The sequence below is a fragment of the Myroides injenensis M09-0166 genome (assembly GCF_000246945.1).
Lineage (GTDB): Bacteria > Bacteroidota > Bacteroidia > Flavobacteriales > Flavobacteriaceae > Flavobacterium > Flavobacterium injenense.
This window is the reverse complement of sequence record NZ_BAEX01000013.1, coordinates 1-48,602: the sequence shown is the minus strand read 5'-3', so window position 1 is coordinate 48,602 and position 48,602 is coordinate 1. Positions and strand designations below refer to the sequence as shown.

At 32.9% G+C, this 48,602-nt stretch carries 38 protein-coding genes and 4 tRNA genes; 6 read left to right on the top strand and 36 right to left on the bottom strand.

The window, feature by feature from the left end; translation table 11 throughout:
• Positions 1-11: 11 nt before the first annotated feature.
• From RH98_RS03705 to RH98_RS03665, 9 genes are all read right to left on the bottom strand, one after another.
• Positions 12-1,085, bottom strand: coding sequence for a mannose-1-phosphate guanylyltransferase (locus RH98_RS03705; RefSeq protein WP_010250629.1), 1,074 nt, complete (start codon positions 1,083-1,085; stop codon positions 12-14).
• A gap of 8 nt (positions 1,086-1,093) precedes the next feature.
• Positions 1,094-1,717, bottom strand: a complete 624-nt coding sequence (locus RH98_RS03700) for a SprT-like domain-containing protein (protein WP_026038726.1) — start codon at positions 1,715-1,717, stop codon at positions 1,094-1,096.
• 10 nt (positions 1,718-1,727) lie between these two features.
• A complete protein-coding gene (locus tag RH98_RS03695; protein WP_010250626.1) occupies positions 1,728-2,405 on the bottom strand; it encodes an SDR family NAD(P)-dependent oxidoreductase in 678 nt (225 codons plus the stop codon).
• Position 2,406: 1 nt separating this feature from the next.
• The gene (locus RH98_RS03690) at positions 2,407-3,336 is read right to left on the bottom strand and encodes a M28 family metallopeptidase (RefSeq protein ID WP_010250624.1); all 930 of its coding nucleotides are present in this window, start codon (positions 3,334-3,336) and stop codon (positions 2,407-2,409) included.
• A gap of 198 nt (positions 3,337-3,534) precedes the next feature.
• Complete coding sequence (locus RH98_RS03685) at positions 3,535-5,163, bottom strand: pyruvate dehydrogenase complex dihydrolipoamide acetyltransferase (RefSeq protein ID WP_010250621.1); 1,629 nt, start codon at positions 5,161-5,163, stop codon at positions 3,535-3,537.
• A 9-nt stretch (positions 5,164-5,172) separates the two neighbouring features.
• Entirely contained in the window at positions 5,173-6,171 is a 999-nt protein-coding gene (pdhA, locus tag RH98_RS03680; protein WP_010250619.1) for a pyruvate dehydrogenase (acetyl-transferring) E1 component subunit alpha, read from the bottom strand.
• A 1,481-nt stretch (positions 6,172-7,652) separates the two neighbouring features.
• A complete protein-coding gene (locus RH98_RS03675) occupies positions 7,653-9,167 on the bottom strand; it encodes a calcineurin-like phosphoesterase C-terminal domain-containing protein (protein ID WP_010250617.1) in 1,515 nt (504 codons plus the stop codon).
• A 9-nt stretch (positions 9,168-9,176) separates the two neighbouring features.
• Complete coding sequence (locus tag RH98_RS03670; protein WP_010250615.1) at positions 9,177-10,625, bottom strand: SusD/RagB family nutrient-binding outer membrane lipoprotein; 1,449 nt, start codon at positions 10,623-10,625, stop codon at positions 9,177-9,179.
• A 16-nt stretch (positions 10,626-10,641) separates the two neighbouring features.
• The gene (locus tag RH98_RS03665) at positions 10,642-13,884 is read right to left on the bottom strand and encodes a SusC/RagA family TonB-linked outer membrane protein (protein WP_010250613.1); all 3,243 of its coding nucleotides are present in this window, start codon (positions 13,882-13,884) and stop codon (positions 10,642-10,644) included.
• Between the two features lie 222 nt (positions 13,885-14,106).
• Between RH98_RS03665 and RH98_RS03660 the strand changes: the two genes are divergently transcribed.
• Together RH98_RS03660 and RH98_RS03655 are read left to right on the top strand one after the other, a co-directional pair.
• Positions 14,107-14,697: a superoxide dismutase gene (locus tag RH98_RS03660; RefSeq protein WP_010250611.1), complete on the top strand. Its 591-nt coding sequence runs from the start codon at positions 14,107-14,109 to the stop codon at positions 14,695-14,697.
• Positions 14,697-15,098, top strand: a complete 402-nt coding sequence (locus tag RH98_RS03655; protein ID WP_010250609.1) for a hypothetical protein — start codon at positions 14,697-14,699, stop codon at positions 15,096-15,098. Before RH98_RS03660 ends, RH98_RS03655 begins: the two co-directional genes overlap by 1 nt.
• Positions 15,099-15,289: 191 nt before the next feature.
• Here RH98_RS03655 and RH98_RS03650 read toward each other — a convergent pair whose 3' ends face one another.
• From RH98_RS03650 to RH98_RS03550, 21 genes are all read right to left on the bottom strand, one after another.
• Positions 15,290-15,598: a DUF3467 domain-containing protein gene (locus RH98_RS03650; protein ID WP_010250607.1), complete on the bottom strand. Its 309-nt coding sequence runs from the start codon at positions 15,596-15,598 to the stop codon at positions 15,290-15,292.
• Positions 15,599-15,625: 27 nt separating this feature from the next.
• Complete coding sequence (gene rpoC, locus RH98_RS03645) at positions 15,626-19,897, bottom strand: DNA-directed RNA polymerase subunit beta' (protein WP_010250605.1); 4,272 nt, start codon at positions 19,895-19,897, stop codon at positions 15,626-15,628.
• A gap of 71 nt (positions 19,898-19,968) precedes the next feature.
• On the bottom strand, positions 19,969-23,781 hold the full coding sequence (gene rpoB / locus RH98_RS03640; RefSeq protein WP_010250603.1) for a DNA-directed RNA polymerase subunit beta: 3,813 nt from the start codon (positions 23,779-23,781) through the stop codon (positions 19,969-19,971).
• A gap of 126 nt (positions 23,782-23,907) precedes the next feature.
• On the bottom strand, positions 23,908-24,276 hold the full coding sequence (gene rplL / locus RH98_RS03635; RefSeq protein WP_010250601.1) for a 50S ribosomal protein L7/L12: 369 nt from the start codon (positions 24,274-24,276) through the stop codon (positions 23,908-23,910).
• An 84-nt stretch (positions 24,277-24,360) separates the two neighbouring features.
• Positions 24,361-24,849 (bottom strand): 50S ribosomal protein L10, encoded by a 489-nt coding sequence (rplJ, locus tag RH98_RS03630; RefSeq protein ID WP_010250599.1) that lies wholly within the window; start codon positions 24,847-24,849, stop codon positions 24,361-24,363.
• A gap of 23 nt (positions 24,850-24,872) precedes the next feature.
• Positions 24,873-25,562 carry a 50S ribosomal protein L1 gene (rplA, locus tag RH98_RS03625; protein ID WP_010250597.1) on the bottom strand — a complete coding sequence of 230 codons (690 nt, stop codon included), beginning with the start codon at positions 25,560-25,562 and terminating at the stop codon, positions 24,873-24,875.
• An 18-nt stretch (positions 25,563-25,580) separates the two neighbouring features.
• Positions 25,581-26,018 (bottom strand): 50S ribosomal protein L11, encoded by a 438-nt coding sequence (gene rplK, locus RH98_RS03620; protein WP_010250595.1) that lies wholly within the window; start codon positions 26,016-26,018, stop codon positions 25,581-25,583.
• Between the two features lie 54 nt (positions 26,019-26,072).
• A complete protein-coding gene (gene nusG, locus RH98_RS03615; RefSeq protein WP_010250592.1) occupies positions 26,073-26,624 on the bottom strand; it encodes a transcription termination/antitermination protein NusG in 552 nt (183 codons plus the stop codon).
• A gap of 11 nt (positions 26,625-26,635) precedes the next feature.
• Complete coding sequence (secE, locus tag RH98_RS03610) at positions 26,636-26,833, bottom strand: preprotein translocase subunit SecE (protein WP_010250590.1); 198 nt, start codon at positions 26,831-26,833, stop codon at positions 26,636-26,638.
• A 16-nt stretch (positions 26,834-26,849) separates the two neighbouring features.
• A tRNA-Trp gene (locus RH98_RS03605) sits at positions 26,850-26,920 on the bottom strand.
• Between the two features lie 57 nt (positions 26,921-26,977).
• Positions 26,978-28,165, bottom strand: a complete 1,188-nt coding sequence (gene tuf, locus RH98_RS03600; protein WP_010250588.1) for an elongation factor Tu — start codon at positions 28,163-28,165, stop codon at positions 26,978-26,980.
• 59 nt (positions 28,166-28,224) lie between these two features.
• Positions 28,225-28,296, bottom strand: a tRNA-Thr gene (locus RH98_RS03595).
• A 22-nt stretch (positions 28,297-28,318) separates the two neighbouring features.
• A tRNA-Tyr gene (locus RH98_RS03590) sits at positions 28,319-28,399 on the bottom strand.
• 30 nt (positions 28,400-28,429) lie between these two features.
• A tRNA-Thr gene (locus tag RH98_RS03585) sits at positions 28,430-28,503 on the bottom strand.
• Between the two features lie 95 nt (positions 28,504-28,598).
• Positions 28,599-28,898, bottom strand: a complete 300-nt coding sequence (hpf, locus tag RH98_RS03580) for a ribosome hibernation-promoting factor, HPF/YfiA family (protein ID WP_010250586.1) — start codon at positions 28,896-28,898, stop codon at positions 28,599-28,601.
• A 19-nt stretch (positions 28,899-28,917) separates the two neighbouring features.
• Positions 28,918-29,820 carry a tyrosine-type recombinase/integrase gene (locus RH98_RS03575; protein WP_010250584.1) on the bottom strand — a complete coding sequence of 301 codons (903 nt, stop codon included), beginning with the start codon at positions 29,818-29,820 and terminating at the stop codon, positions 28,918-28,920.
• A gap of 67 nt (positions 29,821-29,887) precedes the next feature.
• Positions 29,888-30,082: a 30S ribosomal protein S21 gene (gene rpsU, locus RH98_RS03570; protein ID WP_010250582.1), complete on the bottom strand. Its 195-nt coding sequence runs from the start codon at positions 30,080-30,082 to the stop codon at positions 29,888-29,890.
• A 122-nt stretch (positions 30,083-30,204) separates the two neighbouring features.
• Positions 30,205-30,948 carry a LytR/AlgR family response regulator transcription factor gene (locus tag RH98_RS03565; protein WP_010250580.1) on the bottom strand — a complete coding sequence of 248 codons (744 nt, stop codon included), beginning with the start codon at positions 30,946-30,948 and terminating at the stop codon, positions 30,205-30,207.
• Positions 30,948-32,030 carry a sensor histidine kinase gene (locus RH98_RS03560; RefSeq protein ID WP_010250578.1) on the bottom strand — a complete coding sequence of 361 codons (1,083 nt, stop codon included), beginning with the start codon at positions 32,028-32,030 and terminating at the stop codon, positions 30,948-30,950. Before RH98_RS03560 ends, RH98_RS03565 begins: the two co-directional genes overlap by 1 nt.
• A 58-nt stretch (positions 32,031-32,088) precedes the next feature.
• Positions 32,089-32,712 (bottom strand): tetratricopeptide repeat protein, encoded by a 624-nt coding sequence (locus RH98_RS03555; RefSeq protein ID WP_010250576.1) that lies wholly within the window; start codon positions 32,710-32,712, stop codon positions 32,089-32,091.
• Positions 32,713-33,166: 454 nt separating this feature from the next.
• On the bottom strand, positions 33,167-35,299 hold the full coding sequence (locus RH98_RS03550; RefSeq protein ID WP_010250574.1) for a TonB-dependent receptor: 2,133 nt from the start codon (positions 35,297-35,299) through the stop codon (positions 33,167-33,169).
• A 683-nt stretch (positions 35,300-35,982) separates the two neighbouring features.
• Here RH98_RS03550 and RH98_RS03545 point away from each other — a divergent pair.
• Together RH98_RS03545 and RH98_RS03540 are read left to right on the top strand one after the other, a co-directional pair.
• Positions 35,983-37,161, top strand: a complete 1,179-nt coding sequence (locus RH98_RS03545; RefSeq protein ID WP_010250572.1) for a dicarboxylate/amino acid:cation symporter — start codon at positions 35,983-35,985, stop codon at positions 37,159-37,161.
• A 27-nt stretch (positions 37,162-37,188) separates the two neighbouring features.
• A complete protein-coding gene (locus RH98_RS03540; RefSeq protein ID WP_010250570.1) occupies positions 37,189-38,367 on the top strand; it encodes a cation:dicarboxylate symporter family transporter in 1,179 nt (392 codons plus the stop codon).
• 29 nt (positions 38,368-38,396) lie between these two features.
• Here RH98_RS03540 and RH98_RS03535 read toward each other — a convergent pair whose 3' ends face one another.
• The 4 genes from RH98_RS03535 to RH98_RS03520 form a co-directional block, all read right to left on the bottom strand.
• Positions 38,397-39,539 (bottom strand): acyl-CoA dehydrogenase family protein, encoded by a 1,143-nt coding sequence (locus RH98_RS03535; RefSeq protein WP_010250568.1) that lies wholly within the window; start codon positions 39,537-39,539, stop codon positions 38,397-38,399.
• An 11-nt stretch (positions 39,540-39,550) separates the two neighbouring features.
• A complete protein-coding gene (locus RH98_RS03530; protein ID WP_081498612.1) occupies positions 39,551-40,165 on the bottom strand; it encodes a helix-hairpin-helix domain-containing protein in 615 nt (204 codons plus the stop codon).
• A 322-nt stretch (positions 40,166-40,487) separates the two neighbouring features.
• On the bottom strand, positions 40,488-40,709 hold the full coding sequence (locus RH98_RS03525) for a PspC family transcriptional regulator (RefSeq protein WP_010250561.1): 222 nt from the start codon (positions 40,707-40,709) through the stop codon (positions 40,488-40,490).
• A gap of 36 nt (positions 40,710-40,745) precedes the next feature.
• Positions 40,746-42,026 carry a DUF2851 family protein gene (locus tag RH98_RS03520; protein ID WP_010250560.1) on the bottom strand — a complete coding sequence of 427 codons (1,281 nt, stop codon included), beginning with the start codon at positions 42,024-42,026 and terminating at the stop codon, positions 40,746-40,748.
• 81 nt (positions 42,027-42,107) lie between these two features.
• On the opposite strand from RH98_RS03520, the gene RH98_RS03515 reads away from it, so the two are divergent.
• Entirely contained in the window at positions 42,108-43,787 is a 1,680-nt protein-coding gene (locus tag RH98_RS03515) for a PNGase F N-terminal domain-containing protein (RefSeq protein ID WP_010250558.1), read from the top strand.
• 143 nt (positions 43,788-43,930) lie between these two features.
• Here the strand turns inward: RH98_RS03515 and RH98_RS03510 are convergent, their stop codons facing one another.
• The gene (locus RH98_RS03510; protein WP_010250556.1) at positions 43,931-45,670 is read right to left on the bottom strand and encodes an ABC transporter ATP-binding protein; all 1,740 of its coding nucleotides are present in this window, start codon (positions 45,668-45,670) and stop codon (positions 43,931-43,933) included.
• Between the two features lie 38 nt (positions 45,671-45,708).
• On the bottom strand, positions 45,709-47,460 hold the full coding sequence (locus tag RH98_RS03505; RefSeq protein WP_237717505.1) for an ABC transporter ATP-binding protein: 1,752 nt from the start codon (positions 47,458-47,460) through the stop codon (positions 45,709-45,711).
• A 133-nt stretch (positions 47,461-47,593) separates the two neighbouring features.
• Between RH98_RS03505 and RH98_RS03500 the strand changes: the two genes are divergently transcribed.
• Positions 47,594-48,571 (top strand): helix-turn-helix transcriptional regulator, encoded by a 978-nt coding sequence (locus RH98_RS03500; protein WP_010250552.1) that lies wholly within the window; start codon positions 47,594-47,596, stop codon positions 48,569-48,571.
• Positions 48,572-48,602: the final 31 nt, after the last annotated feature.

The window sequence follows — 48,602 nt, the reverse complement described above, 5'->3', positions numbered from 1 at the left end:
TTTTTTTATACCTATTCTTCTTTTAATCGTTCATTAATAGACTGACTAATCGTTTTTATTTCTTGCTCTTTCTTCTTAGGATAAATTAATAAGACATCTTCTTTGTCTACAATTATGTAGTCATTTAATCCGTCAATTACTACTAATTTATCTTTATCGGTGCGCACAATATTATTTGTAGCATTGTCAAAAATAACCTTTGCATTAACAATAGCATTGTCACCATTATCTTTTGGCAACTTCTCATATAATGATCCCCACGTACCTAAGTCATTCCAATCGAAAGTAGCTGGAAGTACATAAACATTATTTGCTTTCTCCATTATAGCATAATCAATTGAGATATTCTCTGCTTTAGGATAGTTTTCTTCAATAAACTCCTTTTCTCTAGGAGTGTTATAATCTTTAAAACCTTTATCAAATAATTCTGTCATTGCTGGTTGATATTGTGAGAAAGCATCTAGTATTGCTCCTACACTCCATACAAATATTCCTGAATTCCATAAGAAATGACGGCTTTGTATAAATTTTCTAGCTGTAACATAATCAGGTTTTTCTCTAAACTGTACAACTTTCTTAATAGGACGTGAATCTAATTTATTAAATTCAATATACCCATAACCAGTATTAGGAAATGTCGGTAAAATACCTATAGTCATTAATACCCTATCTCTCTCACATACATCAAATGTACGCTGCAAATTAGACACGAACTGTAGTTCATCTTCTATCCAGTGATCGCTAGGCGCTACAACCATTACAGCATCTGGATTATGTTTTTTTATTTTCATAGCTGCATACAGAATACACGGTGCCGTATTACGCATTGCAGGTTCTAGAATAATATTATCTTCTTGGGCAGCTGGCAATTGTTCACGAACAATTTCCTTATAATTTTCATGCGTAAGAATTAAAATATTCTCTTTTGGTATTAACTGAGATAAACGCTTAAATGTTTTTTGTATTAGCGTTTCTCCTGATCCTAACATATCGTGAAATTGTTTCGGAAACTCAGGTGTACTTACAGGCCAAAAGCGCGATCCTACCCCCCCTGCCATCACAACAGCATAATAATTTGAATTCATATATACTTTTATCTTTTAACTACATAATGTGTCAATATCTCAACTTCGGCATTTGCCTTAAATGTATAAACACGTCCTGAACTTACCTCAAGACATTCAAACCTTTTTACTCTTAATGGTCCTCGTTTAAACACCTTTCCATTATACGTTCTAAAATGACTACCAATAGGTATTTCATAAATAAAACATACGTTACTGTTCTTATTCTGTTTATCATAGCGCCGCATCGCAATAGATAAACGCTCATCTGTATCACTACTTGCAGATGGATTTCTAAAATGGTTTGCAAGCAGTGGTAATAAATTATTAGGAAATACTTCTGGTCTTAGAAAAGGTAGCATTAATAATTGAAATGTACCTTTCCATTCTAATCCATGTGGTTTTATTCGTCCACCATATTTTTGATAAGCTACTAAATGAGCTATCTCATGCACTAGAGTCATTAAAAAACGATAGGAATTCAAATTAGAATTAACCGTTATAATATGTTTCCCATCTTGTTGCCTTGTGTAGTCCCCATGTCTTGTAACGCGCTCATTAACAATTTTTAAATGAACGTGATAATGCTTAATTAACTCAAATACACCTTCTACTGCGGCTTCTGGTAAATAGGGTCTAAGCTTTTCTATCAAAATCTTCTTATTAAGGAGTTGTACTTGATGCTTGAAGTACTTTTCCATTAAAATATTTATTCCCATTTATTGCAAAATCAACAATATATTCTGCCATTTCCTCTGGTAACAATGGTGCTTGATACCCAGGGAAAGCCTCTTCTAACATTTCTGTTTGCACTGCGCCTAATGCAATTACATTAAACGATATGCCTTTTTCTTTATACTCCTCGGCAAGTAATTCACTAAGGATGATAACAGCACCCTTACTTGAACTATAAGCTGCCAAGCCTCCAAACTTCATTACACCTTGTACTCCACCCATACTACTAATAGTTACAACATGACTATTAGCCTTCATAAAAGGGATACAAACTTGTATAAGCTGTGCAACTCCAAAAACATTAACTTGATATACTCTATCAAAATCTTCTTTTGTCAACTCTTCAAAAGGTTTATTTACTATAGCCCCTGCATTATTGATAAGAATGTCAATAGACTTCCAATTATGTTCTACGTAATCAGACACTTTTTTTAAATCATCCTCTTTTGTAATATCTACTGATAGACACGTCACATTAGGCAAATCGACTAATTCATTGGCTATTTTTCGAGATAATGCTAATACACGATACTCTTTAGCATTTAATTGTCTTACAATTTCTAGACCAATTCCTCTACTAGTACCAGTTACTATTATATTTTTCATATTATTTCAATCTTATTTCACCTTGTGGTAGATTCACTAATTTATTTACTACCGGAATCATCTTCTCCGTAAAAGAATGCATAAAATCATAATCCATTAAATGAGCTTCATCTTTTACGTGATGATAATATTCATAATTTTCAAAGTCAAAAGAACTAAAACTTTGACTTGGTATTTTAAATTCTAAATAAAAAGGATAATTATCTGAACGTTTGAACAATTGATATTCTTCTGCTTTATCAAATTTACCTACTAACGATTCACCCCCTAATTCGTTTATCTTTTCGCCTAAATTAGACTCTTCATAACCAGTTAAGTAAGTCATATAATCACGTTTCATAGCCAAACCAAGCATTTCGAAGTTTAACATTGAAACTACATTTACATTTGATTCCTTTAATCGTTTTGCTAAATGTTTAGATCCCCATAATCCTTTTTCTTCTCCAGAAAAAAATGCAATCATCACTGTACGTTTATTATCTCTACTCAAATTACGAGCTAATTCTAATAAAACAGCTGTACCTGCAGCGTTATCATTTGCTCCATTTGCGATACTGTCACCATCTATTGCTGGTTGAATTCCTATATGATCATAGTGAGCTCCCAAAAGAACTACTTCGTCCTTTAAAGTTTTATCTTTTCCCGGAATTACACCTACAACATTCCAAGTATCAACAACATTACTCAATGTATCATTATATGAACTAAAAAATGGTTGAATACCATATTCTTTTAATTTACTTGACAAGTAATTTGCTGCTAAATGATTTCCTTCACTTCCAGTATCTCTCCCTTTCAAACTATCGGATGCAAGATAATACACTGTATTAGATATTGACTCTTGATCGACATACACTTTATTATCTTTTACTACGTTAGTTGCAGAACAGCCAACTAGTAATAATGACAATAAAACACTATTTAAACGCATGTTATTTAATTTTACCCAAAAATACGAAATTACCAATATAACAAAGAAATTTATTGTCATAGAATACAGTAATTACGGTTGAATAAAAAGAGTTATGTTGTTATTATAATCATATTATAATATTACAGACTACTTCTACAGGCAAAAACAAAAAAAGCCCACTTAGAAAGTGAGCTTTTTTCATATAAATCAATAAGATTATGCCAGCATAGTTACTGGGTTCTCTATATAACTTCTTAATGTTTGTAAGAATTGTGCTCCTGTAGCACCATCCACTGTTCTGTGGTCACAAGCTAGAGTAACAGTCATTGTATTACCTACAACGATTTGTCCATTCTTAACAACTGGTTTCTCCACAATCGCTCCTACTGATAAAATAGAAGAGTTTGGTTGATTGATGATAGATGTAAAAGATTGAATACCAAACATACCTAAATTAGATACAGTAAATGTACTTCCCTCCATCTCTGCAGGCGTAAGTTTTTTTGATTTAGCTTTTACCGCTAATTCTTTTACTTTTCCACCAATTTGAGTAAGTGACATTTGATCTGTAAATGGTAAAACTGGTACTACTAAACCATCTTCTACAGCTACAGCTACACCAACACTAATGTGGTGATTATAAACTGTTACATCATCCTTCCATTGAGTATTTACTTGAGGGTGTTTACGCAATGCCATTGCACATGCTTTCACAACCATATCATTAAATGACACTTTTGTATCAGGTAACTCATTAATTGTCTTACGAGCTGCCATTGCATCATCCATATTGATCTCAATAGTCAAATAATAATGTGGTGCAGTAAACTTAGACTCACCTAAGCGACGAGCTATAGTTTTACGCATTTGAGAGTTCTTAACCTCTTCAAAACTAACTTCCCCTACTGGTACAAAAGGTTTTACTTCTGGAGTAGATGTTGTTGCTTTTGCATCTGCTACTGCTGTCGGAGCTGGAGCCGCTTTAGTTGCAGGAACGAAATTTTCAATATCTCTTTTGATGATACGTCCATTTTCACCTGTTCCTTTAACCTCATTAATATTTATTCCTTTTTCTTCAGCAATTTTCTTAGCCAATGGAGAAACAAATACTCTTCCTGTTGATACTGTAGTAGGAGTAACCTCTGTAGGTTGCGCTGTTTCTACTTTAACAGATTCTTGCTGAGCTGGCGCTTCATCAGTAGTCGAAGCTCCATTTTTTATATTTTCTAAAACACCAGAGATATCAGTTCCTTCAGGTCCTAAGATAGCTAAAACGCTATCCACAGGAGCTGATTCACCTTCTTGAATTCCAACATACAATAAAGTACCTGCTTCAAAAGCTTCAAACTCCATTGTTGCTTTATCCGTTTCAATTTCTGCTAAAATATCACCTTCATTAACCTTATCCCCTACTTTCTTAATCCAAGTAGCAACAGTTCCATCAGTCATCGTATCACTAAGACGAGGCATAGTAACAATTTTTATTCCTTCTGGTAAAGCCGCAGCTTTAGGTGCAGGAGCTTCCACTTTTTCTTCTACAGAATTAGCAACAGCTTCCTGAGCTGGAGCAACTGAATTACCACCAATTAGTGCAGAAATATCTTCTCCTTCATTTCCTATAATAGCTAGCAATGAATCAACTGGTGCAGATTCTCCTTCCTGTAATCCAATATATAACAATGTACCAGCATCAAATGCTTCGAATTCCATTGTTGCTTTGTCTGTTTCAATTTCTGCTAGGATGTCTCCCTCAGAAACTTTATCGCCAACTTTTTTTAACCATGCTGCCACAACACCTTCTGTCATAGTGTCGCTTAAGCGTGGCATTGTAATTACTTTTGCCATATCTTTATATTATAATCTATGAGGTAAAAAAGGATAATTCTCTTGTTCGTACACAACATCGTACATTACATTTTTCTCTGGATAAGGAGATTCCTCTGCGAAACGCTCACATTCAGATACTAAATCTTTCACTCGTTGGTCTATAACTTCAATTTCCTCCTCAGTAGCGTAACCATTTGCTTTAATTACATCTAAAACTTGAGTAATTGGATCTATTTTTTTGTACTCTTCTACTTCTTCTTTTGTGCGGTAGTGTTGAGCATCTGACATAGAGTGACCTCTATATCTATATGTTTTCATTTCTAATAATGTAGGACCATCTCCACGACGAGCTCTTTCAATAGCTTCATACATTGCCTCAGCAACTTTTACTGGATTCATTCCATCCACTGGACCACAAGGCATTTCATATCCTAACCCTAACTTCCAAACATCTGTATGGTTAGCAGTACGCTCAACTGAAGTACCCATCGCATATCCATTATTTTCAATAACGAATACAACTGGTAATTTCCAATTCATAGCCATATTAAATGTTTCGTGTAAAGAACCTTGACGAGCAGCACCATCACCAAAATAGCACATTGTAACTGCTTTTCTATCAAAATATTTATCAGCGAAAGCTAATCCAGCTCCTAGAGGAATCTGACCTCCTACAATTCCATGTCCACCAAAGAAGTTATGCTCTTTTGAAAAGATATGCATAGATCCACCTAAACCTTGAGATGTACCAGTACCTTTACCTAATAACTCAGCCATAACTTTTTTAGGATCAACACCTAATCCTATTGGCTGTGGATGGTTTCTGTACGCAGTAATCATCTTATCTTTAGACTTATCCATTGCGTGTAAAGCTCCAGCCAAAACAGCTTCTTGCCCATTATATAAATGTAAAAATCCTCTTACTTTTTGTTGGATATATAAAGCGGCAAGTTTGTCTTCAAACTTTCTCCAAAATAGCATGTCTTCATACCATTTTAGATAAACTTCTTTTGTAATTTCTTTCATATGACTTTACTTTTCATCAGCGGTGCTACCGCTTAAAATACAGACTATTTCAATAACCCACACTACTGTGGAAAAACAAAAGTAGTACATCTACTTTACATTGAAAAATTTATTTGAAGTATTTTAGAATCTCTACTATTTTATACTTATTTTTTAAGATAACATTATAAATTACTCACTTTATTCAATAAAAACATATACTACTTTTTAAAATTATTTCCGCATTTTCTCTTTTATTAATAACTTAACAATCTTGTATTTCAAACAATATTTTTCAATTTAATAATGTATAGAGTTTTGATCTAAAACAGATAAACACACTTTAGAGATTCTTCCATTTACAAAAACAGCTTAATCTTGACCATCATTTATTTAATAGTAATATTAGCAGTACGATATACAATTAATACAGATCAATATCATAAACTCATCTGGACTTTTTAGTTTTCTGAAATTTCTTTAGAACTATAACGATAAAGTCCATTAAATTCCATATCATCCTAATGATAATGTGGTATCGATTTTATAACATAAAGAACAAAAGCTATCTCACCAAGCATTAGTTCTTTTACTAGTACATCTTTCTAATCTTCAGTAAATGCCCCCCAGTATCAGCATTAATAAACAATCCTAATAGGAGTAGTGCAGCACTAATTAACTAATAGTTATATTTTCAAAATAGATTTCTATATCAAATAGATCCTTTGCACATCAATAGGATATGAGTTTTTATATTATCATTTTAAATGTCAGTACAAATAAAAAAACACCTCACTTTTTTTTAACCCTAAAAAACATATCTAACTAAATAACAATACTTTATAACAAAAACAATCTAATCCGTAAAAATTGGAATACTTGCCAAAGCCAGTATTCATAAGCCTTAGAGCTAAATCCTTCAACACTTCTTCAACAATTCGCCATGATTGCTCCATATAGAGGGCTATTTGTTGAAGGAGTCTTGAAGAACTGTTGACGCACTGTTGAAAAAATTATATCGCCTATAGTAATAAAGGTATATATAGAATACTTGATTCCATGAATATTTTTAAGCACTTCTATTCAAAAAGTCCTTTAATAATTAGATGATTAATTTTTTAAAAGTTTAAAAATAAAACGGAAGTAATGATTTAGATAAGTGATAATATAATAAAGTCATCTGGACTTTTTAGTATTCTAAAATTTCTATAGTCCTTCTTTATTTTGCAAAAATCAAGACGATTTCCATATAAAAACTTTAACTTTTTCACCTTCCCCCTCAAGAATGGGGCAAACACTTCCTTAGAAGATTTTGTGCGATGTAGTGAAGAACTGGCGACGAAATCCAAGCTCTACGATCACTTAAATGCCGAATATTATGAAGCTAAGTGAGCTTCTTAAATAATTGAGATATTTGACTTTTAAGTTATCTCAACTCAACCATAATCTTAAAATCAAAAAGACTGCCTCAGATAATTCCTCAGCAGCCTTTTCTCCTACATTTACAAACTAAACATCTCACTAAAGATATTTCCAAATCTGTCTTTTACTTCTACAACTATAGATTTACTATTTTTTGAAGGAGTGAACAAAAACAAATGATTAGTTAATTCTGGTTCTACCCATTTTCTTTTTTCTGGTAATTTAGGTCCTTCATGAAGTTTTATACTTAGAGAATCTCTCCCTACAACTTGTACTAACTCCCCTTTTCGGATTCCATCTTCGTACCAATAAGCTTCCCACTGTGGATCCCAATTCCAAATATTGACACTCCAACATTCTTTATAATCTGGATGTTCTCCTTTTTTATAAACTCTAAACTGATTGTTTTTGTCTAAATCTGTACCCTTATAATACCACTCTAGATTAGAGCCATTGACTTTATATACACCGTAGCCATTAGGAGTACCATCAGAACATATTGGACCACTCCACCAAGCTCCACAAACCGTACCATGACAATGCTCAAATAACGAATCTGACATTACTATATTTTCATTAAAATGTGTGTGCCCAGACATTAAGTGCGCATTATAACCTTCTAAAATTTTATAGAGATGTTCTCGGTTACTTACCATAGCTCCTAGTGAATTACTCTTAGGATTTCTGTCAAAGTATCCAGTAATTGATGGAATATGTTGCGCTACAACAACTGTTGAGCCTTTTGGTACATTTAGTAAATCTGCTTCTAGCCAGGCTAACTGCTCTTCTGTAATATACCCTATATACTCTTTGCCTTTTCCTATAAAAAAAACATCATCTAAGATAACATAATGCACTTCTCCTCTATTAAACGAATAATATTGAGGTCCATACATACTGCTAAAAGTAATACCTGTTTTTTCGTCGGATCGCATGCCTAAATCAACATCATGATTACCTATCACCTGAAAGAAAGGAATTTGGCTCCTTCTTACAGCCTCATTATAACTATCAAATAACTCATGTTTATCCCATATCAAATCACCGCATCCTATTCCAAAAATATTAGAGCTATCTATTTCCTTTATCGTCTTTTGAACATCTGGAATTGTTACATTTAACAGTTCTTCTGCTTCTTCCACTTTTTGGATCTGAGGATCTGCCAATACTAAGAAGTGATGTGTATTATCTGAATCCAATAATGGAGTTAAAACAAACTCAAACTTATTTTTATCTTTTTGCTTATTAATGCGAAAAAAGAAATCAGCTGAACCATTTTTCTGTTGTTTAATTTGATATCCTGAGGGTATTGAGATAAAAACAAAATCTCTTAGCGAATGAGATAAAAAAGAATAATTACCATTCTTATCTGTACGAGTAACTGTTATTCCATCTGAAACAGAAACATTCGAAATTCCTTTACCATTTGCAGTTACTCTTCCTTTAATTAAAATTGGTCGAAAAGAAGTAGTACCTCCTATACTATAATTCATTTCACTACTAAATACTGAGGCTTGTACTGAATCTGTAGCAAGCAGAGATGCACCACTAGCAGTTAGTGCTATATTTTTTATAAAATTTCTTCTAGAACTCATTGTGTAAATTTAATTTTGCCACCACATTTTTATATTAATATTATCTCCTCCCATTTCACTTATAATCTTTTCATACTCAACCTTATTCTGAGTTCTGATTGAAAGTGGATAAGGAAAACGACTTGGCATAATGCCATCATTCAACATTGATTTAGTTTTTGGCAAGACTGGAAAACCTGTACGTTTATATTCAAACCATTGCTGATAATCATTCATATAAAGTGCATAATACTTCTGAAGCATTATGCGTTCAAGTGTATTATCATACCTAGTGAAATCATTATTAAAATAATCAACTGGAACTTGAATCCCTAATAAAGACATTGCGGATATAACGCCCTGTTCATAATAACCTTTAGCATCTGACAAATAACCTTTTTGTGCTAATTCAGCTTTCATAAACAAAATTTCTGCGTAACTCAAAATTGGTGCTTTAGTAGGATTATCAGCAATTATCTTATTTAAGGTAGAAGCTTCATAATCAAATTGTGAATCATCACCATCCCATGCACTAGGAATACCTTTGTATCCTATTTTAATTTGCTTTTTTCCTTCCACTCTATAAGCTTCTGTAGCATAAAAAGCTCGACGAGGATCTTTCATATTGTTTAAATTATCCAAAAAGAAAGAAGCCATCTTTTTACTTAAAGTAAAATCTTGTAGTCTACTCCATGGCGAAACATTTGGTGTAACCCCAGTAATAGATAGAATTACTGACTCGTCATTATTTGCAATAACAGGGTATTTAACTGGATCATTAAAAACTGTTATCATTTTTTCATAACTCTTTTTCTCAGTACGATTAGAAATGCGCAAAAGCAGCCTTAAATACAAACTATTAGTAAATTTTTGCCAACTCTGGAAATAGGTATCGCTTTTAACAAACAAGATATCCGGATTAAATTTCAATTGCCTTTTTACATCATAAAGGCTATTAGCACGCTCTAAATCAGCAATTAAAAGATCATAAACCTCTTCTTGTTTATCAAATTTTGGATAGAGTATCTTATCTTCCCCTTTTGAAGCATCTTTATATGGGATAGCACCAAAAATATCCGTTAGATTAGAAGCAATCCAAACTTTAAGTGTAATAGCGATAGCTTCATAGTTTGGATCTTGAGATTTTATTGCTTCAGCCTCCATATCTCTAGCATTTTTAAGCCATCTATAGTAAGTATTCCATGAAGAAGAACCTACATCATCTGACAAATCATATCGTTGTAGACCTTTGACATTACTAGGATAATCAACAATATCTTGCATTAAATGATTATTGTGAGACCAGCTTCTGTACATTCCATGTGTAGCTACCTCATAAATAATAGGATTTAACAATGTAGCTGGACTTATTTGTTGCAAGCGGTTAGGATCTATATTTTTCTCTTCAAAATCTGATGTACATGATACTACACCCAACATTGTAGCTATAAATACAGTAATTATATATTTTAATTTCATTGTAGTTTATCTTTAATTAAATTTCAATTTTTAAATTAAATCCATACGTTGCTGCTGATGGCATTTGTCCCATTTCTACTCCTGGCATCATACTTCCTCCATTTAATGCTGCTGTTTCTGGATCAAACAACGGAAAGTTTGAAAGCATTGCTAGATTTCGTCCAAATAAAGAAAGACTTAACTTTTTCACTTTTAAACGTTCCAATACTTTTTTAGAAAAATTATATTCTATACTTAATTCTCTCAATTTAACATAGGAAGCATCAAAACTATTTGATTCCACATTAGCTCTTCTATAATATTCAGCATAATAATCTGCAGGGTTCACTTTAGTAGTATTTGGACTATATGATCCATCAGTATTTAATACAACACCATCTCCAATAATATAACCTTGTTCACGTCCATATAACGTATGTTGTAATTTTCCTTGCTCACTCATTTTATGATGAGATTGAGAATATACTTTTCCACCATATTGACCATCAATTGTAAAACTTAGAGTTACATTCTTATATTTAAAAGTATTTGTCCACCCCATAGACCAATCTGCGTAAGCACTACCCAAATACTCTATTTCCTTTGCTTGCACAGGTAACCCCTTATCATTATAAATAATTTGTCCTTGATCATTTCTCACAAACTTATAACCATACATATCTCCAGTACTTCCTCCAACTTTACCAATAATTGAAACCGTTCCAGATTGAGCCAATACTTGCTGATCACCACCATTAAAATCCTCTGCTAAGCTTAAAATTTTATTATCATTTTTAGCCCAATTAAGTGTAGTATCCCATCTGAAATTTTTATTCTTAACTGGTGTACCATTAACCACAAGCTCTATTCCTCTATTTCTAATATCTCCAGCATTAATAATTGCTTTATTAAACCCTGTTACATAATTTAAAGGCACAGTGATAATTTGATTCTTTGTTTTTGTTTCATATAAAGTCACATCAAACCCAAAACGATTTTTAAACATACGCTGTTCATAGCCCAATTCGAAACTTCTCGTTTTCTCAGGTTTTAAATTGCTATTATGCAAAGTTGTTGGCGAAGTTGCAGAACTTGCAAATGCACTATTATTATAATATTTTAAAGTTTGATAAGGTACCGTTCCATTACCAACTTCTGAAGCAGAAAATCGAAGTTTAGAATAATCAATTATAGCAGGTAAATTAAAAATCTCACTTAGAATAAAACTTGTATTAAATGATGGATACATAAAAGACCAATTTCCTTTTTGCAGTGTACTAGACCAATCATTTCTTAGAGTCGCATCCAAAAACACTTTATTCTTGTAACCTATAGATCCCATACCATAAAGTGAGTTAACCTTATAATCTCTATCACTTACATTAGCAATAGCATTATTTCTACCATTGCTTAACATATAAACTCCAGGAGTCACTAGTCCATCAACATAAGCAGAAACATCATGATATTTAGAATCCAACATATTTCCTCCTATAGATGCACTATAGGTAAATATGTCACTATCATTTTCAGTATAGGAAAGTAAGAAATCAGTATTGATTTCTTGGAAATTAATCTGTTGTGTTCTAAAATAACCTTTACCAAATTTGGTCGTACTATAAGGTCTTCTTTGCTCTCTTTTATCATTGCGAGAGTTAAGAGATCCGCGCAGCATTAATTTCAATTTAGGAGTAATTTCTATATCAGTAGACAAACTACCAGTTATCGTGTTCGTATTTATTGGGTTCGTAGTCTCATAAGCTATTAAATATGGATTCTCTATATAAGAGCTAAATGGATGTATTTGGTCAGTTTGATAATAATCTTTCTTCCAAATAGGGCGATACCAATCTAAATCTACATTAGGGTTCTGAAAGATCATAAAATAACTAATCGTATGATTTCCATATCCTGTTCCAGGTAAGTTATCACTTTTTCGATTTGTATAACCTACATTCGCATTTACAGTTACTGATTTAGATACTTTATATTTTGCTTTTGTTGAGATACTTGTACGATCAAATCCTGTATTAGGCATAATCCATTCATTTTTTGAATTAGTCACCGTCGTACGAATACTTCCTTTATCATTACCTCCAGAAAAAGAGAGAGTATTTGTCATCGTCATTCCTGTTCTCCAAAAATCCTTTATATTATTCTTATAAGGACGCCATAAAGTTCGCTCAGCACCCTGACTTTCCGTTAATGGATCGTATTGAAAAAAATACTGCCCATCGAATTTCGGTCCGAATGCACTACTTGTACTTCCTGTATTAGCACCATCTTCTGAAAGACCATATGAATAATAAGCGTCACCTGCTTTATTAAAGCTCTTACCATTTCCTTGACCATATTCATATTGATATTTTGGCCAACGCTGTATCACATCAAAACTAACATTTGAATTAAAAGACACACCTAAACCTGTATTCTTTTTACCAGACTTGGTAGTGATCATCAAAACACCATTCGATGCACGCGAACCATATAAAGCTGCGGCCCCAGGTCCTTTTAATACCGTAATACTTTCAATATCATCAGGGTTCAAATCTGCAATTCCATTACCATAGTCTACTGGTGCATCAGTACCTATATAAGCTTCATTTGCCCCACTACTCCATAAGTCACTATTCATAATCACCCCATCCACAACCACTAATGCTGCATTCTGAGATAAATCTAAAGAACGATCTCCTCTAAGCTTGATTTGTGAAGAATTCATTGGTCCTGAACTAGCAGAAACCATTGATAGACCTGCTACTTTACCTTTTAGAGCATCAGACCAATTATTAGATCTAGCTCTATCAATATTTTCACTATTAAGAGTCTGCTGTGAATATCCTAGTTGCTTTTCCTCTCTTTTAATACCTAAAGCTGTTACGACAACTTCATTCAATAAGTTATCCACTTCTTTTAATTGTACTTTTACAAAATCGCCTGCTTTTACTCTTAATACTTGTGATTTAAAACCAATAAAAGAAACTTCAATATCTACAGAACTTAAGTCATCATTAATATCAATAAAAAACTTTCCGTCAATATCTGAAGCCACAGCAATATTCTTATTAAGTACTTGAATAGTTGCTCCTGGTAAGCTAGTGCCATCACTAGCGACAACTTGTCCACTAAGCTTAAAGTTTCTTACCTGGTCAAAAATTTGATTCTTCTTATTTGTCGCATGAAGAGCTTCACTACTAGAAGCAAATACACTATAATTACAAAGTGACAAAGCGCCTAGTATAAAAAAAACAAATTGACTTTTACGTCTTACTTTTTTCATCTGTTGATATGGTTGTGTTGTTAATTTTTCAATTTAGTAGTTCACGTAAACAATACAAATCAAAGGATTCACACACAATCATACAATAAATAGACTTTATCCTATTGTTAACCAATATGAAGTTTACATTAAGAGAATTGTTTACATAATAAACACCTAAATACTTTTTTAGTTTAAACTAAATTTATATTTTTACACATCTAATAAAACAATAATAAACATATGACATTCATTTTACCACAATTACCGTATCCTAAAGATGCATTAGAGCCTATTATAACAAAAGAAGGATTTGACTACCATCATGGAAAACATCATCAGACATATGTAAACAACCTTAATGATTTACTAACAAATAGTCCATATGCGAACGAATGTTTAGAAAACATTATCACGTTAACTTATGAAAAAGGAGAATTAGCGATTTATAACAATGCCGCGCAACATTATAATCACAGTTTTTACTGGAAATGCCTTACACCAAATGGACAAAATGAACCATTTGGAATAGCAAAAGATTTAATAATAAGAGATTTTGGTTCATTTGAAAACTTTAAAAAGGAATTTTCAACAATTGCTACTAAGCTTTTTGGAGCTGGATGGACTTGGCTAGCACTAAGTGAAAGTGGAAAACTAGAAATTATTCCTATGAAAGATGCTGACAATCCTCTTATTCATAATAAAAAACCTCTATTAACTATTGATGTTTGGGAACATGCCTATTATATAGATCATAGGAATGCAAGAGCCAAATTTATTGAAGACTATTGGAAAATAGTCAACTGGGAATTTGTTAATCAAAATTTACTATAATGAGTTCAACTTGTTTATTATTTGTACAGAAAGCTTGGAACACAAAAACCAAACAAGCACAACAAGCCCTTCAAAAGGGTGCAACTTCTGAAGCACTTTATTTACACTTAGAAGCAATGATTAGGGCAGAAGTTTTACAACAAAACCTATTAAAATGTATTTGTAATGGCATTCCTATATGTAAATGCTATACTCAAACTTGTATAGATTTAGCAAATACATATCAAATGCTAAAGGATAAAAAAAATGCTGAAAGACATTTACAAAAAGCTAAGTATTATCTAAACTTATTATCAAGTAATCTAAGTCAAAATTTATCTGTCAAATTGCAAATTAATGAGCTTAAAAAGGACGTTGAAAGTGCTTATATATACATTACGAAAGATAAACAAGTAATATAAAAAATTTAGTTGCAAATAACAAGGTCTTTGAACGTTATAAAACTAGTGATGAAATAGATCGAAAGCCATAAGAATCAAGTCAACACCATAATTGTTCAACATATTGTATTATTTTTTTTTCCTTAGTTATTATGCATTAAAAAAGCCCTACTTTGTAAGTAGGGCTTTTTCTATACTATCTAAACGTTTAATTAAGCTTGACCTTTAGGACCAAAATTTACTGAAGATAAATTATAAGGTGATTCTACATCTTTAATTTCTCCATTAGCATTCTCAAATCGTTGTATGTTTTCACTTAATGCACTAAGTAATCTTTTAGCATGTTGTGGTGTCAAAATTATTCGTGACTTAACCTTAGCTTTAGGTACTCCAGGCATAATGTTAACAAAATCAACTACAAATTCTGTAGTAGAATGATTGATAATTGCTAAGTTAGAAAAAGTTCCTTCAGCAGTTGCTTCATCTAATTCAATATTAAATTGGTTTTGATCTTCTGACATAACTATACCGTTTATAAATATTTTTTATTATAATATTCCGTCTTCTTCTAAAGAGCTTACAATTATATCTTCATATTCTCTCATACCTGTACCAGCTGGGATTCTATGACCTACAATTACATTCTCTTTTAATCCAGACAAGTTATCAACTTTACCTGCAACAGCAGCTTCGTTTAATACTTTTGTAGTTTCCTGGAATGAAGCAGCAGAAATAAATGACTTAGTCTGTAATGATGCTCTTGTAATACCTTGAAGAACTGGTGTACCAGTAGCAGGCATAACATCACGTGCAATAACTAATTCTTTATCTTCACGTCTTAACAATGAGTTCTCGTCACGTAACTCTCTAACAGAAACAATTTGCCCCTCTTTTAAGTTATCAGATTCACCAGCATTCTCAACAACTTTCATTCCAAACAATCTATCGTTTTCTTCGATAAAGTCAATTGCGTGTACTAATTGGTCTTCTAAGAATAGAGTATCTCCCGGATCCTGAATTCTAACTTTACGCATCATTTGACGAATAACAACTTCAAAGTGTTTGTCACTAATTTTTACCCCTTGTAAACGATAAACTTCTTGAATTTCATTTACTAAGTATTGTTGAACAGATGAAGGTCCTTGAATTCTTAAGATATCATCTGGAGTGATAGCTCCGTCAGATAAAGGAACACCAGCTTTAACGAAGTCATTTTCTTGAACTAAGATTTGGTTAGATAATTTTACTAAATATTTTCTAACATCTCCAGTTTTTGACTCAACGATAATTTCTCTGTTACCTCTCTTAATTTTTCCGAAAGAAACTACACCATCAATTTCAGAAACAACTGCAGGGTTCGAAGGATTACGAGCCTCTAACAACTCAGTAATTCTAGGAAGACCTCCAGTAATATCCCCTGCTTTAGAAGTATGACGAGGAATCTTAACTAAAACTTTACCAGCCTTAATTTTCTCTCCATCATTAACCATTAAGTGAGATCCAACAGGTAAATTGTATGAACGAATTAACTCACCATCTTTACCATATATTAATAAAGTAGGAATTAATTTTTTGTTTCTAGATTCAGTAATAACTTTCTCTTGGAAACCAGTTTGCTCATCAATCTCTACCATGAAAGTTTGACCTTGCTCAATATCTTCGTAAGCAATCTTACCAGTAAATTCAGAAACAATTACACCGTTATATGGATCCCATTTACAGATAGTTGCACCTTCTTCAATTACATCTCCATCACCAACATAAATAGTAGAACCGTAAGGTATATTATTTGTTGTTAATAAGATTCCAGTATTAACATCATATAATTTAGCTTCAGTAGAACGTGAAATCACGATATCAATAACATTTCCTTCCGCATCCTCACTCTTAACTGTTTTAAGATCTTCCATTTCTAAACGACCTTTAAACTTAGAAGTGATACTTGAAGTTTCAGAAATATTACCAGCAGTACCCCCAACGTGGAATGTTCTCAATGTTAACTGTGTACCAGGCTCCCCAATTGATTGAGCAGCGATAACACCAACAGCTTCACCTCTTTGAACCATACGAGCAGTAGCTAAGTTACGTCCGTAACATTTAACACAAATACCCGTTTTTGCCTCACATGTCAATGGAGAACGTACTTCAATAGATTCAATAGGTGCAGCATTAATTAATTTTGCAGTAGCTTCATTAATCTCAGTTCCTGCCTCAACTAATACTTCAGAATTTAATGGATTAATAACATCGTTCAATGCTACACGTCCTAAAACTCTTTCTCCTAATGACTCAATAACTTCTTCATTCTTTTTAAGTGGCTTAACTTCAATACCTCTTAATGTTCCACAATCTTCGCTATTTACAATAACATCCTGTGCAACATCGTGAAGACGACGAGTTAAATAACCAGCATCCGCAGTTTTCAATGCTGTATCGGCAAGACCTTTACGAGCACCGTGTGTAGAAATGAAATACTCAAGAATCGAAAGACCTTCTTTAAAGTTAGAAAGAATCGGGTTCTCAATAATCTCACCACCACCTGCAGTTGATTTTTTTGGTTTAGCCATCAAACCACGCATACCAGTTAACTGACGAATCTGCTCTTTAGAACCCCTCGCTCCAGAATCCAACATCATATATACTGAGTTAAATCCTTGTTTGTCTTCGCGAATATTCTTCATTGCAAGTTCAGTCAATAAAGCATTTGTAGATGTCCAAACGTCAATTACCTGGTTGTAACGTTCATTATTTGTGATAAGTCCCATATTATAGTTCATAGTGATATGATCTACTTGTTGGTTCGCATCATCAATTAATTCTTGTTTTTGTCCAGGAATCATAATATCTCCTAAACTGAATGATAATCCACCACGGAACGCATAACCGTATCCCATGCTCTTAATATCATCCAAGAAAGCAGCAGTAGTAGGTACATCAGTAATAGCTAAGATACGACCAATAATATCTCTTAAAGATTTTTTAGTCAATACCTCGTTGATATAACCAGCTACTTCTGGCACAACTTCATTAAATAAAATTCTACCTGCTGTAGTTTCTATAATTTGATAAACTAATTCTCCTTCAGCGTTATAGTCTTTTGCACGAACTTTAACACCAGCATTCAAATCAAGTTTACCTTCATTTATTGCAATATGTACTTCTTCTACAGAATAGAAAGTTAGTCCTTCACCTTTTACAATTTCTTCAGGAGTACTTTTACGCAACTTAGTCATATAATACAAACCAAGAACCATATCCTGAGATGGTACAGTAATAGGTGCACCATTAGCAGGGTTCAAGATATTATGCGAAGCCAACATTAATAGTTGAGATTCTAAGATTGCTTCAGGTCCCAAAGGTAAGTGAACAGCCATCTGGTCACCATCGAAATCGGCATTAAACGCAGTACACACTAATGGGTGTAATTGAATAGCTTTTCCTTCAATTAATTTTGGTTGGAAAGCTTGAATACCCAATCTGTGAAGCGTAGGAGCACGGTTTAATAAAACTGGGTGTCCTTTAATAACGTTTTCTAAGATATCCCAAACTACAGGCTCTTTCTTATCTATAATTTTCTTTGCAGATTTAACTGTCTTAACAATTCCTCTTTCTATCAATTTACGGATAACAAAAGGTTTGTATAATTCAGCTGCCATATCTTTTGGCAATCCACATTCGTATAATTTTAATTCTGGTCCAACAACAATTACTGAACGAGCAGAATAGTCAACACGTTTACCTAATAAGTTTTGACGGAAACGACCTTGCTTACCTTTCAATGAATCAGAAAGTGATTTCAATGGACGGTTAGACTCAGTTTTAACAGCAGAAGATTTTCTTGTGTTGTCAAATAGTGAATCCACAGCTTCTTGAAGCATACGTTTTTCATTACGTAAAATAACTTCAGGAGCTTTGATCTCCATTAAACGTTTTAAACGGTTGTTTCTAATAATTACACGACGGTATAAGTCATTCAAATCTGAAGTAGCAAAACGACCTCCATCCAATGGAACCAATGGACGTAATTCAGGTGGTATCACTGGAATCACTTTTAAGATCATCCATTCAGGTCTATTCTCACGGTTTAAATTAGACTCACGGAAAGACTCTACGACCTGTAGACGTTTTAAAGCTTCAGTTTTTCTTTGTTTAGATGTCTCATTATTAGCAGCATGACGTAACGTATACGACAATTGATCTAAATCAGTTGTTGCTAATAAATCCATAATACATTCAGCACCCATTTTAGCGATGAATTTATTAGGATCTTTGTCATCTAAATATTGATTCTCCATAGGAAGAGTATCACAAATATTCAAATACTCCTCTTCTGTTAAGAAATCAAGACGTTTTAGTGGCTCACCATCAGCATTTTTTGCAATACCCGGTTGGATCACTACATAACGCTCATAATAGATAATCATATCTAATTTCTTAGATGGAAGACCTAAAATATATCCAATTTTATTAGGAAGAGAACGGAAGTACCAAATATGAGCAATTGGCACAACTAAATTGATGTGACCTACTCTATCTCTACGAACTTTCTTCTCAGTAACTTCAACCCCACAACGGTCACATACTATACCTTTGTAACGGATTCTTTTATACTTACCACAAGCACACTCATAATCTTTAACTGGACCGAAAATACGTTCACAGAAAAGACCATCTCTTTCAGGTTTATGAGTACGATAGTTAATAGTTTCTGGTTTTAAAACTTCCCCTCTTGATTCTGCAAGAATTGATTCAGGTGAAGCTAAACCGATTGAGATTTTATTAAACCTTTTAACGGTATTTTTCTCTTTATTTTTATTCATGGTAAACTTACTTGTTAAAGTGTATGATATAAGAGTAAGCAGTAAAACACTGCTTACTCCATAATCTTAGTTTATTCTTCTAATCTGATGTCTAATCCAAGTCCTTTTAATTCATGCATCAATACATTGAATGACTCAGGAAGTCCTGGTTCTGGCATAGTTTCACCTTTAACGATTGCTTCGTAAGTTTTCGCTCTACCAATAACGTCATCTGATTTCACCGTCAAAATCTCACGTAAAGTACTTGATGCACCATAAGCCTCAAGAGCCCATACCTCCATCTCTCCAAAACGTTGACCTCCAAATTGTGCCTTACCTCCTAATGGTTGTTGAGTAATTAAAGAGTAAGGTCCAATAGAACGTGCGTGCATTTTATCATCTACCATGTGTCCTAATTTCAACATATAGATAACCCCCACTGTCGCTCTTTGGTGGAATCTTTCTCCTGTTCCTCCATCATATAGATAAGTATGACCAAATCTTGGAATACCTGCTTCATCAGTTAAATCATTAATTTGATCTAACTCAGCACCATCAAAAATAGGAGTAGCAAATTTCTTACCTAATTTTTGACCAGCCCATCCTAAAACAGTTTCATAAATCTGACCAATGTTCATACGAGAAGGTACCCCTAATGGGTTCAATACGATATCAACTGGTGTACCATCTTCTAAGAATGGCATATCCTCATCTCTAACGATTCTCGCAACAATACCTTTGTTACCGTGACGACCCGCCATTTTATCACCAACACGTAATTTACGTTTCTTAGCAATATAAACTTTTGCTAATTTTAAAATTCCTGATGGTAATTCATCTCCTACAGTAATCATGAACTTCTCTCTTCTTAGGACACCTTGAAGATCATTTAATTTAATTTTATAATTGTGAATTAAATCAGTGATCATTCTATTAGTATCTTCATCAGTTGTCCATTGACCTTTTGTAAGGTGAGCAAAATCCTCAACAGCATAAAGCATTTTTTGAGTAAACTTCTTACCTTTTGGTAAAACTTCTTCACCTAAATCGTTTAACACCCCTTGAGATGTTTTTCCGTTAACAATGAAGAATAATTTATCAACTAAACGCTCTTTTAACTCATTGAATTTAACTTCAAACTTAGTTTCTAATAAAGCTAACTCATCTTTATCTTTTGAACGTTTACGTTTATCTTTTACTGCACGAGCAAAAAGTTTTTTATCTAAAACAACACCTCTTAATGAAGGTGAAGCTTTCAATGAAGCATCTTTTACATCTCCTGCTTTATCACCAAAGATTGCGCGTAATAATTTTTCTTCTGGTGTAGGATCTGATTCACCTTTTGGAGTAATTTTACCGATTAAGATATCTCCAGGTTTCACTTCTGCACCAATACGAATCATACCATTCTCATCTAAATCTTTTGTTGCCTCTTCACTAACGTTAGGGATATCATTAGTTAACTCTTCGTTACCTAATTTAGTATCTCTCACTTCTAGTGTATAGTCATCAATATGAATAGATGTAAAGATATCTTCTCTTACTACTTTCTCACAAATCACGATAGCATCCTCAAAGTTGTATCCTTTCCATGGCATAAATGCCACTTTCAAGTTACGACCTAAAGCTAATTCACCGTTTTGTGTTGCATATCCTTCACAAAGTACTTGACCTTTAGTAACTCTATCACCCTTTCTTACGATTGGTTTTAAGTTAATACTAGTACTTTGGTTAGTTTTTCTAAACTTAATTAAGTTATAGCTTTTCTCATCAGGATCGAAGCTTATTAAACGCTCTTCATCTGTGCGATCATACTTAATTATAATTTTTTGAGCATCTACATACTCTACAGTACCTTCACCTTCAGCATTAATTAAAACACGAGAATCAGAAGCTACTTGTCTTTCTAATCCAGTTCCCACAATTGGAGATTCCGGACGTAATAATGGAACAGCTTGACGCATCATGTTTGATCCCATCAATGCACGGTTCGCATCATCATGCTCTAAGAAAGGAATTAAAGATGCAGAAATAGAAGCAATTTGATTAGGAGCAACGTCAGTATAGTGAAGATCTTTAGGCTCAACAACTGGGAAGTCACCTTCTTCTTTTACAACAACACGCTCTTCAGTAATATTACCTTCAGCATCCATTGGTACGTTTGCTTGTGCAATTAACATACCTTCTTCTTCTTCAGCACTTAAATATACAGGCTCATTGATTATATCAACCTTTCCATCCTCTACAGGACGATAAGGAGTTTCAATGAATCCCATATTATTTACTTTAGCATAAACAGCTAAAGACGAAATCAAACCAATGTTTGGTCCCTCTGGTGTCTCAATAGGACATAAACGTCCGTAGTGAGTATAGTGAACGTCACGTACTTCGAAACCAGCTCTTTCACGTGATAAACCACCAGGTCCTAAAGCCGATAAACGACGTTTATGAGTAATCTCAGCTAAAGGATTCGTTTGAACCATAAATTGAGATAACTGGTTAGTACCAAAGAAAGAATTGATTACAGACGATAACGTTTTCGCATTAATCAAGTCAATAGGTGTAAACACTTCGTTATCACGTACATTCATACGCTCACGAATTGTTCTTGCCATACGAGCTAAACCAACACCAAATTGAGCAGATAATTGTTCACCAACAGTTCTAACACGACGATTAGATAAGTGGTCAATATCATCAATCTCAGCTTTAGAGTTGATTAATTCAATCAAGTATTTAACAATAGTGATTATATCTTCTTTTGTTAAAACTTGTTTATCTATTGGAGTATCAAGGTTAAGTTTCTTGTTCATTCTATAACGACCAACTTCACCTAGATTGTAACGTTGATCAGAAAAGAACAATTTATCAATAATTCCACGCGCAGTTTCTTCATCAGGCGGTTCAGCATTACGCAACTGACGATAGATATGCTCTACAGCTTCTTTTTCAGAGTTTGTAGGGTCTTTTTGTAACGTGTTATGTATAATGGCATAGTCTGCCTGATTATTGTCTTCTTTGTGTAAAAGGACAGTTTTAACGTTAGCATCAATGATTTCTTCGACATTATCTTTATCTAGGACTGTATCACGGTCTAAGATAATCTCATTTCTCTCAATTGACACAACTTCTCCAGTGTCCTCATCAACGAAGTCCTCATGCCAAGTGTTTAAAACACGTGCAGCAAGTCTTCGTCCTATATATTTTTTTAAACCTGTTTTTGATACTTTTACCTCTTCAGCTAAGTCGAAAATCTCTAGGATGTCCTTGTCTCTTTCGAATCCAATAGCACGGAATAAGGTAGTAACAGGTAATTTTTTCTTTCTATCGATATAAGCATACATTACACTATTAATATCGGTAGCAAACTCAATCCAAGATCCTTTAAATGGAATAATTCTCGCCGAATATAACTTCGTTCCATTTGCATGGAAAGACTGTCCAAAGAACACACCTGGTGAACGATGTAACTGTGATACTACAACGCGCTCTGCTCCATTGATTACAAAAGTACCGCTTGGCGTCATATACGGTATTGTTCCTAAATAAACATCTTGAACGATAGTTTCAAAATCTTCATGTTCAGGGTCAGTACAGTATAACTTCAAACGTGCCTTTAGCGGAACGCTGTAAGTTAGTCCTCTATCAATACATTCTTCAATTGAATAACGAGGAGGATCAACAAAGTAATCAAGAAACTCCAACACGAACTGATTTCTAGTATCAGTAATCGGGAAGTTCTCCATGAAGGTATTGTACAAACCTTCTTTGCCTCTTTCTTCAGATTTTGTTTCTAGTTGAAAAAAATCCTTAAAAGACTTAACCTGAATATCCAAGAAATCTGGATATGCTGGTATATTCTTTGTAGAAGCAAAATTTAGTCTTTCAGTCTGATTTGTGATCATCAATGGACAAAAAATTTTGATTAGAATTTGAATTGTATTTTGGTACAAATCTCTTTATACGCAAAATGGTTTAGGTCATTGGAATCACTTCCAAGACCTAAACCTAAAATATTTTTTGGAAAAAAATTATTTAAGCTCAACAACAGCTCCAGCTTCTTCCAATGCTTTTTTAAGACCTTCAGCTTCATCTTTAGAAACACCTTCTTTGATGTTTGCAGGAGTTGAATCTACGATATCTTTAGCTTCTTTTAATCCTAAACCTGTTAATTCTTTAACAGCTTTAACTACAGCTAATTTAGAAGCACCAGCTTCTTTTAATACAACTGTGAATTCAGTTTGCTCTTCTGCAGCACCACCTTCAGCACCACCAGCAACAACAACTGCTGCAGCAGCTGGTTCGATTCCGTACTCGTCTTTTAATATAGTTGCTAATTCGTTAACTTCTTTAACTGTTAAGTTAACTAATTGTTCTGCGAATTGTTTCAAATCTGCCATTTTTCTATCTTTTAATGATTTGTAAAAATATAATTTATTAATGTGCGTTCTTTATGGAACATTTTAAAGACTGTAATGATATTACTATTCTTCGTCTTTAAATTGATTTTTAAGAGCTGAAATAACTCTTTGAGCTGGAGATTGAAGTAATCCAATGATTTCTCCAATAACTTCTTCTTTAGATTTAATAGCTACTAATGTCTCTAGTAAGTTTTCACCTACATATACTTCGTCATTAATATAAGCTCCTTTAATAGCTGGTTTCTCAGCTTTTTTTCTGAACTCTTTAATAACTTTAGCTGGAGCATTAGCAACTTCAGCGAATAAAATTGCACTATTCCCTTTTAAAGTAGAAGGTAACTCATCGTAATTTCTGTCAGAAGCTTCCATCGCCTTAGTAAGCAATGTATTTTTCACAACCTCTAATTTAATTCCAACTTTGTAACAAGCTTTTCTTAAGTTAGAAGTAACCTCTGCGTTTAATCCAGATATATCAGCGATATAAAAGATATTACTATCAGCTAATTTTGCTTTTAAGTCCTCAATCGCGACTGCTTTTTGTTCTCTAGTCATACGTGTAATTTTTTATTTACCAATTATACTGCTTTAGGATCTAAAGCAATAGCAGGGCTCATAGTACTAGATATATGAATAGACTTGATATAAGTACCTTTAGCTGCAGTTGGTTTTAATTTGATTAATGTTTGAATTAATTCAGCTGCGTTGTCAGCGATTTTCTCAGCATCAAAAGATACCTTTCCGATTCCCGCATGAACAATTCCAGTTTTATCAACTTTAAAATCGATTTTACCAGCTTTTACTTCTTGAACAGCTTTCGCTACATCCATAGTAACTGTACCAGTCTTAGGGTTAGGCATTAAACCTCTTGGACCTAAAATACGTCCTAAAGGACCTAATTTACCCATAACAGCAGGCATAGTGATGATAACATCAACATCTGTCCAACCATCTTTAATTTTTTGTAGGTACTCATCTAATCCCACATAATCAGCTCCAGCTGCAAGAGCTTCAGCTTCTTTATCAGGAGTAACCAATGCTAATACTCTAACATCTTTTCCTGTTCCGTGAGGTAATGTTACAACTCCACGTACCATTTGGTTAGCTTTACGAGGATCTACTCCTAAACGCACAGCGATATCTACAGATTCATCAAATTTTGCAGATGCAATTTCTTTAATTAAAGACGAAGCGTCAGTTAAAGAGTACATTCTGTTTTTTTCAATCTTAGCAGCTGCTTCTTTTTGCTTTTTAGTTAATTTTGCCATTTCTTCTGTCGTTTACAATTAAAAAGGAGCTGCTCCTGTTACTGTTATTCCCATTGATCTTGCAGTTCCAGCTACCATACTCATAGCAGCTTCAACTGTAAATGCATTTAAGTCAGGCATTTTATCTTCCGCAATAGCACGAACTTGTTCCCAAGTAACGCTAGCTACTTTTTTTCTATTAGGCTCTCCAGATCCAGATTTCACTTTTGCAGCCTCTAATAATTGAACAGCGGCAGGTGGCGTTTTAACAACAAATTCAAAAGATTTGTCTTTGTACACTGTAATTTGTACTGGTAAAACTTTGCCAGGTTTATCTTGTGTTCTAGCATTAAATTGCTTACAGAACTCCATGATGTTAACTCCAGCAGCCCCCAAAGCAGGTCCAACCGGTGGCGAAGGATTCGCAGCACCTCCCTTAACTTGTAGTTTAACTACTTTACTAATTTCTTTTGCCATTTTTCAAAAATTTAGCACATCTCAATTGGAAGCAAGATGTGTATGTATGTAACATTATAATTTTTCTACTTGTGTGAAGTTTAATTCCAAAGGTGTTTTTCTACCAAAAATCTTAACCATCACTTCCAACTTGCGTTTTTCTTCATTAATATTCTCAACCACACCGTCAAATCCGTTGAAAGGACCATCTATAACTTTTACACTATCACCCAATTCATAAGGAATAACTCCCGTATCTACTTTTACAGATAATTCATCTACTCTACCAAGCATACGATTAACTTCAGACTCTCTTAAAGGGACAGGATCTCCACCTTTAGTTTCACCTAAGAAACCAATTACACCAGTAATTGTTTTTATTACGTGAGGAACTTCTCCTGTAAGAGCAGCTTCAATCATAACGTACCCAGGAAAATAAACACGCTCAGTGGTTTTTTTCTTACCGTCTTTTACTGTAACGATTTTTTCTGTCGGTACTAAAACCTGAGATAAGTAATCTGAAAGACCAAGTCTTGAAATTTCAGTTTCGATATAATTCTTAACTTTATTTTCTTGTCCACTTACCGCACGGATCACATACCATTTTTTGACACTTGTATCAGCCATAATATTTTTTGTTATGCTTTAGCCCATTTATAGAACATTCCTAAAAACTCTCCGAATACTGAATCCACTCCCCAAGTTGCAAGCGAAAACAATATAGCGAATATAGCCACTATAATAGTATATCGTTGAACTTCAGACCATGGAGACCAAGTAACGTTAGACTTCAATTCTGTAAAAGACTCTGATATGTAATTAAAAACCTTTGCCATGTTTAAATCTTATTTGCACGGGTGGAGGGATTCGAACCCCCATCAACGGTTTTGGAGACCGCTATTCTACCCTTGAACTACACCCGTTTGTTAATAAAAGTCAGCGGCGTAACCGCTGACTTAAAAATTATTTATACTAAAAAATTAGTCTAAAATTTCAGTAACCTGACCAGCTCCTACTGTTCTACCACCTTCACGGATAGCAAAACGTAAACCTACTGATAAAGCGATTGGGCTTAACAAATCAACAGTGATAGTTAAGTTATCTCCAGGCATAACCATTTCAGTTCCTTCTGGTAAAGTAATAGTACCTGTTACGTCAGTTGTACGTACGTAGAACTGAGGACGGTAGTTATTATGGAATGGAGTGTGACGTCCACCTTCTTCTTTTTTCAAGATATAAACCTCAGCTTTGAATTTAGCGTGTGGTTTAACTGATCCTGGTTTACAGATAACCATACCACGACGGATATCAGTTTTATCAATACCTCTCAATAAAAGACCTACGTTATCTCCAGCTTCTCCACGGTCTAAGATTTTACGGAACATCTCAACTCCTGTAATAGTAGAAGTTAATTTGTCAGCTCCCATACCGATGATTTCAACAGCATCTCCAGTATTAGCAACTCCAGTTTCGATACGTCCTGTAGCAACAGTTCCACGTCCTGTAATTGTAAATACGTCTTCTACTGGCATTAAGAATGGTTTTTCGTTGTCACGTACTGGCTCTTCGATCCAGTTATCAACTTCTTCCATTAATTCTAATAATGCGTCAACCCATTTTTGCTCACCGTTTAAAGCTCCTAAAGCAGAACCTTTAACTACTGGTCCATTATCACCGTCGTATTGGTAGAAAGATAATAAATCTCTAATTTCCATTTCAACAAGCTCTAATAACTCAGCGTCATCTACTAAGTCAACTTTATTCATAAACACAACAATTCTTGGAATACCAACTTGGCGTCCTAATAAGATGTGTTCACGAGTTTGTGGCATTGGACCATCAGTAGCAGCAACTACTAAGATAGCACCATCCATTTGTGCAGCACCAGTAACCATGTTTTTCACGTAATCCGCGTGACCTGGACAGTCAACGTGTGCATAGTGACGGTTTTTAGTTTGGTACTCAACGTGAGAAGTGTTAATAGTAATACCACGCTCTTTTTCTTCTGGAGCATTATCAATTGAATCAAATGAACGAGCTTCTGAGAATCCTGCATCAGCTAATACTTTAGTAATAGCAGCAGTAGTAGTAGTTTTACCGTGGTCAACGTGTCCGATAGTACCGATGTTTAAGTGCGGTTTCGAACGATCAAAAGTTTCCTTTGCCATGATTTAATAATTTAATCTTAGTTATATAAATTAGTGTTCAAATATAATAAAAAAACCTGAGCCAATGACGGGATTTGAACCCGTGACCTCTTCCTTACCAAGGAAGCACTCTACCCCTGAGCTACACCGGCTTATGCCTCTTATATTTAGTAGTGGGGAGAGCAGGATTCGAACCTGCGAAGGTTTCCCAACGGATTTACAGTCCGTCCTCGTTGGCCGCTTGAGTATCTCCCCCTCAAACTATGTTTGATTTTTTCTATTTTGAGCCGATGGAGGGACTCGAACCCACGACCTGCTGATTACAAATCAGCTGCTCTAGCCAGCTGAGCTACACCGGCATTTTTTGCTCAATAGAAAAAGTCCGCTATTTCTAACGGACTGCAAATGTATATATTTTATTGATTAAAAAAAACAATTTGGTTATTTTTTTCAATTAATGTGATTTCATTTTCTCTTTGTATTTAACAACTAAACGCTCTAAAGCATCTGCTCCTAAATCCACGCTTTCTTCGAAAGATTTACTAGTTTTTTTAACTATTAATTCATCCCCTGGTACCAATAATTTCATCTCTGCGGTTTTATTTTCTTTCTCATTACTATTCTCCAATTTCAAGAAAATTTCGACTGAAATAACTTTATCAAAAAATTTCTCCACTTTTCCCAAACGCTCATTAACGAAATCTACTAACTTACGATCTACATTAAAATTAATGGCTTGAATGTTTACTTTCATAACTAACGATTTTAATAGGTTAATTTTTACTTTTCTTAATTCGAGGATGAGCACTGAGATATACTTTCTTCATCTCTTCAAGATTCACTTGTGTGTACATCTGCGTTGTTGACAAACTCTCATGCCCCATTAACTCTTTTACTGAATTAATATCTGCACCATTCTCAATTAAATGCGTTGCAAACGAATGTCGCAACATATGAGGGCTTTTCTTCTCCTTTGTTGTTGCATTACTAAAGTAGCGATTTATTACTCTATAAACAAACATTTCATCTATTTTATTTCCCTTACTATTTATTAAGAGAACCTTGTGATTATCTATATCTCTCAATACCAACTCCCTACTTAATAGATATCTTTTAACGATTTTCTCCAATTCTTCAACCAGAGGTATAAATCGCATTTTATCACCTTTACCAACAACTTTGACTTGATGAAGATAAAAATCAAAATCTACAATTTTTAATGCAACCAACTCTGCTCTGCGCAAGCCAAGACCATATAACAACTCTACAATAATTAAATCGCGTAGAGAATCAAAATCATTTCCTTGCTCTAAAATCTGTCTTACATCTGCAATTTCCTTACGCGAAAAAGGTAATTGTAATTTCTTTTTCATTCTTAAAGAACGATGTAGTTGCAATGGATCTACAGAGATTCTCTTTATTTGTTGTAAAAACCTATAGAAAGTACGCAGAGAACTTATTTTGCGATTGATGCTGCGATTCTCTAATCCTTTCTCAGATAAATTAATTATCCAACCACGTATGACATCATAAGTAATATCAGAATACACATACCCCTCCTCATCTAAAAATTCTAAGAAAGTAGCTATATCATTTTCATAAGCAACAAGTGTCTTCACAGAATAATTCCGCTCACACTTTAAATAATCCAAAAATTTCTGTAAATCTTCATTCATAAAAAAAACCGTTGCAACAAAGTTAATACTTTATTACAACGGTCTTATTTTTTAATCCAAACGAATACTAGATTTCTACTGAATCTTTTAATGTTTGAATATATGCAGCTTTTTGCATTTTATCTCTTTTCAAAACAGATGGTTTTGTAAAGTGTTGACGAGATCTTAACTGACGTAAAGTTCCTGTTCTGTCAAACTTTCTTTTATAGCGCTTTAGTGCTCTATCGATATTTTCTCCATCTTTAATTGGAATGATCAACATGTTTTCATACACCTCCTCTCATTTGGTGGTGCAAAAGTAAAACTTTTTTCATATACTGCAACTAAATATTAATTTTTTTAGCACATATTTTTTAGAGCTAAACAAATCTCCGACAATAACTTCTAATTTTCTGCTAACCATTTCTTAAATTCATTTACCCTCTCTCTACTTACTATCACTTCCTCAGCGAAGTCTTTCATAATTAATTTCAACCTAGAAGTAGACAATTGTATAATTTGCTCTATAAACTCGATACAGACTACTTGAGACCGGTTCACTCTAAAAAATTTAGAAGTATCCAATACTTTTAAAATAGCATCTACAGATCCTTCTTCTAGTAAATGTACTCTTCCCCCTATTGTAGAAACATAGACTCCTCTATCTTCTCTATAGAAACACACCACCTCATCTACTAATATCATTTTTATTTGCATCCCAACTTTTATCATTAAACGCTTAGCATAATTGGGAAGTCCGATATTGTCTTGTATAACTTGAACTTTAGGTAAAACTTGCAATTGTTGTGCCTTATATTTATTAATAGCTCTTACTAGCTCTTTTGCTTCTATTGGTTTTAATAGATAATCGATACTATTTAATTTAAATGCTTTTATTGCATAATGATCAAAACTAGTAACAAAAATAATAGCACTTTTTATATCTACCTGCTCAAAAACATCCAAGGACAAACCATCAGACAACTGTATATCTGCAAATATTAAATCAGGATGTTCATGTTGTAAAAACCAAGTGATCGAATCATTAACAGAATGTAACGTAATTAATACACTAAGTCCTAATTTCTCCAATTCTCTTGTTAATAATCTTGCAGCTGGTTTTTCGTCTTCTATAATTACAATTTTCATTACCTATCTTTTCTATTAAAAGGAATATTAACGCTAAAGCTATTTTCTAAATCATTGATTATAATATCTTGATGAAATAGCAAACTGTATCGTTGGGATAAATTTTTCAACCCTACTTTAGAAGAAAATTCTTTTCTTGATTTAATGCGTTTTTCATTCCACAATAACAACCCATCATTTTGTATTTCTAAAACAACTTTTATTTTTCCCTCTGAGGGAATTATATTATGCTTTATTACATTTTCTATTAATACTTGTAAACTCAATGGTGGAATTTGCTCCTCTAAATAATTATAAACTTCATCAGCAATCTCAAAATCTATTGCATTGTCATATCTCACATTAAGTAAATATACATAATCCTTTATAAAGGTTAATTCATCCAATACAGAACACATCGTATAATCTAACTTTTCTAATACATAACGATAAATTTTTGAAAACGATCTAGCAAATCGTTCTGCCTTTATTGGATCTTCTTGTATTGTACTTATCAACACATTCATATTATTAAATAAGAAATGGGGAGACAATTGTTCTTTCATACTTTCAATTTGACTCCTCTGCAAGGCAATCTCCATTTCTTTATTTTTAATTTCTAACAATCTCAATCGATCATTATAACCAAATAAAAAGACAATCAATAAGACAAAAACACTAATCATTACAATTGCAATAAAATTACCCAATCGCATATAATCTCCATTAAAAAAAGTTGCATAAGATATATTATAGAACCAATTCAATAGGATACTTAAAAACAAATAATACGATATTGCAGATGTGACTACACCATTAATAAAGAAAATAGCATTTTTAGATAATTTACTTAAGGACAGTTCATACCTCACATTTAGTTTATCCAATATCCCTTCCATAAGTAAAGTAGAAAATAAATTAGCAGCATAAATCAATACCGACAACACAAATGAAAAAAATGTATTTTTTAAGAAAACTGAACTTATCATTAACTCCAAAAATGACATTCCACTATCCTGAAAAGAATAATAGGATATAGCCAGTCCAGTAAGAACTCCAATACTGCAAGCTAGTATAATATGTCTACGCCACTTCACAGCCATATCTTTTTTTATTACAATTTACAAATATCTAAATTACAATTAATGTGTAACTTCATAATTATTCCTTTACAGCACATTTACTTTTAATATTAACTGCCCATTCTTTTCCCCATGATGGAAAGAATGACAAGTCATTTGATTGCTGATCAAAAAGTTCTATTGACTTATTTAACATTTCGCAATAATATGTGGTATCAACTTTTGTAAACTTAGCACTATTGATATAAAAGCTAGCTAAAGAATATAAAGCTCTAGGATTATTAGGATTCAGACTGATCGCTTTTTCATAAGCTTTGCTAATAATGGGGGTTTGTTGCATCCCCTTGTTCATTGGGTCAGTCAATAATTCCAATGTTTCGTTCATGCCTTTTAATATATACCATTCATCTCCACCAATATCTAACCATTTCTCTATTATCAAACGATTATTCTCAATAATTCCCTCTATTTCTACTTTATCAGGATTTTTAAAGCCATCAGTGATATCAATAAATACTTTGTAATACACAGGAATCCAATTCTCCTTATCCAATACAGCAACTCTATCTAATACCGCTTTGGCATTTGTACTATTGCCAGCGTGCCATTCTTGCATCGCTTTTTGCATACCTAACTCGTACTTAGATTGTGCCATACAAGGCACCCCTAATACAATCAAAAATAAAACAAGTAACTTTTTCATAATTTCTATTTTAATTAATATTCTTATTTCTTCGTTAAACGTCTAACAAATAGACTCTATTAAAGAGATAGTATTAGAAAACCTCTCCACATAACACCCTCTAAAAAGGACTATTATGACTAGTTTTTAGCTATCTTGCCTAATCTCATTATTCAATTATTTTATAGCTAACACCTGTTAATAAAGAAATCTAACAATTCGCATTATTCCTTCGCTAGTATTTTGTTTGGGTCTTGTTCGGGGAAAGCTAAATATAATGAGGCTTTAACAAAGGATTCCCGAACAAACCTCGAATGAGACCCGAACAAAATCCCTTTAAAAACTCTTAACAAAATGGAAGCTATACAACTAATAGCAATATAATCTATCCCTTTTCCCTTGCAAACCTCTACTAATTAGCTATTAATACATAAAATTAATGCGTGAGTCGTTCATTTTGTTGTCTAAATAGTTTTTATAAATTATCTAATTGATTTGACTTCTTGTTTGAGCTCATTGTCCACATAAATCCGATATATACAAATCTCTTTGCCGTTGGATTTATCACATCTGGCTGCCCACCTTGTTGAATAAACTGATATGCATACACAGGATTGCGACCTAAGAGATTATCCACTGATGCATAAAGTATCTTTTGTGCACTTAATAGATAAGCCCAACTCATACTTACATTGTGTATCTGACTACTTTTATACACTACCTTATCTGTAATGTCGGTATTATAGAAATGTCGAGGAGTAGTAAAGTTATACGTCATACTCACTTGTGACTTCCACTGCTCTATCCAGTACTTCGTTACTACAGAGAAGTTATGCTTAGCTACATAAGACGGTTGTACCCATTCATCCCAATACATCTCTTTTCTTTTAGAGTCAATGTAGGTATAGGTTATCCAGTACTTAAAATTCTTAAACGTATTGCTATCTTTCCAGAACACATCAAATCCTTTTGCATATCCCTCTCCTAATTGAGAATACTGACTTAGTTTACCTATTGGTGTCAACAGCAGTTTACTATAGTCTTTATAGAATAACTCCGCTCTAAGCATTCTCTTCTTAAACTCATATGTATAGTTAAAAATATAGTGATCTGCCTGCATCCAATCTTCTTGCTTTAAGTATAAAGATTGCTCTAAATTTAAAGCTTGGTTAAACACTCCATAAGACAGTGACACTTGTTGTTTAGTATCTACCTGATAAGTAAGCATTGTCCTTGGTTCTATTGTCCAATCTGAAATAGCTGAGTATTTATTCACCCTCACTCCTGCTCTTAAGGATACCCTTAATCCAATGTTCCAATTGTTCTCAAAAAACAAAGCAAATCTAGTAGCATCTGTTTCATTATTAGTAGAGTATTTTCCTATGCTACGCGTCAAGTCTAACTGGGCTATTTGCATATCAGTACCAATAAAAGATTGCCACTTGCTGTTCCACTGATAAGACAATTTTACTTTTTGATTTAAATCCCAATTCTTTCTACCAATATGTTTTTCATTGTTATCCCCTTTATAATCTGAATATCCTACTCCTGTTCCTACATCTAATCGCATAAATGGAGATAGTTTTTTAAAATAAAGACTATTCATGTACACATTATTTGATTTAAAAGCTAATGTGTCTACTCGATTACTTGGTTCTATTTCTTGTTCATACTTGATAGACGTAAAGTCTATTGCCGTATACAATTTATATCCTCCGTCTTTCACTTCTCTCTTATAAACCACCTCTGCAGAAGCTGTATTAAAAGGCTTTTTACTATTATATCGCTGTTTTACCAGTGCTGTATATGCTCCTAAGTTTAGATAGTTAAGACTGTATGAAAGTGAATTCTTTCCCCACTGATGAGTCTGCCCAAAGCTAACCCCTACTGTAGAGATAGAGATATCCTTACGAGAAGGGTCTATATCATCAGATGTATCTAACTGTAATACTCCTGACAAAGCATCCCCAAACTCTGCGCTATATCCTCCTGCCGAAAAACACATCCCTTTAAACAAGAAAGGATTGAATTTAGAACGCACTGGCACATTACCTACTGATGCTGTGTAAGGTTGAAACACCTTTATCCCATTCACATAGATACCACTCTCATCTGCCTTACCTCCTCTTATCAGTAGTCTTCCATCCTCACCATTAGTCTGCGCACCAGGCATGGTACTTAATACTCCTATAGTATTTCCAGGGCTCCCAGCTGTACTCACTACATCCATAGCATTAAGTCCAATACTCTCTGCTCGTTCTCTTTTATTTTTACTCTTAGCGACTACTACTATTTCACCCAATAAACCGTCCTGTCCACTCATCACGAAACTATTGGTGTAATTTTCTTCTGTATCGATATACACATCCATATTGCCATATTGCGGATGCATTAGCTTTAGTACATCCTTTACAACAGTATCATTTATAGTGAAGGTAAAATATCCTTTAACATCTGATAACGCTCCCTCAAAGCTCTCTTCCAGATATACATTTACATTCTCTATTGGTTTATTTTTTTCATTAACCACTGTACCTGATATGGTGATTGTCTGAGCGTGTACTGCCCCTAAAAACAAGGTTAATATCATAGATAATAGTGCTTTCATCGTTGTATAGATTCTTAATTACCTTACAAACGTAACGCAGCACACCTATTTCTAAAAAAAAGAATGCGCGAATGGTAAAATAAACTGCGTGAATGGTGTAAATGGGTAGTGAGTGATAGTAGACAAATGCTAAATACAAACCTCCTAAAATAAAAGATTAACTATTTTATACCATCATATAGACAAAGCAAAGAAGGTGACTCATTATATAATGAGTCACCTTCTTTGCTTTGTCTAATGTTCTGCTACTGTTTATATAAATTAAATCCAAACGATATAAGATGGTCTTTTTCTTTATTAGATAAATCTTTCCTTTACTTCTTTAATATTTTTAAAAGCTTTACCTCTCATATATAACATTTAGGATTAAAGTTTAATCTATATATATCTTCTACATCTTTCCCCCCTTAAAAACAATCTCTCGGTTTTTTACATATGTCATTTTTATAAAAGTCTAACCTTTATACATTACAATAACTTTCTTTACAAATTCATTCTTTTCATATTTTATTATTCATAACTGATTAATAGTAACACTTCCTTTATAGTTAGCCAAAAAGCACTTATTTATCATACCATAAATATGGTATATTTCACAATACAGTATTAAAAAAAACCTTATTACACTACCTTTGATTTGTAAAACATAATACTTTAATAAAAAATACATCAATAATAAAAACATGAAGAAATTCTTTAGTAATACAATAGTTAGACTTTTATTAGGAGTAATCGTTGGTCTAATTATAGGACCTTATCTAACCGACAGTTTACTACAAATCATTTTATCAACTAGACATATATTAGGTCAAATTATTCTTTTCTTGGTACCATTAATTATTCTTGGATTTGTAGTATCATCTATTGCTAAATTAGACAAAAGCCAGATAGGTATTATTGGTTTTTCTATCATAATAGCTTATCTATCTAGTATAGGCGCAGGTTTCTTTAGTAGTGCATTAGGGTTTAATATTATTCCCCACTTAAAAATAGAAAATAATGTAGAGTCTCTTAAAGAACTTCCTGAAATGTTATTTAAATTAGATATACCTCCAGTATTTGGAGTAATGACGTCTCTTACTCTTGCGCTTATGATAGGTATTGGTATTCTATGGACGGAATCTAGACCACTAGAGCGTGCATTTGATTCGTTTAAAGATATCGTACTCTTATTAGTAAACAGAGTATTGGTACCTGTATTACCATTTTATATCATGGCTAACTTTGCATTACTAAGTTATGAAGGATCGATACAATCTCAATTACCAGTATTCTTGACTGTAATACTAATTGTAATCGTAGCTCACTTCGTTTGGCTAGGTGTATTGTATACCATAGCGGCTATTTATTCTAAAAAAAGCCCATGGGAAATAATTAAGCATTATCCACCTGCTTATCTAACTGCTGTAGGAACAATGTCTTCGGCAGCATCGCTAGGAGTAGCTTTACAATCAGCTCATAAAAGTAAAATACTTAAACCAGAAATCACTAATTTTACAATACCATTTTTTTCTAATATTCATTTATGTGGTTCAGTATTAACGGAAGTTTTCTTTGTAATGACTGTTTCTCAAGTTTTATATGGCACAATTCCTACTGTAGGAACTATGATATTATTCATACTTTTATTAGGGATATTTGCCATAGGAGCTCCGGGGGTACCTGGAGGGACTGTTATGGCATCCTTAGGTATCATAGCTTCGGTGCTTGGCTTTGATGATGCAGGAATAGCCCTTACGCTAACAATATTTGCACTACAAGACAGTTTCGGTACTGCATGTAATATTACAGGAGATGGTGCATTAAGCCTTATGGTTACAAAATATAGCCAGAAGGAAATACGATCAGAAGGGAGTATTTAAACCTTCGCATTATAATATCTCTATGTTATGCTAAAAAAGCTAGTAAACAATACAATATTTAGACTGATCTCTGGGGTAATTATAGGATTAGCTATTGGTCCTTATCTAAACGATATTGCATTGCAAGTTATCTTATCGACAAAACATATATTAGGTCAACTGATTCTATTTTTAGTTCCCTTAATTATTCTTGGATTTATTGTGTCCTCTATCGCAAAACTAGATCAAAAATCTTCAGCTATTATTGGTTTATCCTTAGTGATTGCTTATATCTCAAGTATTGGAGCAGGGTTATTTAGTGGAACTTTAGGATATACGATTTTACCTTGGTTAGACATTCCCTCTTCTGCAACCGCAGGAAGAATTCTACCAACAATGCTGTTTAAACTAGATATACCTCCTGTATTTGATGTTATGACATCCCTAGTGCTAGCGCTTATGATAGGACTAGGAATATTGTGGACACAATCCAAACCATTAGAAATTGCTTTTGATCACTTTAGAGAAATTGTATTACTATTAGTAAATAGAGTGTTAGTTCCATTACTTCCTCTATATATAGCATCTAACTTTGCACTATTAAGCTATGTCGGTACAATTCAATCTCAACTTCCTATATTTATAATAGTAATACTCATTGTTATATTAGCACATATTGTTTGGATTACTATTCTATACACTATAGCAGGTATTTATGCAAAAAAGAATCCATGGGAAGTATTAAAACATTATGGTCCTACTTATCTAACTGCATTAGGCACTATGTCTTCTGCGGCTAGTCTTGGTGTAGCACTACAGTCTGCGCATAAGAGTAAAGTCCTTAAACCAGAAATAACAAACTTCACAATACCTTTTTTCTCGAATGTTCATCTATGCGGTGCAATGATTACCGAGACCTTCTTTGTGATGACTGTATCCCTCGTTCTTTATGGTTTTTTACCCGATGTAAGTACACTAATTCTTTTTGTGCTCCTATTAGGAATTTTTGCATTAGGTGCACCGGGAGTACCAGGCGGTGCTTTAATGGCATCTTTAGGACTAATTACTTCAATGTTGGGCTTTGACGATACAGGAATAGCTTTAATATTAACCATATTCGCCCTGCAAGATAGCTTTGGTACTGCTTGTAATATAGTAGGAGATGGGGCTCTTAGCTTAATAGCAACAGCCTTCAACGAAAGACAACAAAAAAGGGAAGTTAAATAACTTCCCTTCCAATATAAATTTTTATTATATTACTCTTTTAAAAGATTTCTAGAGATTACTAATTTCTGAATCTCTGTAGTTCCTTCACCTATAGTACATAATTTAGAGTCACGGAAGAACTTCTCTACAGGGAAGTCTTTAGTGTATCCATAACCTCCGTGAATTTGGATAGCTTCTGTTGACACTTTCACACATACTTCAGAGGCATACATCTTAGCCATCGCACCAATTTTAGTCATTGGTTTATTGTTATTTTTTAAGAAAGCTGCTTTGTGCAATAATAATTCAGAACACTCGATTTCTGTAGCCATATCAGCTAATTTGAATCCTATTGCTTGGAACTGACTAATTGGTTTGCCAAACTGTACTCTTTCTTTAGAATATTTAAGAGCAGCTTCATAAGCTCCTTTAGAAATACCAAGCGATAATGCTCCAATTGAGATACGCCCTCCATCTAATACTTTCATCGCTTGTATGAAACCTTCACCTACCTCTCCTAAACGATTCGCATCAGGCACGCGACAGTTATCAAAGATAAGTTCAGCTGTTTCAGAAGCACGCATTCCTAATTTATTCTCTTTTTTCCCACTAGAAAAACCAGGTGTACCTTTCTCAACAACAAATGCTGTCATTCCGTGAGAATCACCTTTCTCTCCAGTACGAACAATTACAACTGCAACATTACCAGAAATAGCATGTGTAATAAAGTTTTTTGCACCATTTAGTATCCAATGATCACCGTCTTTTACTGCAGTAGTACTCATTCCACCAGCATCCGAACCAGTATTGTGCTCAGTTAATCCCCATGCACCAATCCATTCTCCTGTTGCTAATTTTGGTAACCATTTTTTCTTTTGTTCTTCGTTAGCAAAACTTAGAATATGATTTGTACATAATGAATTATGTGCCGCTACTGATAAACCAATAGAAGAATCTACTTTAGAAATCTCTTCAACTATTGTAATATACTCATGATATCCAAGTCCAGATCCTCCATATTCTTCAGGCACCAATACTCCCATATAGCCCATTTCTCCCAATTTCTTAAATAAATCTACTGGAAATATCTGTGCTTCATCCCATTCCATAATATGCGGACGAATATGTTGTTCCGCAAAATCTCTTATTGATTGCGCAATCATTGCTTGTGTCTCATTGTATTCAAAATTCATAGTTGATAGTTTTAATTCGTAAATTTCAAATATAAACTAATTATATCAATTTTGTCAAGAGGGAATTTCTCAATTTGTCGGAATTGCTCTTTATTAACAATATCACCATTCATACTCCGATATTTCACAATTTCTCTTGCTATATAATAATTCAAATAGGGCAATTCTTTTATTTCATTAATATTTGATTCGTTTATATTTAGCAAAACAATTACAGGTTTTATTTCTACAATAAAATATTTAACAAACTCATTAAAAGTTTCTTCTGGTAATCCATAAATAAATTTCACCTGTTCAATAGCCAAATAGCCACCTAGTTTTTCTCTCTCTTTAATAATCCTTTCAGCATACGTAGCACCAATTCCTCTAACTTTTCGTAGATCTTCTTCATTAGCTGAATTAATACATTTTACAACTATCTCTTCTTGTTGGATTACAGCTTTTGACGAAATATAAGATGAAGTAGGTTTATTATTATTCACCCATTTTGGAAACTTAAAATAAGGAGAATATTTGTCTAACCATTGATTAGATACTTGAGTAACTTGTTGAAACTCTAGACTAGAATTCACATAGTTATTTGTCTCCCTAAACTTGTGTAACCTATCAATTTCTTCGATAGACATTCCCAAAGAGAAGCCTTTATAATCACTAATAAAATTTGGGTTGAAGGGATAAACAGTATTTTTTTTTTATTGACTACTTTCCGAATACTATCTATCTTTATATGATAAAGAATTAGCTGATTGGGGTCAATAAGATTAATAGAAGTATCAGTATTCTTATAAAATAGCGTGCAATAAAAGACTATTCCTTGAATTAAGAATAATAAAAGATAGAAAAGCACCACCCCCTTCCTTTGGGATTTAGTATAATAAAACCATTTAGTACGATGAGAATGCCACATCTATTATTAACCAATTATATGGCAACATCAACAAGAATAAATTATAAATCAAATACAGAACTTCGTTTTGTATAGATTAAGTCTTTAATCTTAGCTAAAAACGCCAGTGTTAAATAAAAGGCAAAAGCTAACCCTAGTGTAAAAAAAGAGATATAAATAAAAAAAAGACGTATTCGTGTTGCTTTAATTCCTAATCTATCTCCTATCCTAGAAGAAACTTTAAACCCTCTCTTTTCAAAAAAATATCGAATATTATTTATCATGGTTTTTATTACTTTCTAATAACAAAAGTACAAAAATCATTTCAATATACTTTTCCCTATTAAGCAGTCTATACATCTGCGTGTATCACAATATTGTTTCTTTAATTGTAATACAGCTTGACTATCCATTAAATTATCAACAGATAGTCCAAGCTTACTAAATAAATGGGCAATACTGTTTTTTTCTGCTTGAAGATTACAACAAATATCCGCTAACCTATCTGACTGATCTTCAATCACCAAACAACTTTTATAATACTCAAACTGAAAAGGTAAGATGGTATTAATAAATAATAAATCAATGAAATCTTTAGTAAGGTTTTTAATCTTTCGTTTGCTTTCTTTATTTAAAGAATAATGTGTCGTCCAATAATCACTAATGTTAATGTCGAAAAATTGATAAATTTCGACAATAGATAAATTCTTTTTAAATAGTTCATTAATCTTGCTACCATGCTTAAAATATAAAGAAGCAAATTGTATCATTCGTATAGTAGGAAAATTATTAGGCCTTAATTGATAAAAACTCAAACATTTTTTATCACCTTCTTCTAAACCATACTTATGTTTTAAAAATTCCCATTCATTAATGATGTTAGAGCTATACCAATCTTTCACCTCATCTTCTATTTGCAATGCACCAATTATTCCTAAAAGCATAGCCTCTGTTTGTATCAAAGATTCTGAGTGTTTATAAATGTTTATAACAGATAGTTTTTTTAAAACAGAAAAGAAATATTCCCCATTCATATTCAAACCAAAACTCTTTCCTAGAAAGCAGAAAAACACTTGTTCCCAATTATTATTTGTTTCACATAAATAACGTTGAATAGGTTCTACTTTTTCTTTTAATCGTTCAAAAAACAAACTTTCTTTCCACTGAAGTAATACTAGAGGATCAATACTTGAAATATCGTTTTCACAGAACAAATACTGTTTTGGAATCTTTAAATATTCATACCTTGTTACTAATTTTTCACAAACTATATTTTTTATCTCAAAGACAGAAATTTCAGCTCCGCATTCTCTATATATAGGGATATCATATTCCCAAACTACATGCAAAATAACACTGTCATAGCGCCTATCTTTCTCATGATGGTGAGCATACCAATCGGATGCCTTGATATGTATTTTTACATTTCCAGCCCATAATTGTGTGCCAATAAAAAGTTGGGCATTAAAAAAGTCTGGACCATCTAATCCTGTATATACTCCAGGAGAGATAATCTTTATTTGCTCTTTAGACGAGGTAAACAAATCATTGCTTGAAAATAATTGATTCTGCCATATATAGTGTAAGAAAGCTTCTTTCATAAATTTTAGTAGTGTGTTTTGAAATCGCAATTGCTTTATTTACTTTTATAAATCATACTATTATATCCAAGCAAGTACTATATGAAAGCAAAAACATTGTTACTCAATTTATATCTAATTCTATTTAGTATAATTAGTAATGCTCAAAAACCAAACCACACCACTCTAATTGAATATGATGCTTATGTTAACAATGAATTAGTGACGACAAATAATGCTACATTATTAGTATTAATGACAAAAGAATACCTAAAGCTTAACCAACAAGATCTCATAGCTGGTAAATTAAAATATCCAATAGAGCAGACCTTCGTAGATCTAAAAAACGACAAACATTACTCCATTGCACAACTCAACAAAGCAAAAAGAATCAAAACAGAATACACTCCTCCAGTTTACAATTATGAGATATTAAATGAGACAAAAGAGATATTAGGCTATATATGTAATAAAGCGACTACAGTAATCAACTCAAATAAATATACTATTTGGTATACCAAGCAACTAGCAAGTAAAGGAAGTCCTAATAATATAGGAAGTGACTTAGGAGTAGTACTAGAGATAGATCGCAATGGTACATTCAAAACTGTAGCTAGAAAGATCAATACAAATGCTACATTCAATATTAAAGAAGTAGTACAACTAAATGAATCAACTCTTGTAAATAAAAATGATTATGACAAATTACTTTGGGAAAGTAAATTCACAACTCTAAACATTTTTAAAGACGAATTAATAAATTATAACGCCGAACATAAAACGGAAGACAATATCTATAGATATGCTGAAGGGACATTAATTGTAAAAAAAGTAAAGTTCCCAATAATTACAAGTGGTGATCAAGTATTTTTAAACCTCACACAGCAATCAAATGGTGATGCTTATGATAGAACTGGAAGTGTATTTCTAATACCTAATTATCATGAAATATCATTTTATGACGCATTAAAAGATGGAGTAAATATTCTTCCTAAATACATAGGGGGAAATGAAAAAGAATATCAAGGTGTTATTGCAACAGATAACTATACACCTCCTATTGAGTTAATGCGATTTTTTACTTCTTTTGGAATTGGAGCATATAATCATATTAATTTCTTAGAAAAAGATTGGCAAAAACAAACCACTTATAGACAAGAAATCACAGAATTCGCACCCTTATTAAATAATAGTGAATGGTTAGTAGGCATATATATAGGTAACTATGATAAAGGAGGCCATAAAGTCTCTCTTGATGTAACGATTCATCCAAGTGAATCTACACCTAAACAAGTAAAAAACATAATGTCGTTATTCAACACTATCAATTTATTAGAAATGGCTGGTCAAAGCTATCCTACAATGTTCTCTTCACCGCAAGGCGTCACTGTTAATTTCACTCTAACAGAACCATTAAAAAATGCTCGTCTACGCTATACTGCAACAGGTCATGGAGGCTGGGAAAATGGGGATGAATTTAACCCTAAAATTAACAGCATTATTTTAGATCAGAAAAAGGTCACTGACTTTTATCCATGGAGACAAGATTGTGGTTCTTATCGCGACTATAACCCAGCATCAGGTAATTTTAATAACGGATTATCATCATCAGATTTAAGCAGATCTAATTGGTGTCCTGGCAGCGTTACCTCACCTATATGGGTATCTCTTGGTGATCTAAAAGCTGGTACTCACAATATACAAGTGCAAATACCTATGGGGCAACCTGAAGGTACAAGTTTTAGTTATTGGAATATTTCGGGAGTTCTATTTGGAGAATAAAAAAGGCAGTATCAAGATGATACTGCCAAAAAACAAAAGGAATAGAAAGCATTAAAAAAATAGGTAGGTTTTGTACCTATTTTAAAAATTTATCTTAATACACATTAAATGCTAACTTCTCCAATCGACATTATATTTTTTCTTTAATTGCTAGGCTTACCACTTATCTTCCAACCTCCAGATTGCTGTTGTATTTTACACATATTAAAATATTTACCCTTTAAAGCCATCAAAGTGGAATGATTTCCTTGCTCTAATATTTGTCCTTGTTCAAGTACAATAATTTGATTTGCATTTTGTATAGTAGCTAATTTATGAGCAATCACAATAACTGTTTTAGATTTTACTAATTCTTGAATAGCTTGTTGAATATAGATTTCATTCTCTGGATCCAAACTTGCTGTAGCTTCATCCAATAGTACGATAGGTGCATCTCTTAATAATGCTCTAGCTATGCTAATTCTTTGTTTCTGACCTCCCGATAGTTTATTACCACCTTCCCCTACTGGTGTATGAAGTCCTAATGGAAGATCCTCTACAAATTCCATAACCATAGCTTTAGTGGCTGCATCTATAATTTCTTGTTCAGAAACGTTCTTATTATTCATTTTGATATTATTATATATCGTATCATCAAATAAATATACATCTTGGAATACTTCGCTAATTAATGAATAAAAATGATCCGTATTAATATCTCTAATATCAATTCCTCCTATCTTAATTGCACCTTTATCTACATCCCAGAAACGAGCTATTAAAGATGCTACAGTGGTCTTCCCTGATCCAGAATGTCCTACCAATGCAAGCATAGAGCTTGCAGGCACATTAAAACTTAAGTTTGCGATTGTTTTTTGATTTTCAAGGTAACCAAAACTTACATCGTTAAACTCAATATCATACTCTTTTGGTACTAATTCTTTAGATGTTTCCATAATTGGAGTTTCTAATACCTCTACCACTCTATTTAGACTTTCGTTCATTGAACTTAATGAAAGATAATCTACCATAACAACTTTTAATGGAGTATAAAGCGCATATCCCAAAATTAAAAATGTAATTAGTACAGGTACAGATATACTCTCATTAATAAGAAAATATAATCCCAATGCAACCATTAAGATAAAACCTATTTCGAAAAGGATAGTAACAGTTATAACTAAAGGCCCTGGCAATGACTCCATTTTAATACTTAGTTTCTTTAGTTTCTTAAACGAATCTTCTAATCCTTTATGCTTTTCTCCAGTTTGTCCATATGATTTTAAATGACGTATTCCTTGCACGTACTCTAAGAATTTTGCACCAACACCATTACGTGCAGAAACTAATTTTTTACCAGTTTTAGCTATTATATAATTTGCTAGTTTTAAGAAAGGAATTACCAAAGGAATTACAAGTAAAAGACAAACTGTTAATCGCCAGTCATAGTAAAACAAAACACAAGATAATAAAACAGTACCGAAAATACCAGAGGCAATATTTCCAATGCTATGCCCAAAAATAATTTCAAAATTAGCAACATCTTGTAATACTACAGAAGTAATTTCTCCTGGGTCTTTTTGTTTAAAAAACCCTAAAGAAAACTTCTGCATTCTATTCCCCATATTAATACGTAATCGATTAGATAAATTATATACCCATACATTGGTGCTGACCATTACTTTAGATGAAACAATATATTGTAGAATCATCATTATTAACATGATGAATAATACAGTCCATATTAAACTTTTATTAGGAGTCTCTTCAAATAATTCCCATACAATAATTAACAATACAATTGTAGGTGCAGAAGTAAAGATACTTTGCACTAATTGCCAAAAGATAGTTCTTTGAGTATCCTTCTTATTTAGTGAGGTAACGTATTTTATATTTTTAATCATTTCTTTTAATTTATTTTAATCAATGCTACAATTATCAGTTATAGTATTATGTCTTTTGCTCGTGTATGTGCATTCCATAATCGCTGGTATAAAGCATTCTGTACTAATAGTTCTTCATGTTTATCATTCCCAACTAATTGTCCCTTATCAAATACTAATATTTGATCTACATCAGTAATAGTGCTTAGTCGATGCGCGATAATTAAAACAGTTTTATTCTTAATTAATGAACTAAAGGCATTTTGTGTTTTAAGTTCATTTTCAGGATCCGCATAAGCCGTAGCTTCATCTAAAATTAAAATAGGTGCATCTTTTAAAATGGCTCTTGCTAATTGAATTCTCTGCTGCTCACCACCACTTAAATGCACACCAGATTGTCCATACATAGTATCATACTTATTAGGCAATGACATAATCAAATCATGTATCTGAGCTGCTTTTGCAGCTGCTTCTACTTGTTCAATTGTTTTATCCATTCCCATTCTAATATTGTCATATAAGGATTGCTGGAACATAAAACTATCTTGAAAAACAAATGAAATTATTTCCATAAGTTGGTTAGTAGGATATTCTCTTACATCTATTCCTCCAATTTTTATAGAGCCATCGTTTACATCCCAAAATCGTGAAAGTAATTGGCCGACAGTACTTTTTCCAGCACCTGAAGGTCCTACCAAAGCAACAATTGATTTTTCTTTTACAGTAAATGACAAATCTTTTAATACTGTTTTGTCTTCATCATATGAGAAAGAAACGTTATCGAATGTTACTTCATAGTTAGAAGGTGTCTGTACATCCTTGTTCTCCGGCAATATTTCTTGGTCAAGCAATTCATCAATTCCTCCCATACTATTACTTATTAAAGCGAGCTGTGGTGCCATATTACTTAAAGCAAATATTGGCTTAATATACCCAGTTCCTAATATCAAAAACAGAAGTAATGTAGAAGTCGATAAATCATTGTTAAAAAATAAATATAACCCTAGTGCTAATAACGGTAACATAGCATTATTCATCACACTCGTAAATAATGCAAAACCAGGAACACTTTTTTTAGTCCATGCATGTACTGCTTCACGATAGCTGATAACGGTATCACCAAACTTGTTAAAGCTTTCTGCACTTTGACCAAATATTTTCATCACTGGTATAGCTCTAACATATTCGACAATTCCTGCATTCATATTTTCTAAAGTTTCAGTTTGTCTATCTAACAATTCTTTACCATCAGGAGTCGCAAAGATTTTCGGAATAATAATTCCTATCAAGACAATAGGTACAAAGCTTATTAAAGCCAAGCGCCAATCTTGTGAGAATAAATACCCTAATGTAATTAACGGAAGAGAAATTCCCTTTACAAAGTCAGGAATCTGATGAGATATAAAATGTTCAATCCTTTCTACGTCATCAGATAAAATTTTCTTTAATGCACCTGAGTTTTTATTAGATAGATATCCCATTGGTAATACTCCTACCTTATTAGCAATATAGGTACGTAGCTCATGCAAAACATTGTATGCCGCAATATGAGCCATTACACCCGATAAGAAAAATAAAAACATACTAACAATACCTGCAATTATTGCGTATATCAAATAAGTTTGAATTAATTTAAAGTCTGTTGTTGAGTTTAAAAGTTCTTTAATAATATAGAAAACCAAAACATAAGGTACTAAACTAAGTACTGCGTGTATCACTGATAATAAAGCAGCTAAAATCAACACTACTTTCTTGCTGCCTGTTATCTCAAGCAACCTCATTATACCCGTTTTCTTTTTGTCCTTCGCCATAATTATAAAAATTGAGTTACATTTGCTATTTAGAATTATTCTAATATTTATTAGATACAACAAATGTATTTATGATACGGCGAGATTAACTCCGCTGTAAGGAATTTAATCTCCGCAATAAGGAATAAAAAATATGGAAATAGGTATATATCATATTGACCAACTGCATCCACTATATAAAAAAGAAAATAGTGATATATTTCAAGAACTAAAAGTTCATACAAACGAGTTAGTCACGAATATTGATCATTTAGGAACTAAAGGATATTATAAAGAAATTCACTTTAATGGTATTCATATTGGCTATGGAGAAATGACCTCTAAGCAACAAAATAAATTATTCTACCAAAATACTTTTGAACATGTAGAAATGCATTTTACCTTGAGTGGTACATCCTATTCACTAACGAATTGTAATAAGAAAGAACAATTATTTAATTTTACAAAAAACCAACATAATATATTATATACTAAGGAAATAGACTCTATTTATGTACACGAACTTGATAAATTCGCCTTTTTTGAAATTAAAATGAAAATAGATTTTTTTCTACAATACCTAGATGAAATAATTCCTGCTTCAAATGAATTTCAAACTAAAATTATAAAAGGTGAGTTTACACAATTTGTAAAACAAAATCATCTAATAAGTCTTGATATGTTTATGATTATTCAGGAAATGATTAATTGTAAGCGTACTGGCATTTATAAAAAGATGTTTCTCGAATCTAAAGTAATAGAGTTATTACTGCTACAATTTGAACAATTTTCAAAATCCACCAATTTAAATCTCAATAAGAAAGATGTTGAAAATGCTTATTATATAAAAGAATATTTAACCAAAAATCTAAATGAAGATATATCCTTAATAGGGTTAGCACGTTTAGTCGGAACAAATGAATATACCTTAAAAAAAACTTTTAAAGAATTATTCAATACAACAGTATTTGCATACTGGCATAAATTAAAAATGAAAGAAGCTAAATTGATGCTTCAAGATTTAGATATGCACGTGACTGAAGTAGCAGATGCAATTGGATACAAAAATGCAAGACATTTCGCAACAGCTTTTAAAAAGGAATTTGGAATATCTCCCAGTGAATTATACTAGATACAAAAAGCGCTCTCTTTATACTACGTGT

Coding starts and splice junctions, on each gene's coding strand:
- rplA (WP_010250597.1), bottom strand. CDS start 25,562: ATGGCAAAATTAACTAAAAAGCAAAAAGAAGCAGCTGCTAAGATTGAA.
- RH98_RS03705 (WP_010250629.1), bottom strand. CDS start 1,085: ATGAATTCAAATTATTATGCTGTTGTGATGGCAGGGGGGGTAGGATCG.
- RH98_RS03555 (WP_010250576.1), bottom strand. CDS start 32,712: ATGAAAAAGTTACTTGTTTTATTTTTGATTGTATTAGGGGTGCCTTGT.
- RH98_RS03515 (WP_010250558.1), top strand. CDS start 42,108: ATGAAAGCAAAAACATTGTTACTCAATTTATATCTAATTCTATTTAGT.
- rplK (WP_010250595.1), bottom strand. CDS start 26,018: ATGGCAAAAGAAATTAGTAAAGTAGTTAAACTACAAGTTAAGGGAGGT.
- pdhA (WP_010250619.1), bottom strand. CDS start 6,171: ATGAAAGAAATTACAAAAGAAGTTTATCTAAAATGGTATGAAGACATG.
- RH98_RS03675 (WP_010250617.1), bottom strand. CDS start 9,167: ATGAGTTCTAGAAGAAATTTTATAAAAAATATAGCACTAACTGCTAGT.
- tuf (WP_010250588.1), bottom strand. CDS start 28,165: ATGGCAAAGGAAACTTTTGATCGTTCGAAACCGCACTTAAACATCGGT.
- RH98_RS03670 (WP_010250615.1), bottom strand. CDS start 10,625: ATGAAATTAAAATATATAATTACTGTATTTATAGCTACAATGTTGGGT.
- RH98_RS03660 (WP_010250611.1), top strand. CDS start 14,107: ATGACATTCATTTTACCACAATTACCGTATCCTAAAGATGCATTAGAG.
- RH98_RS03560 (WP_010250578.1), bottom strand. CDS start 32,030: ATGGCTGTGAAGTGGCGTAGACATATTATACTAGCTTGCAGTATTGGA.
- rpoC (WP_010250605.1), bottom strand. CDS start 19,897: ATGAATAAAAATAAAGAGAAAAATACCGTTAAAAGGTTTAATAAAATC.
- RH98_RS03505 (WP_237717505.1), bottom strand. CDS start 47,460: ATGGCGAAGGACAAAAAGAAAACGGGTATAATGAGGTTGCTTGAGATA.
- RH98_RS03540 (WP_010250570.1), top strand. CDS start 37,189: ATGCTAAAAAAGCTAGTAAACAATACAATATTTAGACTGATCTCTGGG.
- RH98_RS03650 (WP_010250607.1), bottom strand. CDS start 15,598: ATGTCAGAAGATCAAAACCAATTTAATATTGAATTAGATGAAGCAACT.
- RH98_RS03550 (WP_010250574.1), bottom strand. CDS start 35,299: ATGAAAGCACTATTATCTATGATATTAACCTTGTTTTTAGGGGCAGTA.
- RH98_RS03500 (WP_010250552.1), top strand. CDS start 47,594: ATGGAAATAGGTATATATCATATTGACCAACTGCATCCACTATATAAA.
- RH98_RS03525 (WP_010250561.1), bottom strand. CDS start 40,709: ATGATAAATAATATTCGATATTTTTTTGAAAAGAGAGGGTTTAAAGTT.
- secE (WP_010250590.1), bottom strand. CDS start 26,833: ATGGCAAAGGTTTTTAATTACATATCAGAGTCTTTTACAGAATTGAAG.
- rplL (WP_010250601.1), bottom strand. CDS start 24,276: ATGGCAGATTTGAAACAATTCGCAGAACAATTAGTTAACTTAACAGTT.
- RH98_RS03520 (WP_010250560.1), bottom strand. CDS start 42,026: ATGAAAGAAGCTTTCTTACACTATATATGGCAGAATCAATTATTTTCA.
- RH98_RS03545 (WP_010250572.1), top strand. CDS start 35,983: ATGAAGAAATTCTTTAGTAATACAATAGTTAGACTTTTATTAGGAGTA.
- RH98_RS03665 (WP_010250613.1), bottom strand. CDS start 13,884: ATGAAAAAAGTAAGACGTAAAAGTCAATTTGTTTTTTTTATACTAGGC.
- RH98_RS03690 (WP_010250624.1), bottom strand. CDS start 3,336: ATGCGTTTAAATAGTGTTTTATTGTCATTATTACTAGTTGGCTGTTCT.
- rpsU (WP_010250582.1), bottom strand. CDS start 30,082: ATGTTGATCATTCCAATTAAAGATGGAGAAAATATCGATAGAGCACTA.
- RH98_RS03510 (WP_010250556.1), bottom strand. CDS start 45,670: ATGATTAAAAATATAAAATACGTTACCTCACTAAATAAGAAGGATACT.
- RH98_RS03575 (WP_010250584.1), bottom strand. CDS start 29,820: ATGAATGAAGATTTACAGAAATTTTTGGATTATTTAAAGTGTGAGCGG.
- RH98_RS03655 (WP_010250609.1), top strand. CDS start 14,697: ATGAGTTCAACTTGTTTATTATTTGTACAGAAAGCTTGGAACACAAAA.
- RH98_RS03695 (WP_010250626.1), bottom strand. CDS start 2,405: ATGAAAAATATAATAGTAACTGGTACTAGTAGAGGAATTGGTCTAGAA.
- hpf (WP_010250586.1), bottom strand. CDS start 28,898: ATGAAAGTAAACATTCAAGCCATTAATTTTAATGTAGATCGTAAGTTA.
- nusG (WP_010250592.1), bottom strand. CDS start 26,624: ATGGCTGATACAAGTGTCAAAAAATGGTATGTGATCCGTGCGGTAAGT.
- RH98_RS03535 (WP_010250568.1), bottom strand. CDS start 39,539: ATGAATTTTGAATACAATGAGACACAAGCAATGATTGCGCAATCAATA.
- RH98_RS03565 (WP_010250580.1), bottom strand. CDS start 30,948: ATGAAAATTGTAATTATAGAAGACGAAAAACCAGCTGCAAGATTATTA.
- rplJ (WP_010250599.1), bottom strand. CDS start 24,849: ATGACTAGAGAACAAAAAGCAGTCGCGATTGAGGACTTAAAAGCAAAA.
- RH98_RS03685 (WP_010250621.1), bottom strand. CDS start 5,163: ATGGCAAAAGTAATTACAATGCCACGCTTAAGCGACACTATGACAGAA.
- rpoB (WP_010250603.1), bottom strand. CDS start 23,781: ATGATCACAAATCAGACTGAAAGACTAAATTTTGCTTCTACAAAGAAT.
- RH98_RS03530 (WP_081498612.1), bottom strand. CDS start 40,165: ATGTCTATCGAAGAAATTGATAGGTTACACAAGTTTAGGGAGACAAAT.